We start from the raw sequence: 57,671 nt of genomic DNA, 5'->3' as shown, positions 1-57,671 counted from the left end.
AGCCTTGGCCGGCGCCTTCCTGCCGAAGTAGTGGTTGTAGGCCATGCGGCGCGGGTTGTTGGTGTCCATGTCCCACTTCATGGCGCGCTCGGCGAAGGCCAGTTGCGACTTCTCCACCTCGCGGAACAGCGGATTGTCCGCGCCCTTCTTGGCCACCACCTCGTCCCACACCTTGAGCTGCTCCTGCAGCAGCGTGTCCGGCGTCTTGTAGAACTTCACGCCGTCCTTGGCCTGCATTTCGCGGTAATCCTTGGAATAGCGGTCGATCGCCTTCCACGACATGTCGGCCGACGCGGCCTCCACGGCGTTGTCGATGATGGCCTTCATCTTCGGCGGCAGCGCGTCGTACTTGGCCTTGTTGAAGGTGATCTCGAACTGCTCGGAGCTCTGGTGGAAGCTTTGCAGCATGCATACCTTGGACACGTCCGGGAAGCCCAGCAGCCGGTCCGAGCTGGCGTTGTTGAACTCCGCGCCGTCCAGCAGGCCGCGGTCCATGGCCGGCACGATCTCGCCGCCCGGCAGCGCGTTGACCGCCGCGCCCATGGCCGTGAACAGGTCGATGGCCAAGCCGTTGGTGCGGAACTTCATGCCCTTCAGGTCCTCCTTCTTGGTGATGGGCTTTTTGAACCAGCCCAGCGGCTGGGTGGGCATCGGCCCGGAAAGGAAGGACACCACGTTGGCGCCGATCGACGCGTACAGCTTGGCCAGCAGCTCCTTGCCGCCGCCGTACTTGTGCCAGGCCAGCACCATGTTGGCGTCCATGCCGAACACGGGGCCGGAGGTCCACAGCGCGATGGCGCTCTGCTTGCCGTAGTTGTAGCCCATCACGCCGTGGCCGCCGTCCAGCGTGCCCTTGGAGACGGCGTCCAGCAGGCCGAAGGCGGGCACCACCGAACCGGCCGGCAGCACCTCGATTTTCAGGTCGCCACCGGTCATGTCGTTGACCTTCTTGGCGAAATCCAGCGCGTATTCGTGGAAGATGTCCTTGCTCGGCCAGGTGCTCTGGAAGCGCAGCTGCGAGGGGCCTTGCGCCGCCGCGACCATCGGCAGCGCCAGCGCGGCGCCGGCGGCGGCCCCGCCCAGGAACTTGCGGCGGGTGGCCTGGGGTGGCGTGGACTTGCTATCGTTCTTCTTCATCGTGTGTCTCCTGTCTTATTTATAAGTGGATCAAACCGACAAATCTGTACGCGCTGAATGCTGGACGACCACCTCCTATCCCTTGAATCTGTTAAATGATGAGCAAGAATGTTCCTGCTTGCTTACGCTTGGCTTACACCGGGCTTACAAGTGGCCCGGGCATAAAAAAACCAGCGCGGCGTGAGCGGCGCTGGCTTTGCGGCGTGGATCGCTGATTAAGCGAAGTTCTGCGCCGCGAATTCCCAGTTGACCAGGTTGAAGAAGTTTTCAACGTATTTTGGACGGGCGTTGCGGGTGTCGATGTAGTAAGCGTGTTCCCACAGGTCGCAGGTCAGCAGCGCTTTGTTGTCGGTCGTCAGCGGGGTGGCCGCGTTCGAGGTGTTGACGATATCGACGGTGCCGTCAGGCTTTTTCACCAGCCAGGTCCAGCTGGAACCGAAGTTGCCGATGCAGGACTTGGTGAATTCTTCCTTGAACTTGTCGAACGAACCCCACTTGGCGTTGATCGCGTCAGCCAGGGCGCCGGTGGGCGCGCCGCCGCCGTTTGGCTTCAGGCCGTTCCAGTAGAAGGTGTGGTTCCATACCTGGGCGGAGTTGTTGAACACGCCGCCGGAGGACTTCTTGATGATCTCTTCGAGCGACAGGTTTTCGAATTCCGTGCCCTTGATCAGGTTGTTCAGGTTGGTGACATACGCTTGGTGGTGCTTACCGTAGTGGTATTCCAGCGTTTCTTGCGAGATGTGCGGCGCCAGGGCGTCCAGTGCATACGGCAGGGGTGGCAGGGTATGTTCCATGTGTGTGTCCTTTTGGTTGAGTCAGAAAATCATTTTTGCTGAAACGACCATTATTGTAAACCCAAGCGCGCCGGCCTGCTCATATGACCCCGGACCGCATGGGGACAAGCGCCCGCGCCCGCCGGGGCGCGCGGTCCGGACCATAGCGGCCCGCGTATGGCGGCTAGCGCCCCCCCCGCGTATGCGAGGCGGCCCGCCGGCCCCCGGATTTTGGTTGTGAAATCGTTTTCATTGGCTATACTATGCGGCATACCCGCGATTTCCGGAGCCGCCATGAAGCTTGAAAACATCCCGCAGCATTCCCTTGAGTTCTTCGACGAGGACGGCGGCGGCGGCGCGCGCTACGAGCGGCCCTGGCTGCTGGCCGACATCGGCGGCACCAACGCCCGCTTCGGCCTGCAGACGGCGGCCGGACGCATCGACGCGATCTGGGTCGCCGAGTGCGCCGCCTATCCCACCTTGGGCGCGGCCATCGTGCAGTACCTGTCGCGGCCGGCGACGGTGGCGGCCGGCGGCTACCAGGCGCGCCAGGCCGGCATCGCCATCGCCAACCCCATCGACGGCGACTGGGTGCGCATGACCAACCACCACTGGTCGTTCTCGGTGGAGGCCATCTGCTCCCAGTTCAGCCTGCGCTCGCTGCACGTGGTGAACGACTTCGCCGCGCTGGCCCGCTCGGTGCCCTTCCTGTCGGAACAGCACCGGGTGCAGGTGGGCGGCGGCGCGCCGCGCCTGAACGGCGTGGTGGGCCTGGTGGGGGCGGGCACCGGGCTGGGCGTGTCCGGCCTGGTGCCGGTGGGACGGGAATGGATGGCCATGGACAGCGAGGGCGGGCACTGCACCTTCGCCGCCGTCAGCGAGCGCGAGATCGACATCCTGCGCTACGCGCAGCGCCAGTTCGAGCACGTGTCGGCGGAGCGGCTGGTGTCCGGCCCGGGCATACGGCTGACGTACCAGGCGCTGGCCGCGCGCGGCGGCGTGGCGGCGCAGGACATCGACACGGCGCAGATCATCGAGCGCGGCCTGCGCGGCGAGTGCCTGGTGTGCGTGGAGACGCTGGAGGCCTTCTGCGAGATGCTGGGGACGATGGCGGGCAACGTCGCCATCACGCTCGGATCGCGCGGCGGCGTGTACATAGGCGGCGGCATCGTGCCGCGCCTGGGCGGGTTCTTTTCGCGCTCGGGCTTCCGGCGCCGCTTCGAGCAGAAGGGACGCTTCAGCGACTACCTGGCGCAGATCCCCACCTACGTGATCACGGCCGAGTATCCGGCGCTGATCGGCATGTCCGTGATTCTGGCGGAGATCGCCTGATTCCCCCTACAGCTCCGGCTGGACGTTGGCGATTTCCACCTTGGCGCCGCCCTCGGCCAGCCGCACCGTCACGCTTTCGCGCGGCCGCAGCTGTGCCGGCGAGCGCAGTATCGCGCCCTTGCCGTCGGTGACGATGGCATAGCCCCGCTCCAGCGTGCGCTGGGGATTGAGCATTTCCAGCTGCGCCGACAGCGCCCGCAGCGCGTCGCGCTTCTGCGCGTGCTGGTTGGCGATGCCGAGCGAGGCGCGGCAGCGCAGGCCCTCCATCCGCGTGCGCAGCGCCGACACGTCCGGCTTGCGGGCAGTCCAGCGGGCGTGCAGCTTGTCGAACGCCACGCGCGACTGCGCCAGCGGCGCGCGGTTGGCGTGCGTCAGCGCGGTGGCGTGCGCCAGCAGCTTGCCGCGCTGCTGCGCGATCTGCGCGGCGGGGCTGAGCAGGCGCCGGGTGTGGCTGTCCAGCGTCTGCGAGGCCTCGCCCAGCGCGCGCAGCATGGCGCGGCGCAGGTCGGTGGCGTCGGCCCGCAGGGAGGCCAGCCAGTCGCCGCGCGGCGTGGCCGCCAGTTCGGCCGCCGCCGTCGGCGTGGCCGCGCGCAGGTCCGCCGCGAAGTCCGCGATGGTGAAATCCGTCTCGTGGCCCACCCCGGAAATCACCGGCATCGCGCAGTTGGCGATGGCGTAGGCCACCCCCTCGTCGTTGAAGGACCACAGGTCTTCGATGCTGCCGCCGCCCCGGCACACGATCAGGATGTCCACCTCGGCGCGCGCGGACGCGGTGTTGATGGCGGCGGCGATTTGCTCCGGCGCCTGCTGCCCCTGCACCAGGGCGGGGTAGAGCACCACGGCCACGTGCGGCGCGCGGCGCCGCAGGGCCGTCAGCACGTCGCGCAGGGCGGCCGCCTGCGGGCTGGTGACGATGCCGATGGCGCGCGCGAACATCGGCAGCGCGCGCTTGCGCTCCTGGTCGAACAGGCCGGCCGCGCCCAGCCTTTCCTTGAGCCGCACGAAGGCCTCGAACAGCGCGCCCACGCCGGCCCGGCGTATCGCCTCCACATTGATCTGGTAGTCCCCGCGCGGGCCGTACAGGGTGACCAGCGCCCGCACCTCGACCTTGTCGCCCTCGCGCGGCACGAAGCCGGCGTACTGGGCGCGGCCGCGGAACATCACCGCGCGCACCTGGGCCGCGTCGTCCTTCAGGGTGAAGTACCAGTGGCCCGAACTGGCGCGGGTGAAATTGGAGATCTCGCCGGAGATCCAGCTCAATGGAAAGGAGCGCTCCAGCAGCCGGGAAACCGCCTGGTTGAGGGCGCTGACCGTCATCACGGCGGGCTGTGGGTAAGTGGTGTCGGTGCTGTTTATCATGGTTCAAACCGGAAACTGAAGAGTAACTGTCCACAAAATCTCGCGGAGGTCATGCTTATGTCACATCTGATTTAGTGTGGCAAGTATTTTTTGTAAACAATTGATTTTAAAAGATAAAACCGAATGCTTCATTGATGAGCATTTCAGGAAAATCCTTAAGGATCAAGTACTTTGCGCCGGCCACCGGCGGTTACGCACAAAGTTATCCACATAAATTGTGCGAAACTTTTGAGTATCATCAAAACGGGCCGGTTTTGGCTGTGCCTCATTTTTGCGCATGGAAACAATATGATTACAAATCAATGACATAGCAAGCAGTCCGGGCCATTGCTAACAATCTTATCCACACAATGTGTGCAGAAGTGCACCGGCGCGGACGGTCCGGCGTCTGCCTGCTTTTTGTGCGTTGATAAAAATTCCTTACGAATCAAGGCACTTAGCTCTTGGCAGTGTCATTGCTAACAATATTATCCACAGTTTTTGTGCAGAATCAGGCGCTTGTCCCCAAAGCCCCGGGGAAGCTCGGCGGAAACCTTCCACAGCCATATAACTCGCGGCGTTTTGATGCCAATGCGAAATTTTTGCGCATGCCCAAAAAGTCCTTGAAAAACAAGCACTTTCCTGCTTCGCAAGACCATTGCGCACAATCTTATCAACAGAATGTGGGGAGAACTATCGGGTTGTCCACCGCGCTTCGCCGGCGGAATGGTGCGCGTTTTTGATGCATGAAAAATTTATCCTTATAAATCAAAGGCTTGATATGGAGCCCCTGTCCTTGCTAACAATCTTGTCCACAGAAAATGTGCAGAAGCTTGGATAAGCTTGAAGCGGCGCATACTTGCCGAGTCGTCCCCAACAAGATACATTGCGCGTTTAGGCGCGCAGCCGGCGCGGCCATTTATCCAGGAGTACGATTTGCTCGCCATCATCCAAGCCGCTGGCTGGCCCATCTGGCCGCTGCTGTTCGCTTCCATCGTCGCCACCGCGCTCATCATCGAGCGCCTGATGTATCTGCGCCGCGCCCGCATCATCCCGCGCCAGTTGCTGGACGAGGTGGTCGGCGTTTATCGCAGCGGCAACATCACGCCGGACGTGATCCAGAAGCTCGAGCAGAGTTCGCCGCTGGGCGTGGTGCTGTCGGCCGCGCTGCGCAATATCGACGCGCCGCGCGAAGTGATGAAGGAAACCATCGAAGAGGCGGGCAGCGGCGTGGCGCACGTGCTGGACCGCTTCCTGACCACGCTGGGCACCATCGCCACGCTGGCTCCGCTGATGGGCCTGTTCGGCACCGTGGTCGGCATGATCGAGATCTTCGGCGCCCAGAACGCCACCGGCACCAACCCGGCCCAACTGGCGCACGGCATCTCGGTGGCGCTGTACAACACCGGCTTCGGCCTGGCGATCGCCATGCCCACGCTGGTGTTCTACCGCCACTTCCGCGCGCTGGTGGACAGCTTCATCATCGACATGGAGCAGCAGGCCATCAAATTCGTCGACGTGGTCCACTGCGCGCGCCGGACCTGAGCCATGGGCATGAATTTCCGCCGCGGCCAGCACCGCGAAGACCCGGAGATCAACCTGATCCCCTTCATCGACGTGTTGCTGGTGATCCTGATCTTCCTGATGGTGACCACCACCTACAGCAAGTTCACCGAACTGCAGATCACGCTGCCGACCGCCGACGCCGAAAAAGCGCCCGAGCGGCCCAACGAGATCAACGTGACGGTGGACGCCAAGGGCAACTACACGGTCAACAACGTGCCGGTGTCGTTCCAGAACGTGGCCGGGCTGGCCGAGACGCTGAAAAACGCGGCCAGGCAGAACGGCCAGGACGGCAAGTCGCCGGTGATCATCATCAACGCCGACCAGTTCGCGATGCACCAGATGGTGATCAACGTGATGGAAGCGTCCCGTCTGGCCGGCTACGACAAGCTCACCTTCGCCGCGCAAACCAGCGCCCCCAAATAAAATATCCCGCCGTGAAGCGAGCTGAGCCCCATTTGGGGCCAGGCCCCAAATGGGGCTCAGCTCGCCTTCGGCAAGTTGCCCATGTCGACATCCTCCTCGCTTGAATCCACCTTGACCCGCAACTGGCTGCGGCGCGGGCCGCTGGCCTGCGCGCTGTGGCCGGTGTCGCTGCTGTTCGGCGGCTTGTCCGGCCTGCGCGCCGGGCTGTTCCGCGCCGGCGTGCTGAAGTCGACCAGGTTGCCGGTGCCGGTGGTGGTGGTGGGCAATATCTTTATTGGCGGCACCGGCAAGACGCCGCTGACGATCTGGCTGGTGCAGGTTTTGCGGGAGGCGGGCTTCCGCCCGGGCGTGATTTCGCGCGGCTTCGGCAGCAAGGACGGCGCGCCCCGTCCCGTCACCGCCGCGTCCACCCCGCGACAGGTGGGCGACGAGCCGGTGCTGATCGCCGCCCGCGCCGGCTGTCCGGTGATGGTGGGACGCGACCGCGCCGCCGCCGGCCACGCGCTGCTGGCGGCCCATCCGGAAGTGGATATCCTGATCGCGGACGACGGCCTGCAGCACTATAAACTCCAGCGCGACGTGGAAATCGTGCTGTTCGACGGCCGCGGCGTGGGCAATGGCTGGCTGCTGCCGGCCGGTCCGCTGCGCGAAAAGCCGTCCCGCCGCCGCGATTTCACGGTGGTGAACACGCCGGAATTGACGAAGGAGCTGGCGGCGGCGGTCGCGCCAGGCGAGGAACGCCAACCGGCGCGTATGATCCTGGCCGGCGACGTGGCCGAACGGCTGACCGACCGCGGCGAGCGCGTGTCGCTGGCGGAACTGGCGGGGCGGGAGCTGAAAGTGGCGGCCGCCGCCGGCATCGGCAACCCGGCGCGCTTCTTCGCCATGCTGAAGGGCGCCGGCCTGCGCTTCACCGAGCTGCCCTTGCCCGACCATCACGATTTCCTGGACCGCCCCTTCGACGGCGTGGACGCGGACCTGATCTTGATGACGGAGAAGGATGCAGTAAAATGTGCCCAAATTGAAGAACTGAGGAACGACCCGCGCTTGTGGGTGGTTCCGGTTTCAGCGCGCATCGATGCCGCGCTGGCCGAACACATAGTGGAGAAATGTCGTGGATGCTCGACTGCTTGATATCCTGGTCTGCCCCGTTTGCAAGGGACCGCTGGAGTACGATAAAAAGGCCCAGGAAATGATCTGCCGCGGCGACCGCCTGGCCTATCCGATCCGCGACGGCATACCGATCATGTGGGCCGATGAGGCCCGCACGCTGCAGGATGCGGTGGAATAGTGGCTTTTACCGTCATTATCCCGGCCCGCCTGGCGTCCACCCGCCTGCCGAACAAGCCGCTGGCCGACTTGGGCGGCAAGCCCATGGTGGTGCGCGTGGCCGAACGCGCCGCGTCGGCCGGGGCCGGGCGCATCATCGTCGCCACCGACCATGAGGACATCCGCGCCGCCTGCGCCGCCCACGGCGTGGAAGTGTGCATGACGCGCGCCGACCATCCCTCCGGCACCGACCGCATCGCCGAGGTGGCGCGCGCGCTGAACCTGGCGCCGGACGCCGTGGTGGTGAACCTGCAGGGCGACGAGCCGCTGATCGATCCCGCGCTGCTGGCCGCCGCCGCCGCCCGCATCGGCGCCGACGTGCCGATGTCGACCTGCGCCCATCCGCTGCACGACGTGGCCGACGTCTTCAACCCGAATGTCGTGAAGGTGGTGCTGGACAAGGCCGGACGCGCGCTGTATTTCTCGCGCGCCACCATTCCATGGCACCGCGACGCGTTCGCCCAGTCCAGGGACGCGCTGCCGGCCGGCTACGCGCCGCTGCGCCACATCGGCCTGTACGCCTACCGCAACGATTTCCTGCAGGCCTACCCGGAACTGGAAGCGTCCCCGCTGGAATCGATCGAGGCCCTGGAGCAACTGCGCGTGTTGTGGCACGGCTACCCGATCGCCGTCCACGTCACCGATACCGCTCCCGCCGCGGGCGTCGACACGCCCGAGGACCTGGAGCGCGTCCGCCGCCACTATCCGAGCTGATCTTCCCGCAACACGCGCGGTACGTTCGCCCATCCGGCGCCTTCGCGCCGGGTGGCACTCTTGAGAGCGCTACCTCGGCCCCTTCCGCCCGCCGGCGCCTTCCGCTCACGCCCACATGCCAAATCGCTCACAAACTGGCGTCAATGAGGCCTTTTGTGGTAAGTTTCGTAGAGAAGGTAGACAAGCACGCGGCGTTTTCATACATACCACCCAAGTTTCTTATATCCATTTAGGACTTTTTTCATGCGTCTCATTCTGTTAGGAGCACCCGGCGCCGGCAAGGGCACCCAAGCTAACTTCATCAAGGAAAAGTACAACATTCCGCAGATCTCCACCGGCGACATGCTGCGCGCCGCCATCAAGGCCGGCACGGAAATGGGTCTGGCCGCCAAGAAAGTGATGGACGCGGGCCAGCTGGTGTCGGACGACATCATCATCGGCCTGGTGAAGGAGCGTCTGAAGGAAAGCGATTGCGCCAACGGCTACCTGTTCGACGGCTTCCCGCGCACCATCGCGCAGGCGGACGCGATGAAGGACGCGGGCGTGAAAGTGGACTACGTGCTGGAAATCGCCGTGCCCGACGAATCCATCGTCGAGCGCATGAGCGGCCGCCGCTCGCACCCGGCCTCGGGCCGCGTGTACCACGTGAAATTCAATCCGCCCAAGGTCGAAGGCAAGGACGACGTCACCGGCGAGGACCTGGTGCAGCGCGACGACGACAAGCCTGAAACCGTGAAAAAGCGCCTGGACGTCTATCACAACCAGACCGAAGTGCTGCTGGGCTACTACAACAAGTGGGCCGAGTCCGGCGACGCCAACGCGCCGCGATACCGCAAGATCGAGGGCGTGGGCGCCGTCGAAGAGATCCGCGACCGCGCGTTCGAGGCGCTGTCGAAATAAGCCTTCGAAACCAGCCATATCGTTTATCAGAAAAAGCGGACCGCACGGTCCGCTTTTTTTTCGTGTGCTGTGTTTGCGCCACATTTGCCTAAAACGAAACGGAAATTGCTTAAATTTCCACCTTTGCTGTAGACTCTTCTTCAACTTCTGTTTCATCGGCATTGTGCAGTACGCAGTCTGGCGGGCGCTCCAAGAGGGTGCCTTTCGAGAGTCGTAGTGGTCGAGCTTGATAACAACGAAGGGGACAACATGACGGCAAGCCTTTGGTTCGCAGTGGCGTGCGGCGTGATCGCCGTGGTTTATGGCTTATGGGCGCGAAGCTGGATCTTGAAGCAGGACCCCGGCAATCCGCGCATGCAGGAAATCGCACTGGCGATCCAACAGGGGGCGGCCGCCTACCTCGGACGGCAATACAAGACAATCTCGATGGTGGGCGCGGTGCTGCTGGTCGCCATCTTCTTCCTGCTCGACGCGCAAACGGCGATCGGCTTCCTGATCGGCGCGGTGCTGTCCGGCGCCTGCGGCTTCATCGGCATGAACGTCTCGGTGCGCGCCAACGTGCGCACCGCGCAGGCGGCCTCCAAGGGCATGAACGAGGCGCTCGACGTCGCCTTCAAGGGCGGCGCCATCACCGGCATGCTGGTGGTGGGCCTGGGCCTGCTGGGCGTGGTGCTGTTCTACATGGTGCTGACCTCGCTCGCCTCCAAGGGCTACCCCAATCCCGCGCAGAGCGCGCACGACGTCATCAAGCCGCTGATCGGCCTGGCCTTCGGCGCCTCGCTGATCTCCATCTTCGCCCGCCTGGGCGGCGGCATCTTCACCAAGGGCGCGGACGTGGGCGCCGATCTGGTCGGCAAGGTCGAAGCCGGCATCCCCGAGGACGATCCGCGCAACCCGGCCGTGATCGCCGACAACGTGGGCGACAACGTCGGCGACTGCGCCGGCATGGCGGCCGACCTGTTCGAGACCTATGTGGTGACGCTGATCGCCACCATGCTGCTGGGCGCGCTGATGATCACCAACGCGCCGACCCAGGCCATCGTCTATCCGCTGCTGCTGGGCGCGGTGTCCATCCTGGCGTCCATCATCGGCTGCTCCATGGTCAAGGCCAAGCCGGGCAAGAAGATCATGTCGGCGCTGTACACCGGGCTGTGGTGGGCGGCCGGCCTGTCGCTGATCGGCTTCGCGGTCGTCACCTGGCAGGTGTGGACCGACGACGCCATGCGCTACAGCATGCTGGGCGCCACCGTGGTCGGCATCGTGCTGACCGGGCTGATGGTCTACATCACCGAGTACTACACCGGCACCGACTTCCACCCGGTGCGCCACATCGCCGAGGCGTCCACCACGGGGCACGGCACCAACATCATCGCCGGCCTGGGCGTGTCGATGAAATCGACCGCGTGGCCGGTGCTGGCGGTGTGCGCCGCCATCCTGGTGTCCTACCAGCTGGCCGGGCTGTACGGCATCGCCATCGCCGCCACCGCCATGCTGTCGATGGCCGGCATCATCGTCGCGCTGGACGCCTACGGCCCGATCACCGACAACGCCGGCGGCATCGCCGAGATGTCCGGCATGCCCGACTCGGTGCGCGCCATCACCGACCCGCTGGACGCGGTGGGCAACACCACCAAGGCCGTCACCAAGGGCTACGCGATCGGTTCGGCCGGCCTGGCCGCGCTGGTGCTGTTCGCCGACTACACGCACGCGCTGGAATCGGTGGGGCGCAGCATCACCTTTGATTTGTCGAACCCGATGGTGATCGTCGGCCTCATCATCGGCGGCCTGATCCCCTACCTGTTCGGCGCCATGGCGATGGAGGCGGTGGGGCGCGCGGCCGGCGCGGTGGTGGTCGAGGTGCGGCGCCAGTTCCGCGACATCAAGGGCATCATGGAAGGCACGGCCAAGCCGGAATACGACAAGGCGGTCGACATGCTGACCGCGTCGGCCATCAAGGAAATGATCATCCCCTCGCTGCTGCCGGTGCTGGTGCCGATCCTGGTCGGCATGCTGCTGGGACCGGCCGCGCTGGGCGGCTTGCTGATGGGGACCATCATCACCGGCCTGTTCGTGGCGATCTCGATGACCACCGGCGGCGGCGCCTGGGACAACGCCAAGAAATACATCGAGGACGGCAACTTCGGCGGCAAGGGATCGGACGCGCACAAGGCCGCCGTCACCGGCGACACCGTGGGCGACCCGTACAAGGACACGGCCGGACCGGCGGTCAATCCCTTGATCAAGATCATCAACATCGTCGCGCTGCTGCTGGTGCCGCTGCTGCCGGCGACCGGCTGGCTGGCCGTCACCACGCACGCGCCGGTCCACGCCGCCGCGCCCGCGCCCGCGCACGCGCCGCCACCGCCGCCCCTGATGGCCCCCGCCGAGCCCGTGCAAGCGGCGCCCGCCAAATAAATCCCGCCACCCGGCCGCCCCCGCGCGGCCAGGCCCCGGAACTTTCCCCAACTACATCGGTGTCAGGCGCGACATTCGGACATTCCGTGCGCATAGCGTACAAAGTGTCCGAATGTCGCGCCTGACACCGATGTCTCTTTGATAATGAATAACGGGGAGCGGCGGGGAGGGGTACGATGAGGGCGTCACCGCCGGATGGGAGGACGCCATGAGGACGCTGTTGTTGACGACTCTGCTGGGCTTGCTGGCCGCGGGCACCGCTGCGGAGGATGGGGCCGCGCTCGAGGCCTACCGGCGCCTGCCGGTCTGCGCGCTGGCGCCGGACGGCAAGCGGCTGCTGGTCGAACCGTGCCGCCGTCCGCCGACGAAGAGCCCGGCCCAGCGCCGCGCCGTTCCCAGCCCGCCCGTCGTGGTGGCGCCGTTGGCCAGGCCCGCGCCCGGCCCGGCCGTGAGTCCCGCTCCGGCCCCGTGGATCCCGCCGCCCGGCGTCCAGCCCCTGAATAACTGCGACATGCTGGGCTGCCGCGACGCCGGCGGCACGCCATACCGCAGCGGCGCCGGCAATATCGTGCTCGATCCCTCCGGCCGCATGTGCAGCCGCCAGGGCGCCTGGGTGCAGTGTTAGGCGCGCTTGCGGCGGCGGGCCGCTGCCGCGCCCACCAGGCCGATCGCGAACAATGCCAGGCTGGCCGGTTCCGGCACGTCCGCCGACTTGGCCGCCAGTTGCTCGGCGGCGTTCAATTCGAAGACCAGGCCGCTGTTGGCGTCGAAGTAAGTCTGGGTGCTCCAATTATACGCGGTGTCGTACAGCTCGAAGGAAGCGTAGCCAAAGTCGTTCGACTGCACGGCGCGGCTGACGGTGTCCGTCACGGCGGTACCGCCCGCGAACGCGTTGTCATAGGAATAGATGTTCTGGTACGCGCTGATATACTGCGCGCCGCCATTGACGTAGCCGCCGCCGTTGGCGTAGAACTGGTCGCTATACGAGTACCAGTAGCTGTTGCCGTAAGTGGACAGGGTCTTGTAGACGCCCACCTCTCCCCAATTGCTGAGGTCCGCCGTGTAGGTGTTGCCATCGACCGTGGTGCTCAGTTCGATGAAATTGCCAGAAACGTTATCCATATCGGTGCGGGTGTAGCGATAGTTGGCATCCATGTCGATGCTGAGGGTTTGCGAGAACGCCTTGCCCGTCAGGTCGGCGTTGGCCGCGCCAAAAATCCCCGCGTAATCATAGCCGTATGAGATGGTGCCGCTTGCTTTCAGGCTGACCACGGTCGCTTGCGCGGCGGGAGCGATGGACGCGCAGATGGCCAGGACGGCAACGATGTGCTTGATCGACATGGGAATTTTCCTCAAAAGTAATTATAGATGTTTTAAAGCAATTACCATTCCATATAGGAAATTCCCTGCCGAATCAATCACTTGCGTTTTGATAGGGTCGGCACGTGGGGCCGAGTGTAAAATTTTTCGACACTTGGGTGGCGAATGCGACAAAGGCGTTGCCTTACGTTTACGTAAACGATACCCTTGACGGAATTTAACTCGCGAGAAGGGGAAGACATGCAAATCAAGGACAACGTATTCATCGTCACCGGCGGCGCCTCGGGCCTGGGCGCGGCGAGCGCGCGCATGATCGTGGACGCCGGCGGCAAGGTGGTGTTGGCCGACGTGCAGGCCGAGGCCGGCCAGGCCCTGGCCAAGGAACTCAATGGCGTGTTCGTCAAGTGCGACGTCACGTCCGAGGCGGACGGCAAGGCCGTCGTCGAGGCGGCGGCCGCGCTGGGCACGCTGCGCGGCGTGGTCAATTGCGCCGGCGTGGCGCCGGCCGTGAAGACCCTGGGCAAGGAGGGCGCCCATCCGCTGGAGGTGTTCCAGCGCGTGGTCAACATCAACCTGATCGGCACCTTCAACATCTGCCGCCTGGCCGCCGAGGCCATGAGCAAGACCGAGCCGCTCGAGCACGGCGAGCGCGGCGTGCTGATCAACACCGCCTCGGTGGCCGCCTTCGACGGCCAGATGGGCCAGGCCGCCTACGGCGCGTCCAAGGCCGCCGTCGCCGGCCTGACCCTGCCGATGGCGCGCGACCTGTCGCGCAACGGCATCCGCGTGATGACCATCGCGCCGGGCATCTTCGAGACGCCGATGCTGCTGGGCATGCCGGAGGAGGTGCAGGACGCGCTGGGCAAGATGGTGCCGTTCCCGCAGCGCCTGGGCAAGCCCGCCGAGTACGCGCAGCTGGCCAAGAGCATCATCGAAAACGTCATGCTGAACGGCGAGACCATCCGCCTGGACGGCGCCATCCGCATGCAACCGAAGTGATGCATACGTAGTGGGAATCCTGTAGGATGCCTGGGTTCGGGCGCGCGGTCGGCTGGCTGCGCGCCCGTTTCCATTTGGAGCCCACATGATCGAGTTGCACAAGCTGGCCGCGGCCGCGTCGCTCGCGGCCTTGCTGGCCGCGCTGGCCAGCCCCCATGCCGGCGCCCAGGACGCGGCGCCCGAAATCGCCACCGGCTACGCCGAGAAGGCCGGCAAGCCGGCCGCCAAATACATGGTGGCGGCGGCCAATCCGCACGCCACCGAGGCCGGCTACCAGATGCTCAGGCGGGGCGGCGCCGCGATCGACGCGGCCATCGCCACCCAACTGGTGTTGACGCTGGTGGAGCCGCAGTCGTCCGGCATCGGCGGCGGCGCCTTCCTGATGCACTTCGACGGCAAGCGCGTGCAGGCCTACGACGGCCGCGAGACCGCGCCCTCGGCCGCCACCGAGCGCCTGTTCCAGGACGCGGACGGCAAACCGGTGTCGCGCGAGACCGGCGTGGTCGGCGGCCGCTCGGTGGGCGCGCCCGGCGTACTGCGCATGCTGGAACTGGCGCACCGCGAGCATGGCAAGCTGCCGTGGGCGGCGCTGTTCGCGCCCGCCATCAAGCTGGCCGAAAACGGCTTCGCGGTCAGCCCGCGCCTGAACGCGCTGCTGGCCCACGACCGCTACCTGCGGCGCGATCCCGTCGCCGCCGCCTATTTCTACCAGGACGGCAAGCCCTGGCCGGTCGGCCACGTGCTGAAAAACCCGGAACTGGCGCGCACCCTGCGCGAGATCGCCAAGGGCGGCGCGGACGCCTTCCACACCGGCCGCATCGCGCGCGACATCGCCGCCAAGGTGGCCGCGCACCCGGTCAACCCCGGCCTGCTGACGGCCGCCGACCTCGCCGGCTACCAGCCGAAGGAGCGCGACCCGGTGTGCGCCGACTACAAGGCCTGGACCGTGTGCGGCATGCCGCCGCCCTCGTCCGGCGGCGTCGCCATCGCGCAGATGCTGGGCGTGCTGGAGGGGAAGGGTATGGAGAAACTCGCGCCGGTGGACGGCAAGGTGGGCGCCGAGGCCATCCACCTGTTCACCGAGGCGGGCCGGCTGGCCTACGCGGACCGCAACCGCTACCTGGCCGACACCGACTTCGTGCCGCTGCCCGGCCGCGGCGTGGCCTCGCTGCTGGACAAGCGCTACCTGGCGCGGCGCGCGGCGCTGATCACCGAGCGCTCGATGGGCCGCGCGCCCGCCGGCGTGCCCGAGGACGTGGCCGTCGCCTGGGGCGCGGACACGGCGCCCGAGCGGCCTTCGACCTCGCACCTGGTGGCGGTGGACGGCCATGGCGCCGGCCTGTCGATGACCACCTCGGTGGAGGACGCCTTCGGCGCGCGCCAGATGGTGGACGGCTTCCTGCTCAACAACCAGCTGACCGACTTTTCCTTCGACGCGGCCGACGAGAACGGCCCGATCGCCAACCGCGTCCAGCCGGGCAAGCGCCCGCGCAGCGCGATGTCGCCCACGCTGGTGTTCGACAAGGCGACAAAAAAACTGGTGCTGGCCACCGGCTCGCCGGGCGGCTCGGCCATCATCAACTACGTGGCCAAGGTGCTGGTGGGGACGCTGGACTGGGGGCTGGACGTGCAGCAAGCCATCAGCCTGCCCAACTTCGGCAGCCGCAACGGCCCCACGGAGCTGGAGGCCAACCGCGTCGCGCCGGAGGTGCTGGAGGCGCTCAAGGCGCGCGGCCACGACATCCGCCAGTACGAGCAGAACTCCGGCCTGCAGGGCATCCAGCGCCTGCGCCGCGGCGGGCGCGAACTGTGGTTCGGCGGCGCCGATCCGCGCCGCGAGGGCGCCGTGCTCGGCGACTAGCTTGTTATCGGGATATAATTGACAATAGGATAAATATATTGTCACTGTGGTAACCCCGCCACTGCCCAAAGCGGGCGGACCCTGCTACTCTCTCTAAGATGGGAATGAAAAAGAAAACAGGCCTGATACTCACCGGGGGAGGCGCCCGCGCCGCCTATCAGGTCGGCGTGCTGCAAGCCATTTCCGAGATCCTGTGGGAGGACGGCTGGCCGCCGTCGCGCAACCCGTTCAGCATCATCTGCGGCACCTCGGCCGGCGCCATCAACGGCACCGCGCTGGCCTGCCGCGCCGACAATTTCGGCGAGGGCGTGCAAAAGCTGCTCGACGTGTGGACCAATATGGAGGTCGAGCAGGTCTACCGCGCCGACTCGCTGGGCGTGATCCGCTCCGGCGCGCGCTGGCTGTCGCTGCTGTCGTTCGGCTGGCTGCTGCGCAAGTGGCGCGCCGCGCCGCCCCAGTCCCTGCTCGACAACACACCGCTGGTGTCGCTGCTGCACCGCATGCTGGACCTGCCGCGGCTGGACACGGTGCTGCAGGAGGGCTTGTTGCACGCGCTGGCCGTCACCGCCTCGTCCTACACCGGCGGCCAGCACATCACCTTCTACCAGACCGCCGCCGAGATCGCGCCGTGGGTGCGCATGCAGCGCATCGCGCTGCAGGACCAGATCGGCGTCGAGCACCTGCTGGCGTCGTCGGCCATCCCCTTCATCTTCCCGGCCACGCCGCTGTACCTGGGTGGCCAGCAGGAATACTGCGGCGACGGCTCGATGCGCCAGCTGGCGCCGATCTCGCCGGCCATCCACCTGGGCGCGGACAAGGTGCTGGTGGTGGGCGCCGGCCGCCTCACCGAGCCGGCCACCCAGAAGACCGAGGCGCCGCGCTATCCCAGCCTGGCGCAGATCGCCGGCCACGCGCTGTCCTCGATCTTCCTGGACAGCCTGGCGGTGGACATCGAGCGCCTGAACCGGGTCAACAAGACGCTGTCGCTGCTGCCGGAGGAGTACCTGTCGCAGACGCCGCTGCGGCCCGTGGAGCTGTTGGTGATCGCGCCGTCCGAGCGGCTCGACGACATCGCCAGCCGCCACATCGCCAGCCTGCCGGCGCCGATCCGCACCATGCTGTCCGGCATAGGCGCGACCGAAACGCGCGGCGCCGCGCTGGCGTCGTACCTGTTGTTCGAATCCACGTATACTTGCGAGCTGATCCGCCTGGGCCAGCGCGACACGCAGGCCCGCAAGGAGGACGTGCTGGCCTTCTTCGGCTCCTGAAACCGCGAACCGCCTCCCGCCACCCATCACCTTTCCCTAACTGGTCCCCCGTGCCGTCTGCCCGCCGCCTCCACCGCCGAACGCTCCAGCTGCTGCCATCGGCGCTGCTGTTGCTGGCGCTCGGCCAGGCCGCGCCCGGCCCGGCGCAGGCGGCCGCGCCGCCGCGCACGCTGCGCTTCGACCAGCTGGCGATGGAGGAGGGGCTGGCGCAGGAATCGGTGCTGGCGGTGGCGCAGGACCAGCAGGGCTTCATGTGGTTCGGCAGCCAGGCCGGCCTGTCGCGCTACGACGGCGCGCGCATCGTCACCTTCCGCCGCGTCGCGGCCGACCCGGCCAGCCTGGTCGACAACTGGGTGCGGGTGCTGCACGTGGACGGCGCCGGGCGGATGTGGGTCGGCACCGACGGCGGCCTGGACCGCTACGAGCCGCTGACCCAGAGCTTCACCCACTTCCCGCCCAACGAGCCGGTCAAGCGCGGCAACGGCAACCGCCACGTGCGCGCCATCGTCGACGACGGCAAGGGCGGCCTGTGGATAGGCACCTCCGACGGCCTGCAGCATTTCGACCCGGCCACCGGCCGCTACCGCTTCTGGCACCACGACGCGGCGCTGCCGGCCAGCCTGGGCAACGACCAGGTCAACGCGCTGGCGCGCGACGCCGACGGCCGCCTGTGGGTCGGCACCGCGACCGGCCTGGACATGCTGGAGCCGGGCGCGCAGGGCTTCCGCCACTTCCGCGTGGAGGCCGCGCCGGACACCCGCTTCGAGGCCGTGATGTCGCTGTACGCCGACCAGCAGCGCACCCTGTGGGTGGGCACCATGGGCGGCATCGAGCAATGGCAGCTGGCGCCGGGCGCCAGGGGCGCGGCGCCGTCGCGCCGCCGCATCGGCGAGCGCGAGGGCCTCAGGCCGGGCGTGGTCACCACCATCTACCAGGACGGCGAGGGCATCGTGTGGGCCGGCACCCAGACCGAGGGCCTGTTCCGCTGGCGCCCGGACGACCAGCGCTTCGTGCAGTACCGGCACCAGGTGACGGACCCGCACAGCGTGGCCGACAACTACGTGTCGTCGCTGTTCCGCGACCGCCTCGGCACGCTGTGGGTGGGCACCTGGTACAACGGCGTGAGCCGGGTGGACCTGGGCAGCGGCGGCTTCGCGCGCCTGGTGCACGACGCCGAGCGTCCCGCCTCGCTGTCCGACAACAAGGTGCGCGCCATCGTCGACGCCGGCGGCGGCAAGCTCTGGCTGGGCAACAACGACGGCCTCACGCTGTACGACCCGGTGGCCGGCGAGGGCCAGGTGTTCCGCGATTCCGGCCCCGGTTTCGCCGACGCGCGCGACCCGCAGGTGATGGCGCTGTGGCGCGAGCGCGGCCCCGGCGGCGCGCTGTGGGTGGGCGGGCGCAACGGCGTGCGCCGCTTCGACCCCGCCACGCGCCGCTTCAAGCGCGTGAGCGCCTGGGCCGGCGACCCGGACGGCGACAACGTGCGCAACATCGCCGGCGACCGCGACGGCGTGCTGTGGATCGCCACCCGCGGCGGCCTGCACCGCTACGACCCCAGGACGGGCGCCGCCCGCACCTACCGCCACGACCCGTCCGACAGCAACAGCCTGGCCGACAACGTGGTGCGGCCCATCCTGGAGGACAGCCGCGGCGCGCTGTGGGTCGGCACCTTCAACGGCCTCGATCTGCTCGACCGCGGCACCGGCCACTTCCGCCATTTCCGCCACGACCCCGCCGACCCCGCCAGCCTGAGCCACGACGAGGTGCACTACCTGTACGAGGACCGCCAGGGCGTGGTGTGGGTGGGCACGGCCGGGGGGCTGAACCGGATGGAGATCGGCGCCGACGGCGGCGTGCGGTTCCGCCGCTACCAGCGCCGCGACGGCCTGGCCGACGACGCCATCGCCGGCATCCTGGACGACGAGCGCGGCCACCTCTGGCTCAGCACCAACACCGGCATCAGCCGCCTGAGCGCGCAGACCGGCCAGGTGCGCAACTACGGCGCCGCCGACGGCACCATCGAGGGCGCCTATTTCGACGGCTCGGCGCTGCGCACGCCCGACGGCACCATGTACTTCGGCGGCTTCAACGGCGTGACCGCGTTCGCGCCGGCCGAGATCCGCGAGAACAGCGTGGCGCCGACGGTGGCCATCACCGACTTCCACATCTTCAACAAGCCGGTGCGGGTGGGGCAGGGCGACGGCATCCTGAGCAACGCCATCGAGCACACCGCCGCGCTCACGCTGCGCGAGCAGGACTCGGTGTTCTCCTTGGAGTTCGCCGCGCTGCACTACGCCGCGCCGCAGCGCAACCGCTACGCCTACCAGCTGCAGGGCTTCGACAAGGACTGGGTGGTGACCGATTCGGCCAAGCGCTTCGCCACCTACACCAACCTGGACCCCGGCCATTACGTGTTCCGCGTGAAGGCGGCCAACAAGGACGGCGTCTGGACCGACCACGCGGCCACGCTGGACATCACCATCCTGCCGCCGTACTGGAAGACCTGGTGGTTCCGCGGCTCGGTGGCGGCCCTGCTGCTGGGCAGCGCCTGGGCCGTGTACCGGGTGCGCATGCGCCAGCTGCGTTCGCAGAAGGCGCAGCTGGAATACCAGGTCGGCCTGCGCACCACCGAGGTGGAGCTGAAGAACCAGCTGCTGCAGCAGCAGAAGACGGAGCTGGAGCGGCGCCGCGTCGAGGCCGAGGCCCAGCGCGCCGAGGCCGAGCAGCGCCGCATGGACGCCGAGCGCCAGAAGCACGAGGTGGAGTCGCAGAAGGAGGCGGTGGAGCAGGCGCACCGCAACATCTCGGTGCTGAGCGAGATCGGGCGCGAGATGAGCGCCACGCTGGACATCGAGAAGGCCATGCGCACCCTGTACCGCCACGTGCGCCACCTGATGGACACCGACATGTTCGGCGTCGGCTTCTACCGCGAGGAGGCCGGCCTGCTGGAGTTCCCGTTCTCGATGGAGCGCGGCCTGCGCAGCCTGCCGTACAGCCGCCGCGTGGACGACCCGGACCAGCTGGCCGTGTGGTGCCTGTTCCACCGCCACGACATCTTCATCAACGACTTCTACAACGAGTACAGCCGCTACATGGGGCCCGGCGGGCTGGAAAAGCTCAGGCCCGCGCTGCTGGCCGACGGCACCGAGGCCGAATACGCGCAGTCGATGCTGTACACGCCGCTGATCGTCAACGACCGCGTGGTCGGCATCCTGTCGGTGCAGAGCCGCGCCAAGAACGCCTACCGCCAGGTGCACCTGGACATGCTGCAGACGCTGGCCGCGCACGCCGCCGTCAGCCTGGACAACGCCATGGCCTACCAGCGCCTGGAGGAGACGCTGCGCGAGTTGCGCGACACGCAGGACCAGCTGATGCAGCAGCAGGCGCAGGTGCGGCTGCACACCGAGGAGCTGGCGCAGGCCAACCGCGCGCTGCAGGACAACGACGAGCGCCTGCGCTACGCCAAGCAGAAGGCGGAGGACGCGACGCAGCAGAAGTCCGAGTTCCTGGCCAACATGAGCCACGAGATGCGCACGCCGCTGGCCGGCGTGATCGGCATGCAGGGCTTCGCGCTGCGCGACGCCACCCTGCAGGACGCCACCCGCGAGCAGATCGAGCGGGCCCAGGTCAACGCCCAGGCGCTGCTGTCCATCATCAACGACCTGCTGGACTTCTCCAAGATCGAGGCCGGCAAGCTGACCATCGAGAACATCGACTTCGCGCTGGCCGGCATGGTGGAGAACGTGGCCAGCCTGTTCGAGGAGCAGGCCGCCGCCTACAGCGTGGGCTTCTCGGTGGACTTCGGCGACGGCCTGCCGACCTTCGTGGTGGGCGACCCGACCCGCTTGCGCCAGGTGCTGGTGAACCTGGTGGGCAACGCCTTCAAGTTCACCCAGCGCGGCGAGGTGCGGCTGCGGGTGGAGCAGCTGCCGCGCGACGCGGCCGCCGAGGAGGAGGGCCGCAACCTGATACGGTTCACGGTTGAGGACACCGGCATCGGCATCCCGGCCGACGCCATGCCGCGCCTGTTCCAGAAGTTCGAGCAGGCCGACAGCACCACCACGCGCCGCTACGGCGGCACCGGCCTGGGGCTGGCGATCTGCCGCCAGCTGGTGGAGCTGATGGGTGGCGAGATCCGCGTGGCCAGCACGCCGGGCGTGGGCAGCGTGTTCACCTTCGAGCTGCCGCTGCGCGACGGCGTGGCCCCGCCGGTGGTGGTGCACGTGCCGCGCGAGCCGCACAGCCACCAGCTCAAGGTGTTGTGCGCCGAGGACTTCCCGACCAACCAGATCATCATCCGCATGATGCTCGAGGACCTGGGCCACAAGGTCGACATCGCGGCCAACGGCCTGCTGGCGGTGGCCGCCTGCGCGCGCACCCGCTACGACCTGATACTGATGGACGGCCGCATGCCGGAGATGGACGGCCCCAGCGCCACCAGCCTGATACGGGCCGGCGGTCCGGAGGGCGCGCCGGTGCGCGACCAGGAATTGATGATCATCGCGCTCACCGCCAACGCCAGCGAGGAGGACCGCAGCCGCTACCTGGCCTCCGGCATGGACGATTTCCTCACCAAGCCGATCGACGAGGCGGCGCTGCACTACCAGTTGAGCCGCGCCATCGAGCGCCAGCTGCAGCGCGGCATCAAGCTGCCGCGCATGGCGCCGCGCGAGCAGGCCCGCCCCAGCCTGGACGACCTGGACGCGATGTTCGGCGTGCAGGCCGCGGCGGCCGGCGGCGCGCCCACGCTGCCGCCGGTGATGCAAAGCCGCCCCGCGCCGCGCGGGCAGGAGGACGATCCGCTCAAGGCGCGCCTGCGCGCGGCCTTCCTGGCCGACCTGCCGGCCCGCCTGGCGGAGCTGGAGGAGGCGCTGGCGGCGCGCGACGGCGACGCGGCCGGCCGCCTGTTCCACGGCATGAAGGGCAGCGCGGCCTATCTGGACGAACCGGAGATGCGCGACTTGTGCGGCCAGTTGGAACAGGCCGCCGACCGCGCCGACTGGCACGTCATCGCCGATCAGCTGCCGCAACTGCGCGCGATGCTGGCCGGGGTGGCCCAGGTGGCGCAGCCGGACTGACATTTGCGATGGTTATCGGGTAATATGGGCAACAGTGCCACACCACAGCCATGAAGGCACTGGAGAATTTCTAGATGAAAGTACTGGTAGTTGATGATGATGTCGTTTCGCGCATGGTGCTGATGCACCTGATCGACAGTTGCGGCAAGTTCGATATAGTGGAAGCGGAGGACGGGGCCGACGCCTGGCAGCAGCTGGAAGACGGCCTGCGTCCGGCCATCGTGTTTTGCGATCTGCGCATGCCGCGCCTGTCCGGCATGGAATTGCTGCAGCGCGTCAAGGGCGAGGCCGCGCTGAGCGCCATGCCCTTCGTGCTGGTGTCCTCGGCCACCGACAAGGAGACCGTGCACCAGGCCACCAAGGCCGGCGCCGCCGGCTACATCGTCAAGCCCTTCCAGGCCGACCAGGTGCGCATCCACCTGACCGCCTTCCTGGACCAGGCGGCCAGCGGCTACGAGCACCACGCCGAGGCGCCGTCGGCCACGCAGCTGCGGCTGGGGATCAACGCCGACCGCCTGCTGGTCTACCTGACCGGCTTCCAGAACCAGCTGACCGCCGCCAGCGGTGAACTCGACGCGCTGTTCGCGCGCGGCGAGCAGCAGGAGGCGCAGACCCGCATCGACCGGCTGCACGCCGGCTGCGTGACCCTGGGCCTGACCGGCGCGGCCAGCGCGCTGAAAAGCTTCGCGCCCGGCTTCCTCTCCAGCGACGCGGTGCAGGCCGTGCTGTCGGACGTGATCCGCGCCGTCATCCACCAGTCGGCGCTGGTGCGCAAATCCATCGGCGCCGAGTAGGCGCGCGCGGAGCGGGACCCGCGCCGGGGTTCCGGCCCGGCCCCCACAAAGCCCTTGTCGCAGGGATAGTTTAGGTTTAAAGTAAAAGTCCGCCGACTGACTTGAACCGACCATCCTACCCAAGGGCGACCATGAACAGAGCAAACGCCGCGCCCCCATCCGGCCCACCCGCCGCCGGCATGGGCGCCAGCGCGCATGAGGATCCATACGCGCGCGACCACCTGCCACCGCGCGAGCTGTGGCCCGAACTGCGCTTCGACCTGCCGGAGCTGCGCTACCCCGAACGCCTCAATTGCGTGGCCGAACTGCTGGACCGCGCGGTCCGGCGGGGCGGCGGCGCCCGCGTGGCGATCCGCTCCGCGAGCGGCGACTGGAGCTACGCCGAGCTGCTGGAACACGTGAACCGCGTCGCCAACGCGCTGCGCGGCCCGATGGGCCTGAAGACCGGCAACCGCGTGCTGCTGCGTGGCGCCAACACGCCCTGGATGGCGGCCGCCGTGCTGGGCGTGCTCAAGGCCGGACTGGTGGCCGTGCCCACCATGCCGCTGCTGCGCGCGCGCGAGCTGGGCGCCATCCTGGTCAAGGCCGAGGTCGACGCCGCGCTGTGCGCGGACGGCCTGCGCGCCGAACTGGAGGCGGCGCCCGGCCTGCCGCGCAAGGTCGTGTGGTTCAACACGGGCGGCGCCGAGGGCTCGCTCGAGGCGCTGGCGGCGGCGCAGGAGGCCGCGTTCACGGCCTGCGACACGGCGGCCGACGACGTCTGCCTGATCAGCTTCACCTCCGGCACCACCGGCGTCCCCAAGGGCACCATGCACTTCCACCGCGACGTGCTGGCCATCTGCGACTGCTTCCCGCGCTCGGTGCTCAAGACGCGCGCCGACGACGTCTTCATCGGCACGCCGCCGCTGGCGTTCACCTTCGGCCTGGGCGGCCTGCTGCTGTTCCCGCTGCGCGCCGGCGCCTGCGCCGTGCTGCTGGAAAAGCTCACCCCCGAAACGCTGCTGCTGGCGATCGAGCGATACCGCGCCACGGTGTGCTTCACCGCGCCCACCTTCTACCGCCAGATGGCGGCGCTGGCGCCCACCCGCGACCTGGCCAGCCTGCGCGCGAGCGTGTCGGCCGGCGAGGCGCTGCCGCTGGCCACGCGCGAGGCCTGGCAGCGGGCCACCGGCCTGCGCATGATAGACGGCATAGGCGCGACCGAGATGCTGCACATCTTCATCTCGGCGGCGGACGACGACATCCGCCCCGGCGCCACCGGCAAGCCGGTGCCCGGCTACCAGGCCTGCGTGCTGGACGACGACGGCAAGCCGGTGGGCCCGGGCGTGATCGGCAGGCTGGCCGTGAAGGGGCCGACCGGCTGCCGCTACCTGGCCGACGAGCGCCAGCGCGACTACGTGCGCGACGGCTGGAACCTCACCGGCGACGCCTACGAGATGGACGCCGACGGCTATTTCTTCTACCGCTCGCGCACCGACGACATGATCATCTCGGCCGGCTACAACATCGCCGGGCCCGAGGTGGAGGACGCGCTGCTGCGCCATCCGGCGGTGGCCGAATGCGGCGTGGTCGGCAAGCCGGACGAGGAGAGGGGCCAGGTGGTGGAGGCGCACGTGGTGCTGAAGGACGGCTTCGAGCCGAGCCCGCGCATGGCGGCCGAGCTGCAGGAGTTCGTCAAAGAGCAGATCGCGCCCTACAAATATCCGCGCGCGTTGCGGTTCGTGGCGTCGCTGCCGCGCACCGAAACGGGGAAGCTGCAGCGCTTCAAGCTGCGGGAGGGCGCATGAACATCGTTTGCATGGGGGGCGGCCCGGCCGGCCTGTATTTCGGCCTGCTGATGAAGAAACAAGATCCATCGCACCGCGTCGTCGTCGTCGAACGCAACCGCCCCTACGACACCTTCGGCTGGGGCGTGGTGTTCTCCGACCAGACGCTGGGCAACCTGGCCGCGTCCGACGAGCCCACAGCGCGCGCCATCCTGCAATCCTTCAACCACTGGGACGACATCGACATCCACTTCAAGGGCGGCAAGATCACCTCGGGCGGGCACGGCTTCTGCGGCATCGGCCGCAAGCGCCTGCTCAACATCCTGCAACAGCGCTGCGAGGAGCTGGGCGTGGAGCTGGTGTTCGAGACCGAGGTCGCGGACGACCGGGACCTCGCCGCGCGCCACCGGGCCGACCTGGTGATCGCCTCCGACGGCTTGAACAGCCGCGTGCGTGCGCGCTACGCCGACACCTACCGTCCGCAAATCGAAACGCGGCAATGCCGCTTCGTGTGGCTGGGCACGAGGAAGAAGTTCGACGCCTTCACCTTCGCCTTCAAGGAAACCCCGCACGGCTGGTTCCAGGCCCACATCTACCAGTACGACGGCGACACCTCGACCTTCATCGTCGAGACGCCGGAGACGGTGTGGCGCGCCGCCGGGCTGGAGGACATGACGCAGGAACAGGCCATCGCCTGGTGCGAGACGCTGTTCGCGGACCAGCTGGACGGGCACGCGCTGATGTCCAACGCCGGCCACCTGCGCGGTTCCAGCGCCTGGATCAAGTTCCCGCGCATCGTCTGCGAACAGTGGGTGCACTGGAACGGCGAGGTGCCGGTGGTGCTGATGGGCGACGCCGCGCACTCGGCGCATTACTCCATCGGCTCGGGCACCAAGCTGGCGCTGGAGGACGCGATCGAGCTGGCGCGCAGCTTCGCGCGCCATGGCGCCGAGGCCGGGGGCGTGCGCGCCGCGCTGGACGAATACCAGGCCGCGCGCTCGGTGGAGGTGCTGAAGATACAGAGCGCCGCGCGCAACTCCATGGAATGGTTCGAGAACGTGGAGCGCTACACGGCGCTCGAGGCGCCGCAGTTCGCCTACTCCATGCTCACGCGCAGCCAGCGCCTGTCGCACGAAAACCTGCGCCTGCGCGACCCCGCCTACGTGGCCGGCTACGAGCGCTGGTTCGCCGCGCGCGCCCACGCCCAGGCCGGCCTGCCATGGCCGGCCGGAAGCGGCGTCAGCGGCGCTTCCGGGTCAGACCCCACAAGCGGCGTCGACGGTGGCGCCGCGCCGGCCATTCCGCCGATGTTCACGCCGTTCAAGGCGCGCGGCCTGGTGCTGAAGAACCGCGTCGTGGTCTCGCCGATGGCGCAGTACAGCGCCGTGGACGGCACCGTCGGCGACTACCACCTGGTGCACCTGGGCGCGCGCGCCATGGGCGGCGCCGCGCTGGTGATGGCCGAGATGACCTGCGTCTCGGCCGACGCCCGCATCACGCCGCACTGCCCCGGCATGTACACGCCCGAACACACGCTGGCCTGGAAGCGCGTCGTCGACTACGTCCACCGGCACAGCGACGCGGCGATCGGCCTGCAACTGGGCCACGCGGGCGCCAAGGGCTCCACCCGCGCCATGTGGGACGGCATCGACCTGCCGCTGCCCGCCGACGCCGGCAATTGGCCGCTGGTCTCGGCCTCCGCGCAGCAATACCTGGCCGGCGTGTCGCAGACCGCCCGCACCGCCACGCTGTCCGACATGGCGCGCATCGAGGCGGACTTCGCGCGCGCCACGCTGGCCGCCGACCAGGCCGGCTTCGATTGGCTGGAACTGCACTGCGCGCACGGCTACCTGCTGTCGTCCTTCATCTCGCCGCTCACCAACCAGCGCGGCGACGAGTACGGCGGCGCGCTGGAGAACCGCTGCCGCTTCCCGCTGCGGGTGTTCGCCGCCATGCGCGCCGCCTGGCCCGCGCACAAGCCGATGAGCGTGCGCATCTCGGCCCACGACTGGGTGGAGGGCGGCATCACGCCGGACGACGCGGTGGCCATCGCGCGCCTGTTCAAGCAGGCAGGCGCCGACGTCATCGACTGTTCGTCCGGCCAGGTCAGCAAGCTGGAAAAACCGCTCTACGGCCGCATGTTCCAGACCCCCTTCGCCGACCGCGTGCGCAACGAGGCGGGCATCGCCGCGATGGCGGTGGGCTCCATCTTCGAGGCGGACCACGCCAACGGCATCATCGCCGCCGGCCGCGCCGACCTGTGCGCGGTGGGCCGCCCGCATCTGGCCGATCCGGCGTGGACGCTGCACGAGGCGGCCAAACTGGGTCACCGGCCGGTGGCCTGGCCGAGGCAATACATGCCGGGCAAGCAGCAGCTTGAACGGAACCTTGAACGCGAGCGGCAGCTGGCGGCGGCCAACACCGGCCTTAGTCCGCAACAGGTGGCCGCGCGGCTGCTGGAGGGATAGACGATGGACACCTTGAAAGGCAAACACGCGCTGGTGACCGGCGGCGGCCGCGGCATCGGCCTGGCCTGCGCGCGCGCGCTGCTGCTGCGCGGCGCCCGCGTCACGCTGGCCGGGCGCGACGTGGCCAAGCTGGCCGAGGCCCAGCTCGCGCTGCGGCCCCTGGGCGAGGTGGCCGTGCAGGGGATGGACGTGGCCGACGAGGCCTCGGTCGAACTGGGCTTCGCCGCCGCCGCGCAGCGCTTCGGCCCCGTCGACATCCTGGTCAACAACGCCGGCCAGGCGCGGCCCGCGCCCTTCCTCAAGACCGACACCGCGCACTGGCAGCAGATGCTGGCGGTGAACCTGTCCGGCGTGTTCCATTGCTGCCAGGCGGCCTTGCCGGCCATGCTGGAATCGGGGTGGGGCCGCATCGTCAACGTGGCGTCGACGGCGGGGCTGACCGGCTACCGCTACGTGTCCGGCTATGTCGCCGCCAAGCACGGCGTGATCGGCCTGACGCGCGCGCTGGCGCTGGAGGTGGCGGCCAAGGGCGTGACGGTGAACGCGGTCTGCCCCGGCTACACGGAGACCGACATCGTGCGGGACGCCATCGCCAACATCGTCGCCAGGACCGGCCGCAGCGAGGACCAGGCGCGCGCCGAACTGGCGGCCGGCAATCCGCAAAAGCGGCTGGTGCAAAGCGAGGAGGTGGCGAACGCGGTGGCCTGGCTGTGCCTGCCCGATTCGTCCGCCATGAATGGACAAGCGATCGCCGTCGCCGGCGGCGAAGTGATGTAAGGTGAAGACGACCATGCCCCTCCCGGACGACCATCCACACGGCGGCGAGGCCCAGGTGCTCGACCTGGCCAGCCGCCTCACGCAGGACCACCACCAGTCGCTCAAGCTGTGGCTGCGCATGCTGTCCTGCACCACCAAGATAGAGAACGAGATCCGCGGCCGCCTGCGCGCCACCTTCGGCATCACGCTGCCGCGCTTCGACCTGATGGCGCAGCTGGAGCGCCACCCGGAGGGCCTGCGCATGGGCGAGCTGTCCAAGCGCATGATGGTCACCGGCGGCAACATCACCGGCATCACCGACCAGCTGGAGCAGGAGCGGCTGGTGGCGCGCGTGCCCGATCCGCGCGACGGCCGCGCCTACAGCGTGACGCTGACGCCGGCCGGCCGCGAGGCCTTCGCCGCCATGGCCGAGGTGCACGAGGGCTGGATCGCCGAGCTGCTGCAGCCGATTTCGCAGGAGGACAAGGCGCAGCTCATCACGCTGCTGTCGCAGATGAAGCGCCACCTCGACGCGCCCGAAAACTAAGCAAAGGACACCATGAAACACCTTCCCGGAGAACCGCAACAGCTGCCCGGCAACCGCGCCTCGCTGGCCGGCCACCAGGCGCGCCACTTCCTGTTCGGCGTCGAGCGCGGCGTCGCCACGTTGACCCTGAACCGCCCCGAGCGCAAGAACCCGCTCACCTTCGAATCCTACGCCGAGCTGCGCGACCTGTTCCGCGCGCTGGCCTACGCCGACGACGTGCACGCCATCGTCGTCAACGGCGCCGGCGAGAACTTCTGCTCCGGCGGCGACGTGCACGACATCATCGGCCCGCTGACCAGGCTGGACATGCCCGGCCTGCTGTCCTTCACCCGCATGACGGGCGACCTGGTGAAGGCCATGCGCGCCTGCCCGCAGCCCATCGTGGCGGCCATCGACGGCATCTGCGCCGGGGCCGGCTCCATGCTGGCGCTGGCGTCCGACATCCGGCTCGGCACGGAGCGCAGCAAGACCGCCTTCCTGTTCACCCGCGTGGGCCTGGCCGGCTGCGACATGGGCGCCTGCGCCTTGCTGCCGCGCGTGATCGGCCAGGGCCGCGCCGCCGAGCTGCTGTACACGGGCCGCGCCATGTCCGGCGTGGAGGCCGAGCGCTGGGGCTTCCTCAACAGCCTGCACGCGCCGGACGCGCTGCCGGCCGCCGCCAGGGCCACCGCGCAAGGCCTGGCCGACGGCCCCACCTTCGCCCACGGCATGACCAAGAAGATGCTGCAGCAGGAGTGGAACATGGGCGTGGACGAGGCCATCGAGGCCGAGGCGCAGGCGCAGGCCATCTGCATGGCCACCAACGATTTCCACCGCGCCTACCACGCCTTCGTGGCCAAGCAAAAACCGGAATTCGAGGGGGACTAATGGCCGACAAAGCATATCTGGACTGGCCCTTCTTCGCGCCGGAACACGCCGCGCTGGAGCGGGCGCTGGACGCCTGGGCGGCGGAGCACATCCACGACGGCCACGGCGCCGACGTCGACGGGGCCTGCCGCCAACTGGTGCGCCGGCTGGGCGAGGCCGGCTGGCTGCGCCACGCGGTGGGCGGCGCGGCCCACGGCGGCGCGCGCGACGCGATCGACACGCGCGCCGTCTGCCTGATCCGGGAAACGCTGGCGCGCCATTCCGGCCTGGCCGATTTCGCCTTCGCCATGCAGGGCCTGGGCTCGGGCGCCATCAGCCTGTTCGGCAGCGACGCCAACAAGGAGGCCTACCTGCCGCGGGTGGCGCGCGGCGAGGCCATCGCGGCCTTCGCGCTGTCCGAGCCGGAGGCCGGGTCCGACGTCGCCGCCATGCGGTGCGCGGCGGTGGCCGACGGCGGCGACTACGTGCTGGACGGCGAAAAGACCTGGATCTCCAACGGCGGCATCGCCGACTTCTACGTGGTGTTCGCGCGCACCGGGGAGCAGCCCGGGGCGCGCGGCATCAGCGCCTTCATCGTCGACGCCGACACGCCGGGCCTGGAAATCGCCGAGCGCATCAACGTGATCGCGCCGCACCCGCTGGCGCGCCTCGTGTTCACCAACTGCCGCGTGCCGGCCGCGCGGCGCCTGGGCGCGGCGGGGCAGGGCTTCAAGGTGGCGATGGCCACGCTGGACGTGTTCCGCACCTCGGTGGCCGCCGCCGCGCTGGGCTTCGCGCGCCGCGCGATGGACGAGGCGCTGGCGCGCGCCACAGGGCGCAAGATGTTCGGCCACACGCTGGCCGACTTCCAGCTGACGCAGGCCAGGCTGGCGCAGATGGCGACCGGCATCGACGCCGCCGCCCTGCTGACCTACCGCGCCGCCTGGCAGCGCGACCAGGGCCGCGTCGTGACCAAGGAGGCGGCCATGGCCAAGATGACGGCCACCGAGACCGCGCAGCAGGTGATCGACGCCGCCGTGCAGATGTTCGGCGGCCTGGGCGTGGTCAGCGAGCAGCCGGTGGAGCGGCTGTACCGCGAGATCCGCGCGCTGCGCATCTACGAGGGCGCGACCGAGGTGCAGCAATTGATCATCGCGCGCGAACTGTTGAAAACCCAGAAAGGCTGACCATGGATTTCCTGCAACCACCGGGCTGGGTGCGCCCGCGCGGCTATTCGAACGGCGTGGCCGCCAGCGGCAGGACGGTCTGCGTCAGCGGCATGATAGGCTGGGACGGCCAGGGCGTGTTCCACACCAGCGACTTCGCCGGCCAGGCGCGCCAGTGCCTGCTCAACATCGTGGCCGTGCTGGCCGAGGCGCAGGCCCGGCCCGAGCACATCGTGCGCATGACGTGGTACGTCACCGACAAGCGCGAGTACATGGGCGCCTACAAGGGGATCGGCGCGGCCTACCGCGAGATCATCGGCCAGCACTACCCGGCCATGACGGCGGTGCAGGTGGCCGCGCTGCTGGAGGACCAGGCCAAGGTGGAGATCGAGGTGACCGCGATCGTGCCGTGAGCGCGTCGCGGGCGCCCGCCGCCGTCGAATTGCAGTAAGGCAAGTGATATCGAAACCGCGCCGCCCCGCCGCGCGTGTCAATTGCGCGCCGCGTTCAGGCCGAATCGATAACACTGCCACGATGTCAACATAGGCAGTGTCTACATCGGCAATTCAACGGTAGGAGAACAATGAGTACTTGGGATGGTTTGAAAGCCGACACGCACCGGCAGTTTGGCCGCTACAGCGCGGCATTGGCGTTGAAGGGCTTCCTCACGCGGCGCACCTTCCGCCCCGTGGTCACCATGCGGCTGTGCCAGGCCGCGCGCGACGGCGGCGGGGCGGGGCGCCTGCTGCTGCCCGCGCTGAAGCTGCTGCACCGCATGGCCACGCACGGCGCCGCCATGGACCTGCCCTGGGGCGCGCAGATCGGCCCCGGGCTGGCGCTGACCCACGGCTGGGGCACGGTGGTCAGCCCCGGCGTGCGCATCGGCCGCAACGTCACGCTGTTCCACGGCGCCACCTTGGGCCGGCGCGACCGCATCGGCGCCAATGGCGAGCGCGACATCGGCTACCCGACCCTGGAGGACGAGGTGTGGGTCGGCCCGCACGCCATGATCGTCGGCGGCGTGACCATAGGGCGCGGCAGCCGCATCGGCGGCGGCGCCTTCGTGAGCGCCGACGTGCCGCCGTATTCGGTGGTGGCCGGCAATCCCTCCTCCATCGTGAAAAGCAACTGCGTGCCCGACGTGATGAATCCGGCGCCGCAGCCACTGGCATCCAATCAAGAGGTAGCACCATGCTTATCCAACCCCGAGCGCATCTCCGAGCGGCCCTGAGCGCGCTCGTCGCGGCCGTCCTGTGCGCCGCGCCCGCGGCCGCCCACGCCACCTTGATCGGCGCGGCCGAACAGGCGCGGCTGTCCACCTGGCTGGGCGAGGGGCCGCTCGCGCTGGACCTGCTGTTCGAAAAGGGCGCGGGCAAGACGGCGGCCGATTTCCACGCGGCCGCCGACGGCAAGGGCCGCACCTTCGCCGTCATGGAGGCGCGCGACGCGGCCGGCCGCAGCTGGCTGGTGGGCGGCTACAATCCGCAGAGCTGGTCGTCCAAGGGCGGCTTCAACGTGACACCCAACGAGGCGGACCGCACGGGCTTCATTTTCAACCTGACCAGCGGGCGCAAGTATTCGCAGCTGCCGCAACTGGCGGGCGACGACTACGGCGCCTCGCAGACGCTGAACGACGCCAACTTCGGCCCCACCTTCGGCGCCGGCTTCGACCTGTCGATGCCCTTCGACCTGACCACGGGCACCTCGGCCATCCTCAGCTACAACGACGCGCTGGACCACCAGAACCCGTTCACCAGCCTGCTCGACGGCAGCCCCTACCTGTCCACGCCCAACGTGACGTTCGGCGCGCTGGAGGTCTATACCATCACTCAGATACCGGAGCCGTCCAGCGCGCTGCTGCTGGCGGCCGGGGCGGGCGCGCTGGCGCTGGCGCACCGGCGCCGCCGGCGCGCGGGGCCGGCCGCTTAGCTCACAGCGTGGGCAGGCGCAGCATGTCGACCACGGCGCGGATCAGCCGGGTGCGCGACTTGGTGTAGGGCGGGAAGAACAGCTTGATGGTCATCAGCATGGTCGCGCGCAGCACGGCGCGCTCGTGCGAGAAGGCCTTGAAGCCGTGCTCGCCGTGCGCGCTGCCGATGCCCGAGTTGTTGACGCCGCCAAAGGGCAGGTTGCCGTGCGCGAACTGGGCGACGCAGTGGTTGACGCAGGCGCCGCCGGAACTGGTGCGCGCCAGCACCTTGGCCACGGCGCGCCGGTTCGTGCTGAACACGTACAGCGCGAGCGGCTTGGGTTGCGTGTTGATTTCCGCGATCACGTCGTCCAGCTCGCCGTATTCGATCACCGGCAGCAGCGGGCCGAAGATCTCCTCGGACAGGATGGCGGCCCCGGCGGGGATGCGGTCCAGCAGCGTGGGCGCGACGTAGCACTGGTTCCGGTCGACCTCGCCGCCGGCCAGCACGTTGGCGCCGCGCGCCAGCGCGTCCGACAGCAGGCCCGCCACGCGCTCGGCGTGGCGGTGGTTGACCACGCGCGCCAGGTCCGGGCTGGCCTTTTGCGCGGCCGCGCCGGCGCCGTAGCGCGCCTGCAGCACCGAGCGGCAGGCGTCGACGAAGGCGGCCTTCACGGAGGCGTGCACGTACACGTGGTCCGGCGCCACGCAGGTCTGGCCGTTGTTGATGAACTTGCCCCACATCAGCGTCTCGGCCGCCTGTTGCAGGTTGGCGCTGGCGTCGACGATGGTGGGCGACTTGCCGCCCAGCTCCAAGGTCACGCTGGTCAAATGCCTGGCGGCGGCGGCCATGACGATCTTGCCGACGGCCGGCGAGCCGGTGAAGAAGATGTGGTCGAAGGGCAGGTCCAGCAGCGCCTGCGAGGTCGGCTGGCCGCCCTCGAACAGCGCCACCTCGTTCTCCGGAAACACCTCGGCGACGATGCGCGCCATCAGCGCCGACACGGCCGGCGTCATTTCGGACGGCTTGACGATGGCGGTGTTGCCGGCCGCCAGCGCCGACACCAGCGGCCCGAAGCACAGGCCCAGCGGATAGTTCCACGGCGCGATGATCAGCACGCGGCCGCGCGGCTGGCATTGCACGGCGCCGCGGGTGCCCAGCATGGCGGCCGTGGGCCAGACCCCGCGCGGGCGCATCCAGCGTTTCAGGTTGCCCAGCACGTGGCGGATCTCGTCCATCACGGGCAGGAATTCGGACGCCTCCACCTCGGCCGGCGGCTTGCGGTAGTCCTGGGCGAAGGCGGCGTAGAAGGCTTCGCGCTGCGCCAGCATGGCGTCGCGCAGGCGTTTGACGCGGGCGATGCGCTCGGCGGCGGTCGACACGCGCCAGCGCAGCGCGGTGGGCAGCTGGGCGTCGAAGGCGGCGCGGATGCGCTGCGGATCGGCTTCGGGACGGAAGGCCTGGCGGGGATCGTTCATGGTGGCGCCGCTCAAAAAATGGTCGAAGCGGCCAGCCTAGCACGGTCGTTCGCATTTGTTTGACAGGATTCCTCTAAACCGCGCACGGGGCCGGAAAAGGCGCGGAAAAGGCCCCGGAAACGGCGAACTACTCATAAGCGCGCCAAATGGGTATAATCTGGCCCCGTGTGTCGCCATAGTACAATGGATAGTACAAGGTCCTCCTAAGACTTAGATACAGGTTCGATTCCTGTTGGCGATACCATTCCCTCCAAATCCCCCCAAAATATCGAAGCCCGCGGGCTTGCTCACCACTATGGCAGTCATCTCTCTCTCCTCCGCGCAACTGGCGTTCGGCCACGTCGCGCTGCTCGACCATGCTGAATTTTCGCTGGAAACCGGCGAACGCGTCGGCCTGATCGGCCGCAACGGCACGGGCAAGTCGTCCCTGCTGAAAATCATCTCGGGCCGCTTCAAGCTGGACGACGGCCTGCTGGTGATGCAGCAGGGCCTGAAGATCGCCTACGTGGAACAGGAGCCGGTGTTCGAGCCGGAGATGAGCGTGTTCGACGCGGTGGCCTCCGGCATGGGCGAGCTGCAGGACCTGCTGAAGGAATACGACGCGCTGACCGGCCGGTTCGGCCAGGGCGACGACGACGCGCTGATGGAGCGCATGCACGACATCCAGGTGAAACTGGACGCGGCCGACGCCTGGAACCTGAAGAACAAGGTCGAACAGACCCTGGACCGCCTGAACCTGGGCCCGGACGCGCTGATGAACACGCTCTCGGGCGGGATGCAGAAGCGCGTGGCGCTGGCGCGCGCGCTGGTGTCGGCGCCGGACGTGCTGCTGCTCGACGAGCCGACCAACCACCTGGACTTCACCTCCATCATGTGGCTGGAGGGCCTGCTGCGCGACTTCAAGGGCAGCGTGCTGTTCATCACCCACGACCGCTCCTTCCTGGACAACGTGGCCACCCGCATCGTCGAGCTGGACCGCGGCCGCCTGCTGTCCTACCCGGGCAACTTCAGCGCCTACCAGACCCGCAAGGCCGAGCAGCTGGAGATCGAGGAGATCGAGAACGCCAAGTTCGACAAGTTCCTGGCGCAGGAGGAGGTGTGGATACGCAAGGGCGTCAAGGCGCGCCGCACCCGCGACGAGGGCCGCGTGCGCCGCCTGGAGCGCCTGCGCGAGCAGCGCGCCGTGCGCCGCGACCAGCAGGGCCAGGTGAGCTTGCAGGTGACGGCGGGCGAGCGCTCCGGCAAGATCGTGGCGGAACTGGAGAACGTCTCCAAGACCTACGGCCAGAAGGTCATCGTCAAGGACTTCAGCGCCACCATCCTGCGCGGCGACAAGGTCGGCCTGATCGGCGCCAACGGCGCCGGCAAGACCACCTTGCTCAAGCTGATCCTGGGCGAGGAGCGCGCCGACGCCGGCACCATCAAGCAGGGCACCAAGCTGCAGGTGGCGTACTTCGACCAGATGCGGGCCCAGCTGAACGAGGAGGCCAGCCTGCTCGAGACCATCGCCCCGGGCAGCGACTGGGTGGAGATCAACGGCCAGCGCAAGCACGCGATGAGCTACCTGAACGACTTCCTGTTCGCGCCGGAACGCGCCCGCTCGCCGGTCAAGTCGCTGTCCGGCGGCGAGCGCAACCGCCTGCTGCTGGCGCGCCTGTTCGCCAAGCCGGCCAACGTGCTGGTGCTGGACGAGCCGACCAACGACCTGGACATCGACACCCTGGAACTGCTGGAGGAATTGCTGGAGGACTACCCCGGCACCGTGTTCCTGGTCAGCCACGACCGCATGTTCCTGGACAACGTCGTGACGCAGGTCATCGTGGCCGAGGGCCAGGGCCAATGGCGCGAGTTCGTCGGCGGCTACACTGACTGGGAACGCGTGCGCGACACGGTGCCGGCCAGGGCCGCCGCCAAGCCGGCGCCCAAGGCCGAAGCGGCCGCCGGCGCGGCAACAGCGGCGGCCGCCGCGCCCGCCGCGGGCAAGAAAAAGCTGAGCTACAAGGAGCAACGCGAGCTGGACGAGCTGCCCAAGCTGATCGCCGCGCTGGAGGACGAGCAGACCGCGCTCAACCTGCAGCTGTCCGACCCCGACTTCTACAAGAAGAACGCGGCCGAGGCCAAGCGCGTGAACGCGCGCATCGAGGCGATCGAGGGCGAACTGCTGGAGGCGCTGGAGAAATGGGAAGCGATCGAGTCCCGCTCCGCCAGCTAAGCCCCCGCTAAAAGATTGCCGGCGGGCAGTCGTGCGCTACAGCTGAGCCAAAACTTGTAATATCTGCAAACTTGCCAGGGAAGCCGTCCCGTTTCCCTGGTCTTTGCGACATATTACTGCGGCTAAAAACAGCAGAGAGCACATGACTGTGAAACCCTATCTCCCCACGGCCGGCCCCGCCGTTCCGTCCCCCTCGCTGGCGCGCATCCTGCCGTTCGCCACCTATCTGCTGTTCATCCTGATCGCCGACGTGCTGGGCCGCCTGGGTTATGGCGCGGCCGAGCTGCGCTGGCTGTACGCCGTCAAGGTGGGCGCCGTGCTGGCGCTGCTGCTGGCCTTCCGCCACGCCTACACCGAACTGGCCTGGACCGGCCTGGGCGCCCGCTGGGCGTCGCTTTCCATCGCCACCGGCCTGGTGGTGTTCGCGTTGTGGATCACCCTGGGCGCGGACTGGATGCGCATCGGCGCCTCGCCCGGCTTCGATCCGCGCGACCAGGCCGGCGCCATCGACTGGGGCCTGGCCGCGGCGCGCATCGCCGGCGCCGCGCTGGTGGTGCCCGTCATGGAGGAGCTGTTCTGGCGCTCCTTCCTGCAGCGCTGGCTGGCGCCGTCCGGGCAGTCCGGCGCCGGCTTCCTGGCCGTGCGGCCCGCCGCGGCGGGCGCGCGCGCGCTGTTGATCACGTCCGTGGCTTTCGGTTTCGAGCACGACCTGTGGCTGGCCGGCATCGTCGCCGGCCTGGCCTACGGCTTGCTGTACATGCGTAGCGGCAATCTCTGGACCGCCATCCTGGCGCACGCCGTCACCAACGGCGTGCTGGGGGTCTGGATCGTCGCGTCCGGCAACTGGCAATACTGGTAAGGGGAGACACATGACTTCTCCACGCAAGCATCTGTTGCTGATGCTGGGCGCGCTCGCCGTGATCCCGGCGGAGGCGGCCATCAGCGACACCATCCACCCCTTCCTGGGGGTGACGCGCGCCTACGACGACAACCTGTTCCGGCTGGACGACCGCGGCAGCGGCCTGGGCGGCAAGCGCTCGGACAGTTTCACGCGCACCCAGATCGGCCTGCTGTTCGACCGCCCCATCGGCCGCCAGCGGCTGACCGGGCAGTTCAAGGAATCGCGCGTCAAGTTCGACCATTTCAGCCAGCTCGACTACGACGGCAAGGACTACCTGGCCGACCTCGAATGGCACATCGGCAACCACCTGGAAGGGCACTTGGGCGGCAGCTACGCGCAGACGCTGACCTCGTTCAACGATTTCCACACCGCCGAGCGCAACCTGCGCAAGCAGCGCCGCGAGTATGTCGACGGCGCCTGGCGCTTCCACCCCAGCTACCGCGTGCGCGCGGCGGCGAGCAGCCAGAAGTCCACCTACGACTTGCCGCTGATGCAGTACAACAACCGCACCGAGGACCAGGTCGACGTCGGCTTCGACTACCTGCCGCCCAGCGGCAGCCGCTTCGGCCTGCAGGCCAGCCGCATCAAGGGCAAGTACCCGAACCGCCGCTTCCTCGGCGGCGAGGCCATCGACGACAGCTACACGCAGGACGAGCTGAAGGCCAACGTCTACTGGCTGTTCAGCGCCACCACGCAATTCCAGATGCTGGCCGGCTGGGCCGAGCGCAAGCACAATTTCTACACGGAACGCGATACCAGCGGCCTGAACGGACGGGCCGTGATGAGCTGGTCCATGTTGCGCAAGCTGAAGATGCAGGCCAGCGCGTGGCGCGAGTTCGCCGCCGTTGAAAGCAACTTCATCAACAACAGCGTGAACAAGGGCGCCAGCTTCAACACCACCTGGGAAATCAGCGCCAAGACGGTGGCCACCGCAGCCGTGCGGCGCGAAAAGCGGGACTTTAGTACTCTTGAGGGCCGGATCGCGGCGCCCAACCTGCACGACAAGACACGCAACCTGTCGCTGGGACTGACTTGGGCGCCGACGCTGTCCTCGCAAGTGTCGGCCAACGTGTTTCGCGAAGTCCGGGGCGGCAACGCCTCGACCAATTACCGTACCAATGGCGCCGCACTCAGCGCCAGCATCCAGTTCTGAGAAATACCATGACGGTCAACGACATACCACTCATCTCCTTCTTCCAGCGCGTGCTGGACCCGCTCATCATCATGGGTACGCTGTACCTGTTCTCGATGATGTTCGCCGAACCGTTCACCGGCTACTCGCTGGTGCTGATGATACTGGCGTTCTTCATCTCGTCCTCGGTCTACCAGTATGTCGACCCCTACCAGACCTGGCGCAGCGGCCGCATGCTGGCCTACGCGCGCGACATCTTCATCGGCTGGATCGTCACCGCCATGATCCTGGTGTTCCTCGGCTCCGTCAGCGGCCTGTCCTACCACTACGACGAGCACGTGGTGCTGGTGTGGTTCGCCGCCACCCCGTTCGCGCTGCTGCTGAGCCACCTGGCGGCGCGCAAGCTGGGCTCGGACCCGGCCAAGGACACCGAGGTGCGCTCGGCGCTGATCATCGGCGCCAACGACGTCGGCGTGCGCTTCGCCAACACCATCGACCGCCTGCCCAACCTGTTCATGACGGTGCGCGGCTTCTTCGACGACCGCACCGACGGCCGCATGCCGCGCGGCATCCGCCACCCGGTGCTGGGCGCGATGGACGACATCGCCGGCTTCGTGCGCGAGCACCACATCAAGATGATCTTCATCAGCCAGCCGATCTCGGCGCAGCCGCGCATCCGCCGCCTGCTCGACGAGCTGCAGGACACCACCGCCTCGGTCTATTTTCTGCCCGACATCTACGTGTTCGACCTGATGCAGGCGCGCTTCGACAACGTGGGCGGCATGCCCGTGATCGCCATCTGCGAAAGCCCGTTCACCGGCTTCAACAGCCTGGTCAAGCGCAGCAGCGACATCGTGCTGGCCGGCCTGATCTCGCTGCTGCTGCTGCCCGTGATGGCGGTGATCGCGGCGGCCGTGAAGCTGGACTCGCCCGGCCCGGCCATCTTCCGCCAGCGCCGCTACGGCCTGTACGGCGAGGAGATCATCGTCTACAAGTTCCGCTCGATGACGGTGGCCGAGGACGGCGCCAAGGTGGTGCAGGCGCGCAAGAACGACCAGCGCGTGACCAAGATCGGCGCCTTCCTGCGCAAGACCTCGCTCGACGAGCTGCCCCAGTTCATCAACGTGCTGCAGGGGCGCATGAGCATCGTCGGGCCGCGGCCGCACGCGGTCGCGCACAACGAGCAATACCGCAAGCTGATCAAGGGCTACATGCTGCGGCACAAGGTCAAGCCCGGCATCACCGGCTGGGCGCAGGTGAACGGCCTGCGCGGCGAGACCGAGACCCTGGACAAGATGGAGGCCCGGATCCGCTACGACCTCGACTACCTGCGCAACTGGTCGCTGTGGCTGGACCTGTGGATCATCGTGCGCACGCTGAAGGTGGTGGCGGCGCGCGAGAACGCGCACTGAGCGCGCGCCGGGCGCGCGCCTGACCGCCCTCCGGACTCCCCCGTCGAAACCATTCGTGCGCGGCGAAAATCGCCGCTGGGCTAAAATCTTTTCACATTTACAATGTTGATAATAAATATTTACTCAAAGGAAACACCTTGGACACCTTTACCCCCACCCACCGCCATCCCGCCCCCCGCCCGGGTCTCGGCGCCGGCCCGATGTTGCTGATCCTGCTGGCGGCGCTGGGCCTGTCGGCCTGCGGCAGCAAGGAACAAGCCAAGCCCGGCCAGGCGCTGGCCAGCGTGAACGGCTCGGAAATCACCGTGCTGCAACTGAACGAGGAACTGCAGCGCGCCGGCGCCGCCGGCCAGCAGGAGGCGGCCCGCAAGCAGCTGCTGGAATCGCTGATCGACCGCCAGTTGCTGACCAACGAGGCGGCCAAGGAAAAGCTGGACCGCGATCCCAAGGTGATGCAGGCCATCGAACGCGCCAAGGCGCTGATCATCGCCCAGGCCTACATCCAGAAGCGCATCGGCGGCCAAGCCAAGCCCACCCGGGCCGAGGTCGAGGCCTATTTCCAGCAGAACCCGCAGTTCTTCGGCAACCGCAAGCAGTTCGACATGCGCGAGCTGGTCATCGCCACCAAGGACCTGAGCGACCCGCTCAAGGCCCAGATGGACGGCGCCAAGTCGCTCGACGAGGTGGCCGCCTGGCTGGACGCCAACAAGGTCAAGTACGCGCCCACCCAGCTCACCCGCACCAGCGCCGACCTGCCGCCGGAACTGGGCGCCAAGCTGGCCACCATGTCCAAGGGACAGCTGTTCGTGATCCGCGAGGGCGAACGCAGCCTGCTGATCCAGCTGTCCGACATCAAGGACAGCCCGGCCACGCTGGCCGCGTCCGCGCCGCAGATCGAGCAGTTCCTGCTGAACCAGAAAAACAAGGAGGCGGCCGAGGCCGAGCTGAAACGCCTGCGCACCGCCGCCAAGATCGAATACTTCAACAAGACCGACGCCGTGGCCTCGGCCGACGCCAACGCGCGCGGCGTGGCGGGGTTGAAGTGAAGCGCCGTCAACCTGAACTGAAACAAACCGGGAGTCCATCATGAAAAAACTTATCCTGTGGATCTTGCTGCCCCTGCTGGCCATGACCATGGCCACGCGCGCCGGCGCGGCCGACATCGTGCTCGGCGCGGGCGACGTGGTGCGCGTGTCCGTGTACGGCACCGACCTGGCGCTGGAGACCCGCGTCAGCGACGCCGGCACCGTGTCGGTGCCGCTGGTGGGGCAGGTGGCCGTGGCCGGCATGACGGTGCCGGCGGCCGAGAAGAAGATCGCCGGCCTGCTCGACAGCGGCGGCTATGTCAAGAAGGCCCAGGTCAACATCCTGGTCACCACCATCGCCAGCGCCCAGGTGTCGGTGCTGGGCCAGGTCAACCGGCCCGGACGCTATCCCATGGACAGCAAGCGCAGCCTGATGGACGTGCTGGCGCTGGCCGGCGGCATCAGCGTCGAGGGCGGCGACACCGTCACCCTGATCCGCACCCGCAACGGCAAGACCACCAGCGAGAACGTGGACATCGTGCGCATGGTGCAGTCCGGCGACCTGGCGCGCGACTACGAGGTCGCGCCCAACGACGTGGTGTTCGTCGACCGCGCGCCGCGGTTCTACATCTACGGCGAGGTGCAGCGCCCCGGCCCGGTGCGGCTCGAGCGCGGCATGACCGTGATCCAGGCGCTGTCGGCCGGCGGCGGCCTGACCCCGCGCGGCACCGAGCGCGGCATGCGCATCAAGCGCCGCGACGCCAGCGGCCAGCTGCAGGTGATCAACGCCAGGCAGGAGGACCCGGTCCAGGTGGACGACGTGGTGTACGTCAAGGAAAGCCTGTTCTAAAAAAGAAAGCCCATCATGAATTTCACCCAGTTCCTCCTCATCCTGCGCGCGCGCCGCGCCATCATCCTGCTGACGCTGGCGGCGACGGTGGCGGTGACCGTGGTGGTCAGCCTGCTGCTGCCCAAGACCTATAAGGCGACCTCGTCCATCCTGCTCAACTACAAGGGGGTGGACCCGGTGACCGGGCTGGCCATGCCGGGCCAGCTGATGCCCGGCTACGTGGCGACGCAGATCGACATCATCACCAGCAAGACCGTGGCGCTGCACGTGGTCGACCAGCTCAAGCTGGCGCAGAACACCGACGTCATCGAGCAGTTCCGCCAAGACACCGGCGGCAAGGGCACGGTGCGCGACTGGCTGGCCGACCTGCTGCTCAAGAAGCTGGAGGCGGTGCCCTCGCGCGAGAGCAGCGTGGTCGAGATCAGCTTCAAGGGCGCCGAGCCGCAGTTCGTGGCCGCCATCGCCAACGCCTTCGCCGACGAGTACCAGAAGCTGACGGTGCAGCTGAAGGTCGATCCGATGAAGAAGGCGACCACCTATTTCAACGAGCAGAGCAAGCAGCTGCGCGACACGCTGGAGGCGGCCCAGAGCCGGCTGTCCAAATACCAGCAGGACAACGGCATCGTCAGCCTGGACAACCGGCTGGACGTGGAGAACAACCGCCTGAACGAACTGTCGGCCCAGCTGGTGGTGGCGCAGGCGCAGCAGATGGAGGCCAATTCGCGCCGCAGCTACGCCAGCGGCAAGGCCGGCGACTCGCCCGACGTGGCCGGCAACCCGCTGATCCAGTCGATGCGCGCCAGCGTGTCGGCGTCCGAGAGCAAGCTGGCCGAGGTCGGCCAGCGCCTGGGCCGCAACCACCCGCAATACCTGGCCGCCAAGGCCGAGGCCGACCAGCTGCGCGCCAGCCTGAACGCGCAGATCCGCTCCACCGCCAGCAGCGTCGGCAACAACGCCGAGATCCTGGGGCAGCGCGAGGCGGCGCTGCGCGCCGCGCTGGCCGAGCAGAAGACGCGGGTGCTGGAGGTGAACCGCACGCGCGACGAGCTGAACGTGCTGCAAAAGGATGTCGAAAGCGCCCAGCGCGCCTACGACGCCACCGCGCAGCGCCTGTCGCAGACCCGCATCGAGGGACAGTCCGAGCAGTCCGACGTGGCCGTGCTGAACCCGGCGGTGGCGCCGATCGAGCCGGCCGGCCCGCGGGTGCTGCTCAACACCGTGCTGTCGCTGTTCCTGGGCGGCCTGCTGGGCATGGGCTTCGGCCTGGTCGCCGAACTGCTGGACCGCCGGGTGCGCTCGACGGGCGACCTGGCCGACCTGGCCGGCGTGCCGGTGCTGGGCAACATCGCCTGGTACCCGCCCAAGCCGCGCTCGCGCCTGGCGACCCTGTTGATGCCGCGCCGCCTGCGCCTGACCTAATTGGATGACACGATGACTACCGCGACCCTGACCCAACAACCCCACGCCGGCGCGCACCACGCGCGCGCGGTGACCGACTCCAGCATCGGCGGCCTGCTGCAGGCCTCCGGCAAGATCAGCGCCGAGAACGCCGAGCGCGTGCTGCGCATGCAAAAGGAACTGGGCATCCGCTACGGCGAGGCGGCCCAGCGCCTGGGCCTGATCAGCGAGGCCGACATCCAGCAGGTGCTGGCGCGCCAGTTCGACTACCCCTATCTGCAGCAGGGCGAGGGCAACTACTCGCCGCTGCTGGCGGCCGCGTTCCAGCCGTTCAGCCCGCAGGTCGAGACGCTGCGCGCGGTGCGCGGCCAGCTGATGCTGCGCTGGTTCGGCCGCGGCCACAAGTCGCTGACCATCGCCAGCATCGCCTCCGGCGACGGCGCCAGCCTGTTCGCGGCCAACCTGGCGGTGGTGTTTTCCCAGCTGGGCGAACACACGCTGCTGGTCGACGCCAACCTGCGCGCGCCCAGCCAGCACACCATCTTCGACATCCGCCGGCGCCAGGGCCTGTCCGACGTGCTGGCCGGGCGCGCCGAGCTCGACAGCGTGACGCGGGTCGACGCCTTCATCGACCTGTCGGTGCTGGCGGCCGGCACCCTGCCGCCCAACCCGCTGGAATTGCTGAGCCGTTCGGCCTTCGCCGGCCTGAACGCGCAGCTCGAGGCGCGCTACGACGCGGTGCTGTACGACGTGCCGGCCTTCGCGCTGGGCGCCGACGCGCTGGCGCTGGCCGCGCGCACCCGCGGCGTGCTGCTGGTGGCGCGCAAGAACCACACGCCGCTGGCCGACGTGCAAGCCATGGTCGAGCAACTGCGCCACAGCGGCGCGGAGGTGGTGGGGGCGGTGATGGTCGATTTCTGAGCCGGCCGCCGCTCGCTTGTCGAGCGACAGTTCACGTTCACGAATTGTTACATCGCGGCGCCCCGGGAGGGCGCCGTTGTGTTTTGGAGTATCTTTCGCGATAAGATACTTATCAGGTAGTAATCGGTATTTGGCAAACGTTGTGCGGCCATATTAACGGATGATGAAATATAATATGGCGTTGTTGGTCTCTGGCAACAGGAAGCGGCCGTGCCTGTGATATCGTGCACGGCATCGGACATGTCACAATTTTGGGAGAGCCAAATGTACCTCGCCAGGCAAGCCTGCCTATTCACCAGCCTGCTGCTGTGCGGCGCCGCCCACGCCCAGATCGACACCCTGATCGGCGGCACCGTGTCGCAGGGCAGTTTCGCCACGCGCTACGCGCTCAGCACCGCCAATCCCGCCAACCTGGCCTTCGTGCTCGATCCGGCCGGCAGCGGCCGCACCGTGCTCAAGACGGTGGTCAGGAACGCGGAAGGGACGGCCGGCGCCATCAAGCGAACCGACTACTACCCGAAGAACGAATCGCGCACCACCGGCCTGCGCTGGTACGGCATCAGCGTCTACGTGCCGTCCACCTGGACCGTGCATCCGAACCCCACCGTGATCGCCCAGATCGACACCAGCGCCACCGCCACCAACCTGGCCGCGCCGCTGTCGCTGCTGGTGCGCGGCGCCGCGCTGGAACTGAACCTCAATTCGAACTACCTGGCGCCTACCTCGGCCACGGCCTCCAATTCCACCAGCGAGGTGCTCAAGCTGGGGCCGCTGGTCACCAACCGCTGGTACTGCCTGGTGGTGCGCTCGGACTGGCAGCCGGCGCTGGGCACCGGCGCCATCACCATGTGGATGAACGGCGAGAAGGTGTACCACGCGATCAATTCGAACAATTCCTATTTCGGCGTGGCCCACACGCCGCGCACCGGCCTGATGTTCCCCGGCCTGATGGGCGTGACGGAGCGCACCCTGTACAGCGACTTCATCCGCCTGGGCGGGCCCACCACGACGGCGCTGCAGATGTACCAGATCAGCCCGTGCTCGTCGTTCGTCAACGGTTCCAACATCCAGTGGTAAGCCGGAGAAAACCCATGCAAGCATCCCACATCCTGATGGCCGCCGCCCTGTGCGGCGCCGCCGGCGGCGCCCTGGCCCAGGTCGACATCGCCCGCGCCGGCCCGGTCGACACGCTGGCCAAGAACCCCAATCCGCTGACCTACGTGAGCCAGAACCTGGCGCGCAACCAGACTTCGACCTTCCGCTATTTCGACGACCTCTACGTGCTGAGCGCGGCCAGCCCGGATCGGCTGGAACTGGTGGCCAATCCGCTGGGCGGCACCCGCAAGGTGCTGCGCCATTCGCTGTACAAGACCGACCCGCTGGTGACCGGCGGCTCGCGCACCGAGATCTCGCCCAAGTACGAGTACGTGATCGAGGGCGTGCGCTGGTACGCCGTCAGCATGCTGTTCCCGGCCAACTGGACCTTCCACGCCAGCCCCACCGTGGTGGCGCAGCTGCACACCAGCCAGAAGACGCTGGCCGTGCCGCCGCCGCTGGCGGTGGTGGCCAGCGGCCAGGACTTGAACGTCGAGCTGCACTACAACTACCGCAACATGAGCGGGCAGGGCACCGATCCGGCCACCCGCGCCAACACCGGCGAGCAGCTGGTGCGCGTGGCCAAGATCCAGACCAACAAGTGGTATTGCTTCGTGGTGCGCGCCGACTGGTCGTACAAACCGGGCGTGGGGTCGATGAAGGTATGGATGAACGGCAATGTCGCCTACGAGTCGAAGAACGCCTTCAACGCCTACGAGACCTGGCTGGGCAACTATCCCAAGGTCGGCCTGTACATGCCCGGCGTGATGCAGGTGGCCACGCGCCAGCTGTACACCGATTTCATCCACGTGGGCGGCCCGTCCACCACCTACGAGGCCATGGCCGGCCTGACGCCGTGCGGCGCCGCCGCCTCGGCCACGCCGGCCGTCATCAAGTAGGCCGGCGCGAGCCGTACCACCTGTCCCCCCTTCAAGGGCCGCGATCGCGGCCCTTTTTCATTGCGCCGCCCCTTCCGCTATCGCGCGTCACGGCCGAGCCGCCGCTGGTATCATCAAATATTAAATTTCTGTCATTGTTGCCATGTGGGAATCGCCATGATCAAAACCTCCCGCGGCCAGTCCTGGACCGGCTTGCTCCTGTCCGGCCTGCTGTTGTTGACGGCCGCCTTCGTCGGCCTGCTGATCGGCGCCGAAATGCACGTGCTGATCGTGCTGTTCATGCTGCTGCTGCTGGCCATGCCCATGCTGTACCTGGCGCTGTACGGCTTCGAGGACCGCGCCGGCTGGCTGCTGGCCGGCGGCTTCTGCCTGATGTACGTGGCCCAGATGGCGCACAACAAGGGCGTCCCCATCGGCTACGCGATGGAGTTCATGGCCTTCGTCTTCATGCTGTCCTCGCTGCGCCAGCTGTGGCGCCTGGCGCGCCAGGACGCGGCGCTGCGCTGGCTGGCGCTGCTGTTCCTGGGCTACCTGGCGCTGTTGCTGCTCAGTTCCGCGCTGGGCCGCTCGCAGCCGCGCGCCGCGCTGTGGCAGCTGCAGTACACGCTCAAGCTGCCGCTGATGTTCGCGCTGGGGGCGCTGGTGGTGCACACGGCGCGCACCGCCGGGACGCTGCGCGGCGTGCTGGCCTGGTCCTGGGTGTTCTTCCTGCCCTTCCTGCTGCTGGAGCTGGCCGCCCCCGGCCTGTTCCTCAAGCTGTTCGGCTACACGGCCGACGCCCACGTCAATCCGGTGCTGGGCTTCGGCGCCCGCCTGCGCGGCCCGTTCTCCCACGCCGGCTACATGGCGCTGATGTGCGGCCTGCTGGCGGCCGGCAGCGCGGTGCAGTGGCTGCTCGGCCGCGGCCGGTCCTGGCTGGCGCTGGCCGGCGTCTACACCGTCATGGTGCTGGCCACCGGCCAGCGCCAGGAACTGCTGGCGCTGGTGCTGGTGTACGGCGTGTTCGCCACCATCGCCGGGCGGCGCCACCTGGGCTGGCTGTGGCTGGGCGCCGTGCTGGCGGTGGCGGCCGGCGTGCTGGCCTACCTGTACCTGGACCGCAATCCGTTCAGCGAACTGATGCTGCAATGGGGCGGCGGCCGCGACAGCCAGCTGTCCGAGCGCGGCGTGCTGACGCAAAAGGGCCTGCAGGTGGCCGCCCAGTATTTCCCGCTGGGCTCCGGCCTGGGCACCTACGGCAGCGCCGGCGCGCAGAAGTTCGACCTCGGCCTGATGGTCGACCTGGGCTTCATGCGCTACTGGTGGTTCCGCCAGGGCATGTTCATCGTCGACACCTACTGGCCCAGCGTGATCGCCGAGGCCGGCTATGCGGCGGCGGCGCTGCTGCTGGCAGCGTTCGCGCTGCTGTGGGGCGTGCTGTACCGGCGCGCGCTGCTGGCGCAAGGCGAGGTGCGCGCCATCGCGCTGTTCGCGCTGGCCGCGCTGACGCTGGCGCTGGCCACCTCGCCCACCTCGGCGGTGGTGAGCGATCCGCGCGGCGTGTTCGTGTTCTGGCTGCTGGCCGGCTGCGCGTGGCGCGCCACGTCCGAGGCCCGCGCGGCCGCCAGGGCGGGCGCCACTGTTGACTATCGTGCTACACCGGATGGGCCCCTCCGGCATAATCCGGGCACGGATTTGAGCTTTCGCTTCCGACCTTCCTGATAGAGACTGACATGACCGCGATGCCCTACCGGCCCGCGGCGGCCGACCTTGGCCGCCTCAGGGCCAGCCTGCCCGAGTGGCTGCCGATCCTGCTCGGCCTGCTGGCGATGTACGCGCCCACTTTCTACGACCTGACGCACGGGGCCTGGGCCACCGAGGAGCAGGCCCACGGCCCCATCATCCTGGGCCTGTCGCTGTGGCTGATCTGGCGCCAGTGGCCGGCCATGCTGGCCGCCTCGGCCGGCAAGGCCGCCGCCCACGCGGCCGGCTGGCCGCTGCTGCTGGGCGCGCTGGCGCTGTACGTGCTGGGCCGCTCGCAGCAGATCCTCGCCTTCGAGCTGGGCTCCTTCATCGCCATGGGCTGCGCGCTGCTGCTGATCAAGCGCGGCGCCGCCGCGCTGGCGGCGCTGTGGTTCCCCTTCTTCTTCATGCTGTTCATGGTGCCGCTGCCCGGCGGCGTGGTCAGCGCCCTGACCATGCCGATGAAGATGGCGGTCTCCTATGTCACCGAGCAACTGCTGTTCCTGGCCGGCTACCCGATCAGCCGCAACGGCGTGATCCTGCAGATCGGCCAGTACCAGCTGCTGGTGGCCGACGCCTGCGCCGGCCTGCAGACCCTGCTCACGCTGGAGGCGCTGGGCCTGTTCTACCTGAACGTGGTGCGCCACACCTCGGCCTTCCGCAACGTCTGGCTGGCGCTGATGATCGTGCCGATCTCGTTCTCGGCCAACGTGATCCGCGTCATCGTGCTGACCCTGGTCACCTACTACCTGGGCGACGCGGCGGGGCAGGGCTTCCTGCACGGCTTCGCCGGCATGGTGCTGTTCGTCACCGCGCTGCTGCTGATCCTGGGCGCCGACACCCTGCTGCAATGGCTGGCGCGCCGGCGCGCGCCCGCCGCGGAGGCCGCATGAGAACCGCGATCGTCACCAGCGCCGTGCTGTGCGCCCTGATGCTGTCGGCCGGCGCGCTGTCGCGCCACCTGACGCCCACCGTGAAAATGGCCGACAGCGGCGAGCGCTTCCAACTGGGCGCCATCGTGCCGCAGCGCTTCGGCGACTGGAGCGTGGACGCCAGCATCGTGCCGCTGCAGGTCGACCCGGCCACCCAGGCCACGCTGGACAAGATCTATAACCAGACGCTGTCGCGCACCTACGTCGACGCGGCCGGCCAGCGCGTGATGCTGTCGCTGGCCTACGGCGGCGACCAGAGCGACACCATGGCCGTGCACAAGCCGGAGGTGTGCTACACCGCGCAGGGCTTCGAGGTCAGCCGCCAGCGGCACGACACGCTGGCCACCGGCGACGGCGCCATCCCCGTCAAGCGCCTGTTCGCCGTCAGCGGCCAGCGCCAGGAGCCCATCACCTACTGGATCACCGTGGGCGACAAGGCCATCAAGCCGGGGCTGGACCAGAAGCTGCAGCAGCTGCGCTACGGCCTGAGCGGCACCGTGCCGGACGGCATGCTGGTGCGCGTGTCCACCATCGGCGGCGACACCGACGCCGCCTACCGCGTCCAGGACCGCTTCATCAACGACCTGCTGCGGGCGCTCAACGGCAAGGACAGGGTCCGGCTGGTGGGCGTCCCGGCCCAGCATAGCCAGGGGTGAGCGTGCGACCTTTTGTGAGAATTTTGTATTTAAGCAGGGAACCGCATCCGAGTTTCCGTCCCGACATCGCGACCCTGTTCGGCGGCTGCCTGCCACGCCACGGCGTGCACAGCGACCTGGTGGCCCTGCAAGAGGGCGAGGCCGGCGCCTGGCCGGCCGGCCGGGCCCACACGCGGCAAGGCCGCGGCCGCCTGGGGCGGCTGTGGGCGCGCTGGGCGGTGGCGCTGGACCTGTTCCGCCTGTCGCGCGATCCCGGCTACGACGCCATCCAGGTGCGCGACCGCATCCTGGGCGCGCTGATCGGTCTGCTGGCGGCGCGCCGCCGCGGCCTGCCGTTCTTCTACTGGATGTCGCTGCCGTTCCCGGACGCGTGGCAGGACCTGGGCCGCGGCGACGCCGCCAACAGCGCCTCCTGGCCGCAGCGCGCGCGCTGGAAGCTGCGCGGCGCGCTGGCGTCCCTGATCCTGTACCGCGTGGTGCTGCCGCGCGCCGACCACATCTTCGTGCAGAGCGAGGCGATGCGCGCGCTGCTGGCCGGCAAGGGCTTGCCCGCCGAGAAAATGACCCCCGTGCCCATGGGCGTGGCGCTGCCGGAACGGCTGGACGCCGTGGCCCCGGCCGACGATCCGCGCCTGGCCGGGCGCAAGGTGCTGGTCTACCTGGGCGCGCTGGAACGGCTGCGCCATCCGGAGGTGATGATCGAGGCCATGGTCGAGATCGCGCGGCGCGAGCCGCTGGCGCTACTGGTGATGGTGGGCGACTCCCAGCATCCCGGCGAGCGCGCCTGGCTGGAGGGCGAGATCGAGCGCCTGGGCCTGCGCGGCCACGCGCTGATCACCGGCTGGATGGCGCCCGCCGAGGCCTGGCGCTACCTGCGCGCCGCGCACATCGGGCTGTCGCCGTTCCCGCGCAGCCGCATCCTGGAGGTGGCCTCGCCCACCAAGGTGTGCGAATACCTGGCCTACGGCGTGCCGGTGGTCGCCAACGACCAGCCGGACCAGGCGGCCTTGATCGAGCAGACCGGCGGCGGCCTGTGCGTGCCGCTGACGCCGGCCGGCTTCGCCTCCGGCGTGCTTGAACTGCTGGCCGACCCGGCCCGCGCCGGCGAAATGGCGCGGCTGGGCCGCGCCCGCATCGGCCAGTTGCGCAGCTACGACGTGCTGGCCGCGCGCTTGGCCGAGCAGTACCGGCGCCTGCTGGCGCCGGGCGGCGGGCTGGCCGCGAAAAGCGCCGCCACGGCCGTCGCCGCCCGGGCCGGCGCGGGCGGGCCGCCATGAGCGGACGCAGCCCCTACGGCGGCAAGGCCGTGAAGGCCGGCATGGCCGCCTTCCTGGCCGGCCGCGGCGCCTCGGCCGTGCTGACGTTTATCGCCTTCGCGCTGGCCGCGCGGCTGTTGCCGCTGGCCGAGTACGGCAAGTACGCGGCGGCGCTGGCGCTGATGGAACTGATGCTGGCGCTGTCCAGCGGCGGCCTGGAATGGGTGGCCGCGCGCGTGCTGCCCGAGTGCCGCATGCACGCCGGCGGACGCGCCACCGCGCGCCTGGTGCTGCGCCTGGGCGCGCTGCAAAGCGTGCTGGTGCTGTGCGCGGCGTCACTGGTGCTGCTGGCCGCGCCGCGGCTCGAGACACTGCTGGGATTGCCCGGCTCCGCGCCCGTGCTGCGCCTGGCCGGCTTGCTGATCGCGGTCGAGGGCCTGGGCCGGCTGGCGCGCGACCAGATGCTGGGTCTGCTGATGGAGCAGCGCGCCGGCCAGATCGCGCAAATCCTGCGCGCCGCCGGCCTGACTCTGCAACTGGGCCTGGCCTGGCACGCGGGCGCCGCGCTGGACGCGGCCGGCGTGATGGGCCTGGAGGTGGCGGCCGCCGGCGTGGCCCTGCTGGCCAGCTACCTGCTGCTGGCGCGCTGCCTGTGGCGCCTGCGCGCGCTGCCGGCCGAGCGCCCGGACTGGACGCCGCCGCCGCGCCGCGTGCTGGCCGGCCTGGCGCTGCACAATTTCGCCAGCTACCTGCTGTCGCTGCTGTACGGGCCGCAGGTGCTGACCATGCTGATCGCCCGCCTGCTGGGCGCCGACGCGGTGGCCGTGTTCGGCTTCGCGCGCGCCTTCGCCGAGCAGGTGCGCCGCTACCTGCCGACCGACCTGCTGCAAAGCGTGGTGCGGCCGGCGCTGATCGCCTATTACGCCAGCGGCCGCAGCTTCACCGAGCTGAGCGTGCGGCTGGGGCTTTGGCTCAAGAGTTCGCTGATGGCGCTGTTCCCGCTGCTGGTGTTCTTCAGCGCCTTCGGCGAGCAGGGCATGCTGGCCATCGGCGGGGTGCGCTACGTGGCGGCCTGGCCGGTGGTGCTGCTGCTGCTGTGCAGCGCCGCCACCATGTCCTGCCGCCGCGTGCTGGAACTGGGCTGCAACACCGTGATGCAGTCCGACATCTGCGTGCGCGCCACCAGCGTGCTGCTGGTGGTGCCGCCGCTGTTGGCGCTGCTGCTGCACCAGGGCGCCGGCCTGCTGGCGGCCGTGGCGCTGGTGGTGGCGGCCGAATGCGTTTTCTGTTGGCGGGTCGTCCGCGCTTTGAAATCGAGGGGTTATATGGGTAATTGGGATGTGCAGGGCGGCGCGCGTTTGCTGCTGGCCTGGGCCGCGACCGTGGCCGTGCTGCTGCTGGCGCAGCGGGTGGTGGCGTTTCCGGTGCCGGCCGCCATCGTCGCGGCCGGGCTGGCCTCGGCCGTGGCGCTGCGCATGGCGGTGCCGCTGTCGGCCGCCGAGGGCCGGCTGGTGGCCGGCTTCAACGGGCGCCTGGCGCGCCTGGTGGGCAGCCGGGGGGCGTTGCCATGATGGTGCTGCGCATCCACCGGGTGGCGCACTGGTGCTGGCGGCGCAAGATCCCGCTGCTGCCCTTCCTGCTGAAAAGCGTGAACCGCATCCTGTTCGCCGTGGTGCTGCCGCCGTCGGCGCTGGTGGGGCGCAACGTGCTGTTCAGCTACGAGGGCCTGGGCACCATCATCCACCGCCGCGCGGTGATCGGCGAAGACGCCGTGATCGGCGCCGGCGTCACCATCGGCGGGCGCTCCGGCAGCGCCGGCGTGCCGCGCATCGGCAAGGGCGCCTTCATCGGCGGCGGCGCCAAGGTCATCGGCGACATCCGCATCGGCGACTACGCCTCCATCGGCGCCAACGCGGTGGTGATGGAGGACGTGCCGGACTACGGCGTGGCGGTCGGCATCCCGGCCAGGGTGGTGCGCATCAACGCGCCGCGCGACATGCCGAACTACCGTTCCTTCCAGGAGTCGTGATGGGCAACGTCAATCAAACCGCCGGCCAGGCCGCCCAGGTGCTGATGATAGGCACCTCGCTGGACTCGCCCGGCGGCATGACCGCCGTGGTGCGCCTGTACCGCGACATGGGCCTGTTCGAGGCCTGGAATATCCGCTACCTGGCCTCCTATGAAAAGCCCGGCGTGCCGACCCAGCTGCGCGTGATGGCGGGGGCGCTGCTGACCACGCTGTGGCTGCTGCTGCGCGGCAAGGTCGGCCTGCTGCACGTGCACAGCGCCTCGCGCGGCAGCTTCTGGCGCAAGTCCGTGTTCTGCGCGCTGGCGCGGCTGTTCGGCGTGCCCTATGTGTTCCATTTGCACAGCGGCGAGTTCCCCGTGTTTTACCGCGACGAGTGCGGGCCGCGCGCGCGGCGCTGGGTCGAGCGCACCTTGCGCGGCGCCCACACGGTGGTGGCGCTGACCGGCTTGTGGCGCGAATCGCTGCGGCGCATCGCCCCCGGCGCCAATGTCACCGTGCTGGGCAACCCGGTGCGCGTGCCGGCCGCGCTGCCGCCGGCGCCGCCGCCGCGCGGCCAAGTGCTGTTCCTGGGCCGCCTGCGCGACAAGAAGGGCGTGTACGACATCGTCCGCGCCATGCCGGCCGTGCTGGCGCGGGCGCCGGACACGGTGTTCACCCTGGCCGGCGACGGCGACCTGCACGGCACGGCCCGGCTGGCGGAGGAGCTGGGCGTGGCGCACGCGCTGCGCCTGCCGGGCTGGGTCGACGGCGCCGCCAAGGACGCGCTGATGGACGGCGCCGACCTGCTGCTGCTGCCCTCGTATTTCGAGGGCCTGCCCATCTGCGTCCTGGAGGCGATGGCGCAGGGCGTGGCCGTGGTCGCCAGCAACGTGGGCGGCATACCCGAGGCGCTGGAGCAGGGCCGCTGCGGCGCGCTGCTGGCGCCGGGCGACGTGGAGGCGATCTCGTCCGCCGTGCTGTCGCTGCTGGCGGACGAGGGGCGCCGGCTGCGCCTGCGCGGGGCCGCCCACGCCCGCGCGCAGCAGGTGTATTCCACCCAGGCCGTCACGAGTTCCATGTCGGCGCTGTACCGCGCCGTGCTGGCCCCGCCGCAAGGCGCGCACTATGTTCGCTAGCGAACATTGCATTTAGATCAATTATGTTAAATTGACATACAGGCAAGTGTGCCGGTATTGGTAAAGAGGTAGAGCAATGACAAAGAAAATATTGGCGGTCGCCTCGGGCGGCGGGCACTGGGTGCAGATGCTGCGCCTGCGCCCGGCCTTCGAGGGGCAGCGGATGGTGTACGTGACGGTGCAGCCCAGCTACGCCAGCCAGGTGCCCGGGGAGCGCTTCTACGCGGTCACGGACGCCACCCGCTGGAGCCGCTGGGACCTGGTGAAGATGATTTGCCAGGTGGGCTGGATCGTGCTCAAGGAGCGGCCCGACGTGGTGGTCACCACCGGCGCCGCGCCCGGCGTGGTGGCGCTGCGGGTGGGCAAACTGCTGGGCGCGAAGACCGTGTGGCTCGACAGCATCGCCAACGTCGAGCACATGTCCATGTCCGGCCAGCGCGTGCGCCGTTTCGCCGACCTGTGGCTGACCCAGTGGCAGCACCTGGCCAAAGAGGACGGTCCGGGCTACAAGGGGGGCGTGCTGTGATCTTCGTCACCGTCGGTTCGCAAATGGCCTTCGACCGCCTGGTGGGCGCGGTCGACGACTGGGCCGAGTCGCGCCGTCCGGGCGTCGACATCTTCGCCCAGATCGGCCCCAGCACCTATCAGCCGCGCGCGCTGCGCCATGCGCACGCGCTGACCCCGGCCGAGTTCAACGCCGCCGTGGCGCGGGCCGACATCATCGTCGCCCACGCCGGCATGGGCTCGGTGCTGACGGCGCTGGAAATGGGCAAGACCCTGGTGCTGATGCCGCGCCGGGGGGATTTGCAGGAAACCCGCAACGACCACCAGATCGCCACCGCGCGCTGGCTGGGCGAGCGGCCGGGCATCCACGTGGCGATGGATGAAACCGAACTGGACGCGGCCTTGACGGCCGCGCTGGCGGCGGCGCGACGCAACGCCACCATCTCCGCCTACGCCTCGCCCAGTCTGATCGAGGCGGTGCGGCGATTCGTCGCCGCTTGAGCGCTTAATGGCCGCCCAAACCCGCGCCAGGGCGCGGCGGCCATGCACCACACATCAACTTTTTTTTAGGATGTCTTCATGACTACCATCGCAGTCCTGGGCCTGGGCTATGTCGGCCTGCCCCTCGTGATCGAATTCGGCAAACACACGCGCACCATCGGTTTCGATATCTCCAAGGCGAAAGTGGCGTCCTGCCAGGCCGGCGTCGATCCGTCGCGCGAACTGAGCGACGAGCAGATGGCGTCGGCCATCCACGCCGAATACGCGTCCGAACCGTCCTCGCTGGCCGAGGCGGACGTCATCATCATCGCCGTCCCGACCCCGGTCGACAGCGCCCACAACCCCGATTTCGGCCCCCTGATCGGCGCCAGCGAAAGCGCCGGCGGCTCGATGAAGAAGGGTTGCATCGTCATCTACGAGTCCACCGTCTACCCCGGCGCCACCGAGGAGGTGTGCATCCCGGTGCTGGAGCGCGCCTCCGGCCTGAAGTGGAAGCAGGACTTCAATGTCGGCTATTCGCCGGAGCGTATCAACCCGGGCGACAAGCACCATACACTGACGACCGTGCTCAAGGTGGTGGCCGGCGACGACCCGGCCACGCTGGACAAGGTGGCGCGGCTGTACGAGATGATCGTCACGCCCGGCGTGCACCGCTGCTCGTCGATCAAGGTGGCCGAGGCCTGCAAGGTCATCGAGAACACCCAGCGCGACCTGAACATCGCGCTGATGAACGAACTGGCCATCCTGTTCGGCAAGATCGGCATCGACACCGCCGAGGTGCTGCAGGCGGCCGGCACCAAGTGGAACTTCCTGAAGTTCTCCCCCGGGCTGGTGGGCGGGCATTGCATCGGCGTCGATCCCTACTACCTGACCCACAAGGCCGAGCAGGTCGGCTACAATCCCCAGGTGATCCTGGCCGGCCGCCGCATCAACGACGGCATGGGCAAGTACATCGCCGAGCAGACCGTGAAGAGCATGATCGCGGCCGGCAGCTACGTGAAGGGCGCGCGCGTCAACGTGCTGGGCCTGACGTTCAAGGAAAACTGCGCCGACCTGCGCAATTCCAAGGTGGGCGACGTGATCAACGAGCTCAAGGACTTCGGCGTCGAGGTGTTCGTGCACGACCCCTACGCCGACGCGGACGAGGCCATGCACGAGTACGGCGTGCGCCTGTACGACTGGAACGACCTGCCGCGCGCCGACGCGATCGTGGCGGCCGTGTCGCACACGCAGCTGGTGGATTTGCCGGTGGAGGACATCCAGCGCAAGCTGGTCAAGGGCGGTTGCTTCATCGACGTGAAGTCCGCATTCGAAGTGCAGCCGTTGAAGGACGCCGGTTTGTGCGTCTGGCGGCTGTGACAAAACCATAGAGAGAGATAGACGGGCATGAAGATACTGGTCACGGGCGGCATGGGTTACATCGGTTCCCACACCTGCGTGGAGTTGCTGGCCGAGGGGCACGACGTGGTCGTGCTCGACAACCTGAGCAACTCGCAGGCGTCGGTGCAGGACCGGGTGCGGCGCATCAGCGGCCGCGACCACGTGTTCGTGCGCGGCGACCTGCGCGACCGCGGCGCGCTGCGGGCGCTGTTCCAGGCCCACGCGATCGACGCCGTGATCCATTTCGCCGGCCTGAAGGCGGTCGGCGAATCGGTCGCCAAGCCGCTGGCGTACTACGACAACAACGTGGCCGGCAGCCTGGTGCTGTTCGAGACGATGGCCGAGGCCGGCGTCAAGCGGCTGGTGTTCAGCTCCTCGGCCACCGTCTACGGCGACCCGGCCTCGGTGCCCATCCGCGAGGATTTCCCGCTGTCGGCCACCAACCCCTACGGCCGCAGCAAGCTGATGATCGAGGACATGCTGCGCGACCTGGGCCGCTCCGACCCGTCGTGGCGGGTGGCGCTGCTGCGCTACTTCAATCCGGTGGGCGCCCATGAGAGCGGCCTGATCGGCGAGGCGCCCAACGGCGTGCCCAACAACCTGCTGCCCTACGTGGCGCAGGTGGCGGTGGGCCAGCGCGAACACCTGTCGGTGTTCGGCGGCGACTACCCGACCCCGGACGGCACCGGCGTGCGCGACTATATCCACGTGGTCGATCTTGCGATCGGTCACGTGCGGACGCTGGCGAAACTGGCCTCCACCGAGGGCGTCCATGCCTACAATCTGGGCACGGGGCGCGGCAACAGCGTGCTGGAAATGGTGCGGGCCTTCGAGCAGGTCAGCGGCCGCCCCGTGCCTTACCGCGTCGTCGCCCGGCGCGACGGCGACATCGCGTCCTGCTACGCCGAGACCAGCCACGCGGAACGCGAACTGGGCTGGAAAGCCGAGCGGGGCATCGCCCAAATGTGCGCCGACGCCTGGCGCTGGCAGAGTTCCATCAAGGATTAATTACTAGGAGTATCGGCATGAAAGCAATGATATTGGCCGCAGGCAAGGGAACGCGCGTGCGGCCCCTGACGTACGATTTACCGAAACCGATGATCCCCATCCTGGGCAAGCCGGTGATGGCCTACCTGGTCGAGCACCTGGCCCGCTACGGCGTCACCGAGATCATGGTCAATGTCAGCTATCTGCATGAGAAGATCGAGGAGTACTTCGGCGAGGGCCACCAGTTCGGGGTCCAGATCGGGTACTCCTTCGAGGGCTACACCAACAACGACGGCGAGGTCGTGCCCGAGCCGCTGGGCTCGGCCGGCGGCATCAAGAAGATCCAGGAGTTCGGCGCCTTCTTCGACGAGACCACCATCGTGCTGTGCGGCGACGCCATCATCGACCTGGACTTGAAGTCGGCGCTGTTCGAGCACCGCCGCAAGGGCGCGCTGGCCTCCGTCATCACGCGCGAGGTGCCGTGGGACAAGGTGCCCAGCTATGGCGTGGTGGTCACCGACGCCGACGGCCGCATCAAGGCCTTCCAGGAAAAACCC

Annotated in this window: 50 protein-coding genes and 1 tRNA gene (1 of these 51 running past the window's edge); 46 read left to right on the top strand and 5 right to left on the bottom strand. The window is 68.4% G+C overall.

Annotated elements, in window-relative coordinates:
• On the bottom strand, positions 1-1,137 hold the 5' portion of the coding sequence (locus tag BM436_RS09590; RefSeq protein ID WP_093555290.1) for a TRAP transporter substrate-binding protein. The gene continues 3 nt to the left of window position 1, outside the view; 1,137 of the gene's 1,140 nt are visible here — the first part of the coding sequence; the start codon lies at positions 1,135-1,137; the stop codon falls past the left edge of the window.
• 215 nt (positions 1,138-1,352) lie between these two features.
• Positions 1,353-1,931, bottom strand: a complete 579-nt coding sequence (gene sodB / locus BM436_RS09585; RefSeq protein WP_093555289.1) for a superoxide dismutase [Fe] — start codon at positions 1,929-1,931, stop codon at positions 1,353-1,355.
• A gap of 273 nt (positions 1,932-2,204) precedes the next feature.
• Here sodB and BM436_RS09580 point away from each other — a divergent pair, with 273 nt between their 5' ends.
• On the top strand, positions 2,205-3,242 hold the full coding sequence (locus BM436_RS09580) for a glucokinase (RefSeq protein ID WP_093555288.1): 1,038 nt from the start codon (positions 2,205-2,207) through the stop codon (positions 3,240-3,242).
• A 6-nt stretch (positions 3,243-3,248) separates the two neighbouring features.
• Here BM436_RS09580 and xseA read toward each other — a convergent pair whose 3' ends face one another.
• Positions 3,249-4,601, bottom strand: a complete 1,353-nt coding sequence (gene xseA / locus BM436_RS09575; protein WP_093555287.1) for an exodeoxyribonuclease VII large subunit — start codon at positions 4,599-4,601, stop codon at positions 3,249-3,251.
• Positions 4,602-5,516: 915 nt separating this feature from the next.
• On the opposite strand from xseA, the gene BM436_RS09570 reads away from it, so the two are divergent.
• From BM436_RS09570 to BM436_RS09535, 8 genes are all read left to right on the top strand, one after another.
• Positions 5,517-6,125 (top strand): MotA/TolQ/ExbB proton channel family protein, encoded by a 609-nt coding sequence (locus BM436_RS09570; protein WP_093555286.1) that lies wholly within the window; start codon positions 5,517-5,519, stop codon positions 6,123-6,125.
• Positions 6,126-6,134: 9 nt separating this feature from the next.
• On the top strand, positions 6,135-6,569 hold the full coding sequence (locus BM436_RS09565; RefSeq protein ID WP_093555466.1) for an ExbD/TolR family protein: 435 nt from the start codon (positions 6,135-6,137) through the stop codon (positions 6,567-6,569).
• A gap of 81 nt (positions 6,570-6,650) precedes the next feature.
• Positions 6,651-7,703 carry a tetraacyldisaccharide 4'-kinase gene (gene lpxK, locus BM436_RS09560; RefSeq protein WP_093555285.1) on the top strand — a complete coding sequence of 351 codons (1,053 nt, stop codon included), beginning with the start codon at positions 6,651-6,653 and terminating at the stop codon, positions 7,701-7,703.
• Positions 7,684-7,860, top strand: coding sequence for a Trm112 family protein (locus tag BM436_RS09555; protein WP_082219489.1), 177 nt, complete (start codon positions 7,684-7,686; stop codon positions 7,858-7,860). The genes lpxK and BM436_RS09555 overlap by 20 nt, the downstream gene beginning before the upstream one ends.
• The gene (gene kdsB, locus BM436_RS09550) at positions 7,860-8,612 is read left to right on the top strand and encodes a 3-deoxy-manno-octulosonate cytidylyltransferase (RefSeq protein ID WP_093555284.1); all 753 of its coding nucleotides are present in this window, start codon (positions 7,860-7,862) and stop codon (positions 8,610-8,612) included. Before BM436_RS09555 ends, kdsB begins: the two co-directional genes overlap by 1 nt.
• A 243-nt stretch (positions 8,613-8,855) precedes the next feature.
• On the top strand, positions 8,856-9,512 hold the full coding sequence (gene adk, locus BM436_RS09545; RefSeq protein WP_093555283.1) for an adenylate kinase: 657 nt from the start codon (positions 8,856-8,858) through the stop codon (positions 9,510-9,512).
• 249 nt (positions 9,513-9,761) lie between these two features.
• Positions 9,762-11,927 (top strand): sodium-translocating pyrophosphatase, encoded by a 2,166-nt coding sequence (locus BM436_RS09540; protein WP_093555282.1) that lies wholly within the window; start codon positions 9,762-9,764, stop codon positions 11,925-11,927.
• 208 nt (positions 11,928-12,135) lie between these two features.
• A complete protein-coding gene (locus BM436_RS09535) occupies positions 12,136-12,552 on the top strand; it encodes a hypothetical protein (protein ID WP_143133040.1) in 417 nt (138 codons plus the stop codon).
• Here the strand turns inward: BM436_RS09535 and BM436_RS09530 are convergent.
• The gene (locus BM436_RS09530; RefSeq protein ID WP_093555280.1) at positions 12,549-13,268 is read right to left on the bottom strand and encodes a PEP-CTERM sorting domain-containing protein; all 720 of its coding nucleotides are present in this window, start codon (positions 13,266-13,268) and stop codon (positions 12,549-12,551) included. The genes BM436_RS09535 and BM436_RS09530 overlap by 4 nt on opposite strands.
• A gap of 219 nt (positions 13,269-13,487) precedes the next feature.
• Here BM436_RS09530 and BM436_RS09525 point away from each other — a divergent pair, with 219 nt between their 5' ends.
• From BM436_RS09525 to BM436_RS09460, 14 genes are all read left to right on the top strand, one after another.
• Positions 13,488-14,246 (top strand): 3-hydroxyacyl-CoA dehydrogenase, encoded by a 759-nt coding sequence (locus BM436_RS09525; protein ID WP_093555279.1) that lies wholly within the window; start codon positions 13,488-13,490, stop codon positions 14,244-14,246.
• A gap of 85 nt (positions 14,247-14,331) precedes the next feature.
• Positions 14,332-16,107 carry a gamma-glutamyltransferase gene (gene ggt / locus BM436_RS09520; protein WP_093555278.1) on the top strand — a complete coding sequence of 592 codons (1,776 nt, stop codon included), beginning with the start codon at positions 14,332-14,334 and terminating at the stop codon, positions 16,105-16,107.
• A gap of 98 nt (positions 16,108-16,205) precedes the next feature.
• Positions 16,206-17,375, top strand: coding sequence for a patatin-like phospholipase family protein (locus tag BM436_RS09515; RefSeq protein ID WP_143133038.1), 1,170 nt, complete (start codon positions 16,206-16,208; stop codon positions 17,373-17,375).
• Between the two features lie 110 nt (positions 17,376-17,485).
• Positions 17,486-22,456 carry a two-component regulator propeller domain-containing protein gene (locus BM436_RS09510; protein WP_229489812.1) on the top strand — a complete coding sequence of 1,657 codons (4,971 nt, stop codon included), beginning with the start codon at positions 17,486-17,488 and terminating at the stop codon, positions 22,454-22,456.
• Between the two features lie 74 nt (positions 22,457-22,530).
• Positions 22,531-23,250, top strand: coding sequence for a response regulator (locus BM436_RS09505; protein ID WP_093555276.1), 720 nt, complete (start codon positions 22,531-22,533; stop codon positions 23,248-23,250).
• Positions 23,251-23,381: 131 nt separating this feature from the next.
• Entirely contained in the window at positions 23,382-25,037 is a 1,656-nt protein-coding gene (locus BM436_RS09500) for a benzoate-CoA ligase family protein (RefSeq protein WP_229489804.1), read from the top strand.
• A complete protein-coding gene (locus BM436_RS09495) occupies positions 25,034-27,484 on the top strand; it encodes a bifunctional salicylyl-CoA 5-hydroxylase/oxidoreductase (protein WP_093555274.1) in 2,451 nt (816 codons plus the stop codon). Before BM436_RS09500 ends, BM436_RS09495 begins: the two co-directional genes overlap by 4 nt.
• Before the next feature lie 3 nt (positions 27,485-27,487).
• Positions 27,488-28,261, top strand: coding sequence for an SDR family NAD(P)-dependent oxidoreductase (locus BM436_RS09490; RefSeq protein WP_093555273.1), 774 nt, complete (start codon positions 27,488-27,490; stop codon positions 28,259-28,261).
• A 13-nt stretch (positions 28,262-28,274) separates the two neighbouring features.
• The gene (locus tag BM436_RS09485; RefSeq protein ID WP_093555464.1) at positions 28,275-28,787 is read left to right on the top strand and encodes a MarR family winged helix-turn-helix transcriptional regulator; all 513 of its coding nucleotides are present in this window, start codon (positions 28,275-28,277) and stop codon (positions 28,785-28,787) included.
• 12 nt (positions 28,788-28,799) lie between these two features.
• Positions 28,800-29,654, top strand: coding sequence for an enoyl-CoA hydratase family protein (locus BM436_RS09480; RefSeq protein WP_093555272.1), 855 nt, complete (start codon positions 28,800-28,802; stop codon positions 29,652-29,654).
• Positions 29,654-30,820: an acyl-CoA dehydrogenase family protein gene (locus BM436_RS09475; RefSeq protein WP_093555271.1), complete on the top strand. Its 1,167-nt coding sequence runs from the start codon at positions 29,654-29,656 to the stop codon at positions 30,818-30,820. The genes BM436_RS09480 and BM436_RS09475 overlap by 1 nt, the downstream gene beginning before the upstream one ends.
• A 2-nt stretch (positions 30,821-30,822) precedes the next feature.
• Complete coding sequence (locus BM436_RS09470) at positions 30,823-31,212, top strand: RidA family protein (RefSeq protein ID WP_093555270.1); 390 nt, start codon at positions 30,823-30,825, stop codon at positions 31,210-31,212.
• 170 nt (positions 31,213-31,382) lie between these two features.
• Positions 31,383-32,030, top strand: coding sequence for an LbetaH domain-containing protein (locus BM436_RS09465; protein ID WP_093555269.1), 648 nt, complete (start codon positions 31,383-31,385; stop codon positions 32,028-32,030).
• Complete coding sequence (locus BM436_RS09460; RefSeq protein ID WP_093555268.1) at positions 31,991-32,728, top strand: PEP_CTERM-anchored TLD domain-containing protein; 738 nt, start codon at positions 31,991-31,993, stop codon at positions 32,726-32,728. Before BM436_RS09465 ends, BM436_RS09460 begins: the two co-directional genes overlap by 40 nt.
• 1 nt (position 32,729) lies before the next feature.
• Here the strand turns inward: BM436_RS09460 and BM436_RS09455 are convergent, their stop codons facing one another.
• Entirely contained in the window at positions 32,730-34,187 is a 1,458-nt protein-coding gene (locus tag BM436_RS09455) for an aldehyde dehydrogenase family protein (protein ID WP_093555267.1), read from the bottom strand.
• A 169-nt stretch (positions 34,188-34,356) separates the two neighbouring features.
• On the opposite strand from BM436_RS09455, the gene BM436_RS09450 reads away from it, so the two are divergent.
• The 23 genes from BM436_RS09450 to BM436_RS09340 all read left to right on the top strand — a co-directional run.
• Positions 34,357-34,431: transfer RNA gene (locus tag BM436_RS09450), tRNA-Arg, on the top strand.
• 51 nt (positions 34,432-34,482) lie between these two features.
• Positions 34,483-36,399 carry an ATP-binding cassette domain-containing protein gene (locus BM436_RS09445; protein WP_093555266.1) on the top strand — a complete coding sequence of 639 codons (1,917 nt, stop codon included), beginning with the start codon at positions 34,483-34,485 and terminating at the stop codon, positions 36,397-36,399.
• 142 nt (positions 36,400-36,541) lie between these two features.
• Positions 36,542-37,258 carry a CAAX prenyl protease-related protein gene (locus BM436_RS09440; protein WP_093555265.1) on the top strand — a complete coding sequence of 239 codons (717 nt, stop codon included), beginning with the start codon at positions 36,542-36,544 and terminating at the stop codon, positions 37,256-37,258.
• 10 nt (positions 37,259-37,268) lie between these two features.
• Positions 37,269-38,453: an XrtB/PEP-CTERM-associated polysaccharide biosynthesis outer membrane protein EpsL gene (epsL, locus tag BM436_RS09435; protein WP_229489802.1), complete on the top strand. Its 1,185-nt coding sequence runs from the start codon at positions 37,269-37,271 to the stop codon at positions 38,451-38,453.
• 8 nt (positions 38,454-38,461) lie between these two features.
• Positions 38,462-39,844 (top strand): undecaprenyl-phosphate glucose phosphotransferase, encoded by a 1,383-nt coding sequence (locus BM436_RS09430; protein WP_093555264.1) that lies wholly within the window; start codon positions 38,462-38,464, stop codon positions 39,842-39,844.
• A 137-nt stretch (positions 39,845-39,981) separates the two neighbouring features.
• Entirely contained in the window at positions 39,982-40,890 is a 909-nt protein-coding gene (locus BM436_RS09425) for an EpsD family peptidyl-prolyl cis-trans isomerase (protein ID WP_229489800.1), read from the top strand.
• Positions 40,891-40,930: 40 nt separating this feature from the next.
• A complete protein-coding gene (gene epsE / locus BM436_RS09420) occupies positions 40,931-41,719 on the top strand; it encodes a polysaccharide export protein EpsE (protein WP_093555262.1) in 789 nt (262 codons plus the stop codon).
• A 15-nt stretch (positions 41,720-41,734) separates the two neighbouring features.
• Entirely contained in the window at positions 41,735-43,138 is a 1,404-nt protein-coding gene (gene epsF, locus BM436_RS09415; RefSeq protein WP_093555261.1) for a chain length determinant protein EpsF, read from the top strand.
• 12 nt (positions 43,139-43,150) lie between these two features.
• The gene (epsG, locus tag BM436_RS09410; RefSeq protein WP_093555260.1) at positions 43,151-44,038 is read left to right on the top strand and encodes a chain length determinant protein tyrosine kinase EpsG; all 888 of its coding nucleotides are present in this window, start codon (positions 43,151-43,153) and stop codon (positions 44,036-44,038) included.
• 264 nt (positions 44,039-44,302) lie between these two features.
• Positions 44,303-45,115 (top strand): heparin lyase I family protein, encoded by an 813-nt coding sequence (locus BM436_RS09405; RefSeq protein ID WP_177307093.1) that lies wholly within the window; start codon positions 44,303-44,305, stop codon positions 45,113-45,115.
• Positions 45,116-45,129: 14 nt separating this feature from the next.
• Entirely contained in the window at positions 45,130-46,032 is a 903-nt protein-coding gene (locus BM436_RS09400; protein WP_093555258.1) for a polysaccharide lyase family 20 protein, read from the top strand.
• Between the two features lie 156 nt (positions 46,033-46,188).
• On the top strand, positions 46,189-47,733 hold the full coding sequence (locus BM436_RS09395) for an O-antigen ligase family protein (protein ID WP_093555257.1): 1,545 nt from the start codon (positions 46,189-46,191) through the stop codon (positions 47,731-47,733).
• Positions 47,734-47,744: 11 nt separating this feature from the next.
• Complete coding sequence (gene xrtB / locus BM436_RS09390; RefSeq protein ID WP_093555256.1) at positions 47,745-48,647, top strand: exosortase B; 903 nt, start codon at positions 47,745-47,747, stop codon at positions 48,645-48,647.
• Positions 48,644-49,342, top strand: coding sequence for an exosortase-associated protein EpsI, B-type (gene epsI, locus BM436_RS09385; RefSeq protein WP_093555462.1), 699 nt, complete (start codon positions 48,644-48,646; stop codon positions 49,340-49,342). Before xrtB ends, epsI begins: the two co-directional genes overlap by 4 nt.
• A 23-nt stretch (positions 49,343-49,365) precedes the next feature.
• Positions 49,366-50,619 carry a glycosyltransferase family 4 protein gene (locus tag BM436_RS09380; protein WP_177307086.1) on the top strand — a complete coding sequence of 418 codons (1,254 nt, stop codon included), beginning with the start codon at positions 49,366-49,368 and terminating at the stop codon, positions 50,617-50,619.
• Positions 50,616-52,169, top strand: coding sequence for a lipopolysaccharide biosynthesis protein (locus tag BM436_RS09375; RefSeq protein ID WP_093555254.1), 1,554 nt, complete (start codon positions 50,616-50,618; stop codon positions 52,167-52,169). Before BM436_RS09380 ends, BM436_RS09375 begins: the two co-directional genes overlap by 4 nt.
• The gene (locus BM436_RS09370) at positions 52,166-52,627 is read left to right on the top strand and encodes a serine O-acetyltransferase (protein ID WP_229489798.1); all 462 of its coding nucleotides are present in this window, start codon (positions 52,166-52,168) and stop codon (positions 52,625-52,627) included. The genes BM436_RS09375 and BM436_RS09370 overlap by 4 nt, the downstream gene beginning before the upstream one ends.
• Positions 52,627-53,742 (top strand): glycosyltransferase family 4 protein, encoded by a 1,116-nt coding sequence (locus BM436_RS09365; RefSeq protein ID WP_218164833.1) that lies wholly within the window; start codon positions 52,627-52,629, stop codon positions 53,740-53,742. Before BM436_RS09370 ends, BM436_RS09365 begins: the two co-directional genes overlap by 1 nt.
• Positions 53,743-53,818: 76 nt before the next feature.
• The gene (locus BM436_RS09360; protein ID WP_093555253.1) at positions 53,819-54,268 is read left to right on the top strand and encodes a glycosyltransferase family protein; all 450 of its coding nucleotides are present in this window, start codon (positions 53,819-53,821) and stop codon (positions 54,266-54,268) included.
• On the top strand, positions 54,265-54,747 hold the full coding sequence (locus BM436_RS09355; RefSeq protein WP_093555252.1) for a glycosyltransferase: 483 nt from the start codon (positions 54,265-54,267) through the stop codon (positions 54,745-54,747). The genes BM436_RS09360 and BM436_RS09355 overlap by 4 nt, the downstream gene beginning before the upstream one ends.
• Positions 54,748-54,825: 78 nt before the next feature.
• A complete protein-coding gene (locus tag BM436_RS09350; RefSeq protein WP_093555251.1) occupies positions 54,826-56,106 on the top strand; it encodes a nucleotide sugar dehydrogenase in 1,281 nt (426 codons plus the stop codon).
• Positions 56,107-56,133: 27 nt separating this feature from the next.
• A complete protein-coding gene (gene galE, locus BM436_RS09345) occupies positions 56,134-57,135 on the top strand; it encodes a UDP-glucose 4-epimerase GalE (protein WP_093555250.1) in 1,002 nt (333 codons plus the stop codon).
• Between the two features lie 17 nt (positions 57,136-57,152).
• The coding region (locus BM436_RS09340; RefSeq protein WP_143133037.1) for a nucleotidyltransferase family protein at positions 57,153-57,671 on the top strand (519 nt) is incomplete at its 3' end.

Origin of the sequence: Pseudoduganella namucuonensis, assembly GCF_900116645.1 — a bacterium.
Classification (GTDB): domain Bacteria; phylum Pseudomonadota; class Gammaproteobacteria; order Burkholderiales; family Burkholderiaceae_D; genus Rugamonas; species Rugamonas namucuonensis.
This window is presented reverse-complemented; position numbering and strand designations above follow the sequence as displayed.

Coding starts and splice junctions, on each gene's coding strand:
- sodB (WP_093555289.1), bottom strand. CDS start 1,931: ATGGAACATACCCTGCCACCCCTGCCGTATGCACTGGACGCCCTGGCG.
- BM436_RS09580 (WP_093555288.1), top strand. CDS start 2,205: ATGAAGCTTGAAAACATCCCGCAGCATTCCCTTGAGTTCTTCGACGAG.
- xseA (WP_093555287.1), bottom strand. CDS start 4,601: ATGATAAACAGCACCGACACCACTTACCCACAGCCCGCCGTGATGACG.
- BM436_RS09565 (WP_093555466.1), top strand. CDS start 6,135: ATGAATTTCCGCCGCGGCCAGCACCGCGAAGACCCGGAGATCAACCTG.
- lpxK (WP_093555285.1), top strand. CDS start 6,651: ATGTCGACATCCTCCTCGCTTGAATCCACCTTGACCCGCAACTGGCTG.
- adk (WP_093555283.1), top strand. CDS start 8,856: ATGCGTCTCATTCTGTTAGGAGCACCCGGCGCCGGCAAGGGCACCCAA.
- BM436_RS09540 (WP_093555282.1), top strand. CDS start 9,762: ATGACGGCAAGCCTTTGGTTCGCAGTGGCGTGCGGCGTGATCGCCGTG.
- BM436_RS09535 (WP_143133040.1), top strand. CDS start 12,136: ATGAGGACGCTGTTGTTGACGACTCTGCTGGGCTTGCTGGCCGCGGGC.
- BM436_RS09530 (WP_093555280.1), bottom strand. CDS start 13,268: ATGTCGATCAAGCACATCGTTGCCGTCCTGGCCATCTGCGCGTCCATC.
- BM436_RS09525 (WP_093555279.1), top strand. CDS start 13,488: ATGCAAATCAAGGACAACGTATTCATCGTCACCGGCGGCGCCTCGGGC.
- ggt (WP_093555278.1), top strand. CDS start 14,332: ATGATCGAGTTGCACAAGCTGGCCGCGGCCGCGTCGCTCGCGGCCTTG.
- BM436_RS09515 (WP_143133038.1), top strand. CDS start 16,206: ATGGGAATGAAAAAGAAAACAGGCCTGATACTCACCGGGGGAGGCGCC.
- BM436_RS09505 (WP_093555276.1), top strand. CDS start 22,531: ATGAAAGTACTGGTAGTTGATGATGATGTCGTTTCGCGCATGGTGCTG.
- BM436_RS09500 (WP_229489804.1), top strand. CDS start 23,382: ATGAACAGAGCAAACGCCGCGCCCCCATCCGGCCCACCCGCCGCCGGC.
- BM436_RS09495 (WP_093555274.1), top strand. CDS start 25,034: ATGAACATCGTTTGCATGGGGGGCGGCCCGGCCGGCCTGTATTTCGGC.
- BM436_RS09490 (WP_093555273.1), top strand. CDS start 27,488: ATGGACACCTTGAAAGGCAAACACGCGCTGGTGACCGGCGGCGGCCGC.
- BM436_RS09485 (WP_093555464.1), top strand. CDS start 28,275: ATGCCCCTCCCGGACGACCATCCACACGGCGGCGAGGCCCAGGTGCTC.
- BM436_RS09480 (WP_093555272.1), top strand. CDS start 28,800: ATGAAACACCTTCCCGGAGAACCGCAACAGCTGCCCGGCAACCGCGCC.
- BM436_RS09475 (WP_093555271.1), top strand. CDS start 29,654: ATGGCCGACAAAGCATATCTGGACTGGCCCTTCTTCGCGCCGGAACAC.
- BM436_RS09470 (WP_093555270.1), top strand. CDS start 30,823: ATGGATTTCCTGCAACCACCGGGCTGGGTGCGCCCGCGCGGCTATTCG.
- BM436_RS09465 (WP_093555269.1), top strand. CDS start 31,383: ATGAGTACTTGGGATGGTTTGAAAGCCGACACGCACCGGCAGTTTGGC.
- BM436_RS09460 (WP_093555268.1), top strand. CDS start 31,991: ATGCTTATCCAACCCCGAGCGCATCTCCGAGCGGCCCTGAGCGCGCTC.
- BM436_RS09455 (WP_093555267.1), bottom strand. CDS start 34,187: ATGAACGATCCCCGCCAGGCCTTCCGTCCCGAAGCCGATCCGCAGCGC.
- BM436_RS09445 (WP_093555266.1), top strand. CDS start 34,483: ATGGCAGTCATCTCTCTCTCCTCCGCGCAACTGGCGTTCGGCCACGTC.
- BM436_RS09440 (WP_093555265.1), top strand. CDS start 36,542: ATGACTGTGAAACCCTATCTCCCCACGGCCGGCCCCGCCGTTCCGTCC.
- epsL (WP_229489802.1), top strand. CDS start 37,269: ATGACTTCTCCACGCAAGCATCTGTTGCTGATGCTGGGCGCGCTCGCC.
- BM436_RS09430 (WP_093555264.1), top strand. CDS start 38,462: ATGACGGTCAACGACATACCACTCATCTCCTTCTTCCAGCGCGTGCTG.
- epsE (WP_093555262.1), top strand. CDS start 40,931: ATGAAAAAACTTATCCTGTGGATCTTGCTGCCCCTGCTGGCCATGACC.
- epsF (WP_093555261.1), top strand. CDS start 41,735: ATGAATTTCACCCAGTTCCTCCTCATCCTGCGCGCGCGCCGCGCCATC.
- epsG (WP_093555260.1), top strand. CDS start 43,151: ATGACTACCGCGACCCTGACCCAACAACCCCACGCCGGCGCGCACCAC.
- BM436_RS09405 (WP_177307093.1), top strand. CDS start 44,303: ATGTACCTCGCCAGGCAAGCCTGCCTATTCACCAGCCTGCTGCTGTGC.
- BM436_RS09400 (WP_093555258.1), top strand. CDS start 45,130: ATGCAAGCATCCCACATCCTGATGGCCGCCGCCCTGTGCGGCGCCGCC.
- BM436_RS09395 (WP_093555257.1), top strand. CDS start 46,189: ATGATCAAAACCTCCCGCGGCCAGTCCTGGACCGGCTTGCTCCTGTCC.
- xrtB (WP_093555256.1), top strand. CDS start 47,745: ATGACCGCGATGCCCTACCGGCCCGCGGCGGCCGACCTTGGCCGCCTC.
- epsI (WP_093555462.1), top strand. CDS start 48,644: ATGAGAACCGCGATCGTCACCAGCGCCGTGCTGTGCGCCCTGATGCTG.
- BM436_RS09375 (WP_093555254.1), top strand. CDS start 50,616: ATGAGCGGACGCAGCCCCTACGGCGGCAAGGCCGTGAAGGCCGGCATG.
- BM436_RS09370 (WP_229489798.1), top strand. CDS start 52,166: ATGATGGTGCTGCGCATCCACCGGGTGGCGCACTGGTGCTGGCGGCGC.
- BM436_RS09365 (WP_218164833.1), top strand. CDS start 52,627: ATGGGCAACGTCAATCAAACCGCCGGCCAGGCCGCCCAGGTGCTGATG.
- BM436_RS09360 (WP_093555253.1), top strand. CDS start 53,819: ATGACAAAGAAAATATTGGCGGTCGCCTCGGGCGGCGGGCACTGGGTG.
- BM436_RS09350 (WP_093555251.1), top strand. CDS start 54,826: ATGACTACCATCGCAGTCCTGGGCCTGGGCTATGTCGGCCTGCCCCTC.
- galE (WP_093555250.1), top strand. CDS start 56,134: ATGAAGATACTGGTCACGGGCGGCATGGGTTACATCGGTTCCCACACC.